Consider the following 57,671-nt stretch of genomic DNA (forward strand, 5'->3'; position numbering starts at 1 on the left):
CAACAACTACTTTATGCCCTGTTGCTGGAATCACTTCTTGTTTTTTGATGACTTCTTTACATACAGAACAATGTTTTCCTTCTGTTAATCCATCTTCTGTACATGTTGCTTTTTTACCTTGATCAACAACTACTTTATGCCCTGTTGCTGGAATCACTTCTTGTTTTTTGATGACTTCGTTACATACAGAACAATGTTTTCCTTCTGTTAATCCATCTTCTATACATGTTGCTTTTTTACCTTGATCAACAACTACTTTATGCCCTGTTGCTTTTTTGTCATCTACTATTTTTGTTTGTGGCTTAAATGCATTATTTTTGAAATTAGCTATATAAGTAATTATTCCATTTTCTGTACATGTTGGATCTTTAACAATTTTTTGAGCTGTAACGGTTTCTTCTTCAACATGTTCATAATTATTTGCACATACTCTTTGAGCTGTGACTGTCATATTATCTACAGACCACTTATATATAGGTTCACTATAATTATGACCATATTTATTACAATCAATTTCTGTATAAGATTCATCCCACATTGGATATTCTTCAATAAACTCATTTGATTGATAGTCATTATCCCTTACATGATCATCAAAATCATTTGTATTTTTTAAGAAATAAGCATATGTACTTCTTCCTGCATCCCATGTACTATCAAGATTATAATATTTACCATTTAATTTAACGATATTCCAAGCATGTGGTCCCCCTGCTTCACCTGAAATAACTCTTGTATCTACACCTGCATCTAATGCTAAGCGATAAAATAACGATGCATATCCTTGGCATACTGCTGTTTTATTGATCAAAGCTGCATAAGCTGTATATTTTAATGAATAGGATTCATCATTTAAGTTATCATGATCATATGTAACATTTGAACATATATAATCATAGATTGCTTTTACTTTTTGATAGTCTGTCTTATTTGATAAATCTAATGACTTCAATAAATTAGAGACTTCTTCATCTACTTTTTCTTCCTGTTCTAAACTAGATAAATAAGATACATCATAAAAAATATTTAAATCATATCCCTCATTAGAATTTCCAGATATGGATGCTTTTACTGTCCACCCTTGACAGTGCCATTTAAGATAGTCTCCTTCTTTTCCATTACCAGTATGTTTGATGGCCTTTTGGAACAACTGATGTACTAAATTAGAAAAAAATTCTTGTGTAATTTCTTCATCACAATGATAATAAAGAACAATATTACTTTCTCTATTAATTAATTTTTCTCTAAATATCTTTACAAGTTTTTCTTGATCACTTGTATATTCAACATCTTCTAAACTATATGTTTGAATATCATGATGAACAACACTACTTTTTACATCTTTATAAATAGGATTTACATAATGATCTTCTCTAATTGTTTCTTTTGCTTGTACATTGACTATACTTAACATAGAAAAACACATTGAAAGAACAAGTGATACAATAAATAATTTCTTTTTCATGATTTCCCTCCTTATATTCATTTAACCATGTAAGCCATTTCTTTTCAAGAATATATAAAAAAAACGAGGATACTCTAAGTATCCTCATCAAATTCACATTAAAATACTACTACTTTTGTTCCTGAAGGAATATTATCATAAATCCATTTAGCATATTGTATTTCAAGTCTTACACAACCATGTGATAATGGAATTCCTGTTCTATTATCTTGAATTGTACCATTTTTATTATAAAGAGTACTATGGAATAAATAGTTTCCTTTAAATTGTGTATACCAGAAACATCTAGATGATCCTGAGTCAAAATAATATCCTCTTATTCCAACTGTAAATTCACCTTTAACTGTAGGTGTTGAAGCTTTACCTGGGGCACAACTATAATAATGAATATTGTTCCAATTATTTACAGAACCTTGATAAATAGCTACTCGACAATTAGCTGTATCAACTAAAATCAAATAATTAGTAGCACTACTGTATCCGCTTGCTCTACTTGTCATTGAATCATAAACACTATCGCTTCTTAAAGCCCCACTAGAAGTAAAATAAAATGCTTCAAAATACGTATCATGTAACATTGCTCCATATGAATTTAAATAATACCATTGATTGTTATCTTTCAACCATCCAATAGCCATATTTCCACCTGAATGTAAATAATACCAAGTTCCAGCAATTTGCTTCCAACCTGTGCACATTGCCCCACTTGCATCCATATAATACCAAGTTCCTTTAACATTTATCCAGCCTGTTAACATACTACCATACGCATTTAGGTAATACCATTGACCATTCAAATCAAGCCAACCCGTGTACATATACCCTTGACCTGATTCATCTAAATAATACCATTTACCAGAAACTCTTTGCCATCCGGTTTGCATGACACCTGCATCGTTTAATAAATACCATTGATTTTTAACATAAACCCAACCTGTGCATTTATTTCCATTTTGATCATAGTAATACCAATCATTACCATCTAACATCCAGCCTGTTTTAATAGCACCATTTTCATCAAAAGTATATTTAACACCATTGATTTCTCTTACTTGATTAGTAATAGCAGCATATGGATATGCTTCATTATTAGCATCTAAATAATACCATTTACCATAGTATTTATACCATCCACTTACTAAACTTGCATTTCCATCATAGAAATACCAATGAGCATCATCATTTATCCAGCCTGTTTTAATAGCACCATTTTCATCAAAATGATATTTTATTCCATCAATTTCCTTTACTTGATTTGTTATTGCTGATGATGGATATGTTTCATCATTAGCATCTAGATAATACCATTTACCATAATATTTATACCATCCTTGTTTACAGGTAGCATCATTATTTACAAAATACCAGTGATTTTGATCATTTACCCATCCTGTTTTAACATTTCCATCTGCATTTACATAGTAAAAAGTTCCATTATCATTAACAATACCTGTAATTGCTACATCATTTTCATAAAAATAAACTTTCCCGTTTTCTTTATAAAGTCCATTTTTTACTTCAACAACATCATTCATCTTTACTTCATCATTTCTCTCTAATGCCGAAACAAATGATAGACTCATTGAAATTGAAAATAGAAAAATGAAACATGCTATTCCTTTCTTCAAATAACCTTTCATTGCTAAAACCTCCCTTGTATTCATTTTATCATCAAAAAAATTTCTAAACAATATAACTAATAAATAAAAAGCAAAGACTCCAAGTATAGCTATAAAATAGTCTATAGTTTTTATTCTATGATGATACCTAAAAATTAAAATACCACATTTCCTTTAGCCTTTAATAATTCCTATTTTATTTAAACCTAGCATTATAACAACATCAATATAGAGTAATTGAATCACAAAAGAATTATATTTTTTTGTAATCTTGTCTATTCTATATTTCAAAGCTCTTTTTGCCGTATATGATAAATGTATATCTTTTTGAGATAAAACATCTTTAAATAAAGTTACATAATCTTGATCTAATAAAGGATTTCTATTACTTGCTGTAGAAATACCACCTAATTCATATTGAATTGTGGGATAATCAAGATATCCAATTTTTTCATTGTTTAATGCTAATTTTGCATAAAATGGATAATCTTCTAATAATCTATATTTTGCATCAAAAAAACCATATTTATCAAAAATATCTTTTTTATAATAAGTAGAGGCTCCTGATACAAAATTACCATATTTCATAATATATTCAAAAAAATGATTTGATTGATCTAATAAAGAAACCTGATATAAACTTGGATAATATTCTATACTATTTTCTTTTTTGATCATTCTTTTTGAAGTATATATAAGTTTATCTTCTTGATCAAAAGCATTCATAATTTCTTGTAGAGAATTTTCATTATAAAATTGATCTCCACTTGATAAAGGACAAATGATTGTTCCTTTTGCCTGTTTAATCAAACTATTAAAATGTTTGACAGTTCCTCTATTAATTCCGTTATTTATAAGTTTAAAGTACGTAAATTCATTTTTATACTGTTCAGTGATTTTATCAAAGTCTTCTTGCGTATAATTAGGTGAACCATCATCACTTACAATAACTTCATAATTTGAATATGTTTGCTTTTTTATAGAATCTAATGTTTGTCTTACTTGATCTAAATTTTTATAGACCATTACAATGATTGTTGCTTCTATATTCATATATTTTTCCTTTCTTAATTATCTTTTAAAACTTTAATTATATTTTGAGTTACATATTTTACATATTTATCTTCAAATAATTCATCTTTTAATTTTAATCTTTTTTCTTTTAATGGATCTATTCCATTTTGTAAGTCTAAAAGAATTTTTTCTACATCTTCAAAACTATAAGCATTATAAGATACACTAAATATTTTTTTCATAATATCATTATCATCCACAGCATCAGTATGACAATAAATAATAGGTTTACCCGTTAAAAAATAACAAGGTATAATTGATGAAATATCTCCTACAAAAACATCTGAATGCCAAAATGTTGTAAAATATTCTGATGTTTGATCATAATATAACTGTTCATTATTTTGGAACTTACTTAAATATTCATCTACTTCATCGGATGTAATCAAACCTAAAGATATAAAATTTTTAAATGTAAGTGGATGAGGTCTAAAAACAAGACTTCTTTTCTTATCTTTTTCAACATAATCAACTATATTATATTTATAAGTTAAAAAATTACTTCCTCCCAATTGCGTATCTATTGTCCATCTAGGAGCCCATATAATCTTAAAATGTTGATCATCATTATCCCAAAATAGATTATCTTCACTTTGTGCTTTATTAAAAGCATTAAATATAGGATGTCCTGTTAATATCGTTTTTCTTAATCCTAATCGATGAGATAAAGGTGCTCTTTTTTTATTAAAAGATTCTGTAACATAACTATCCGCAAAAAAGATATGCAAATATCTAAAGAAATCCACATTAAGTGAAGTATCAAAAATATAGTTCATCATTTCATATCCATAAGGTAAATAACATGTTTTTGTATATTTTGAAACTGTAGATATTTTATATTCCATTGGTAAGTAAGAACTATAAGGTCTTTCATAAAAAACATAGTCTGGATTAATATTTTTTAAATCAAACCATTTTCCTTGATCAAAAGCTTTAATTGTATTTTGATGATTATGATTTTTATGAAAATCATAAATCTTTGTATTCATTGTTTGGATATCAAATTCTTTTTTTGAATAATCAAACTCTGGAATCATTAAAACATATGTTTCAAACTGATCATCATTAGATAATTGATTATATAAATCATCTACATTGATCCACAAATTAGACATTTGTGAAATAAATACTATCTTTTTTTTAGTGTTTGTTACTTTTTTTAAATTTTTTATTTTAAAATCAGCTACTAAAAAGCGGTATGAATCATATATTTTTCTAGCAACTTTATACGTTAACTTTGTCTTATCCATATTCATCTTATCCTTTTATTAATTTAAAATATTCTATTATTTTATTTCTATTTAATAAAGCAATAATTCCTATTATACCTACAAATATAATTCTTAACCAAATTGTATAATATGTAAATGTCAATAAAATAATTAAAATCGTGAAAGCAGTAGCAATAATAAATATTTTTTTCCAATCAAACAATGTATCATATCTATAATCTTCTATTTTATCTTTACATGATTTATTCATATAATATAGATTACTCAACCAAAAAACAATATAGGAAAATAAAGTTGTATACCCAGCTACAACGTATCCAAAAACAGGAATAAGTAAGAAATTCAAAACAATATTTAAAACAGCACTTAATATAGATCCTTTAACAAGATAACTATTTTCTTCAAAATAGAACATTACATTTATACATAATTGTGATAAAAATAAGAATAATAAACTTCCTGCTACTGGAGGAACGACCCAAATAGCATCTTTATATTTACTTCCCCCTAAGATAGCAATAGCTTCAGGACCAAATAAAATAAGTACAATCAACATTGTAGCAATAAATATTATAATAATATTTGTTACTTTTTTTATCATATTATATTTTTTATCTTTAATACTTCTGTATGTCCAAGGAACAAATGAACTATTGATAGAGTTAATAACAAAAACTAAGACAACAGCGAATTGATAAGCAACACTATATAATGCTGCATTTGTTTGGCCAGACATTCTACTAATCATTATTCGATCAGATTGATTAAATATCATTTGTGATAAATAATATGGTATAAGAGGTATATTAAATTTTAAAGCATATGTCCAATATTTTTTATCATATAAAGCCTTCCCTTTATATAATTGATAAATGTATATAATTAAACCAATACATAGATATACTGCAGTATTTCCTAAAATACGTGCTATTCCCTTTTCTTCAAATAAAAATACACCAACCAACCCTATTAAAGGAGATGCGACTGATATGATAAGAGTTACAATAATCATTGGTTTATATTTATATATAAAACGTTGTTTATTTGTCCAAAAAGTTAAGACTGTACTCATCAATATTTCAACAATCATTGCAAGAACAAGTATTGATGGTAATTCCAATAAATCATTCCAAAATACTGGAGCTATGATGTATATAATTAAAGTTATTAATGTTAAAACTGAAACAATCCCTTGGATAGAAGATATGTATCTATCTCGATCATTTTCAAATTTAATCATAGCTGTATCAAATGACCCATATTGTAAGTTCAAAGTAGCAAAAATAGCTACGATATTCATCCATGATTGATAGATACTATATTGCCCATATTGCTGAGTTGTCATTAATCTTGTAAAAATGGGTAACGTTATTAAAACAATACACTTTTGTACAATACTACAAATTGTATAATAAATAGAAGCTTTCACTTCAACAGGAACATTTTTATATTTCGATATTATTGATTTAACCATTTAAACTCTCCTTTTTTCAAAGCAATTATATATAAAGAAAGCAGTGAAAGCAAATAATCCCTTATTTTTATTTCACTGCTTGTGTATTTTTATGCTATTTTCTTTAATAAGCTAACAAAAAATCTCCTTCAATACCTGCACAAATCAATATGAGTAATATATTTTTATGATATCTATACTTATTTTTCAATTACACAATCATCATAAACATACAATATAATATTTGAACAATCTTAATTTTTTAATAATTTCAATACTTTATTATATATTTTCTTCTTTTAGATATGCATAGACATTATGAATCAACTTTTTCATACATATCATACTCTTATTTTTTACATATAGCATACCATTCTAAATCTTGATATCTATCATCAATAAATAAATGATCTTTAAATTTTCCTTCATAAATAAATCCGCATTTTTTATAAAAAGAAATTGCTCTTTTATTAGATGATAATACATTTAAATAAATTCTATGCAATTGTAACTTATCAAAACCATATTTTAATAATGATTCCGTTGCTTTTTGATTGGCACCTGTTCCTCTTGCTTTTTTTCTTGTGCTAATTGCATATTCAGCATTTTTATTTTTTAAATCAATATTTTTTAGAGAAATTGTACCTAAATATTCATCATCTTGATCATCAACAATTGCAAAATGTTGCTGATCTTCTCTAAAAGAATTTTCTACGAACTTTTTTGCTGCAATATCATCTATTTCAGCAAAATTATTTTGAAAAATATGTTTTGCTTCTTCATCATGCATCCATTCTAGCATTAATGGAACATCTTTTAATTGAAGTTTTCTTAATGTAATCATAATTATCCTCTCATTATTTAAACGCATTTAGTTTATCAATAACATAATTCACTTCTTCATCTGTCATTCCATAGTACATTGGAATACTTAAAACAGTTTTACTAATTTCTTCTGCAATTGGTAAACTTCCTTCTTTGATATTTAAATCTTTATATGCTTCTTGTAAATGCATTGGTATAGGATAGTGTTTTACAGTCCCAATCCCGTTTTCATTTAAATATTTTTCTAATTCATCTCTTTTAGCACATCTAATGACAAATACATGATAAATATGTCTATAATCTTCACTATCTTTTAATGGTAATTTAATTAATGGATTTTTTATTCCTTCAAAATATTTATTTGCTACATTTCTTCTATATTCATTCCATTTATCTAAATGTGGTAATTTACAACGTAAAAATGCTGATTGAATTTCATCTAAACGACTATTAGTTCCTTTATAAATATGATGATATTTGTAATCTGAACCATAATTACCTAAAGCTCTAACTTTATCAGCAATTTCTTTATTGTTTGTAACAACTGCTCCTCCATCACCTAAAGCGCCTAGGTTCTTACCTGGATAAAAACTAAACCCTGCTGCATCTGATAAAGTACCTACTTTTTGACCTTTATATTCTGTTCCATGTGCTTGAGCTGCATCTTCAATAACATATAAATTGTGTTTTTTAGCAATTTCATTAACTGCATCCATATCTGCAGGTCTTCCTTGTAAGTGAACAGCTATAATTGCTTTTGTTTGATCTGTTATTTTTTCTTCTATTAAAGCTGGATTAATATTATAAGTTTCTAATTCTGGTTCTACAAATATAGGTGTTGCTCCACAATATGAAACAGCTAAAGCTGTTGCAATATATGTATTTGATGGAACGATTACTTCATCTCCATTACCTATATTCATCGCTCTTAAAATTAAATATAATGCATCTAATCCAGTTGCTACACCTACACAATATTTAGCATTACAATAATCTGCAAACTCTTTTTCAAATAATTCGCATTCTTTTCCTTGGATAAAATAATTACTATCAATTACTTTATTATATGCTTGATCTAAATCTTTTCTTATTTCATCATGCATTGGTTTAAATGTTGCAAAAGGTATTTTCATTCTATTCACTCTCCTTAATAAATTCTAAAAAATCATCATAGTTTCTAATATAATCACTTTCATCATATGCTTCTGAAGCCAATACTAGCAATACTGCATCAGGAGAAAAATCAAACATTTCTCTCCACATATTATTAGCCACATACAATCCTTCATATGGTTTTTCTAATGGTACAACTTTTTTTTCCTTACCATTATCTAATAATATTTTACAAGTTCCATGTATACAAATTAAAATTTGTTCTAAGTTTTTATGTGCATGATATCCTCTACGGACTCCTTCTCCTGTATCATACATATAGTACACTCGCTTAATTTTAAAAGGTATATCTTTAAATTCTTCTAGAGCAACAAGTTGTCCTCTATCATCACCATGTGGTTGAAACATATATTTTATTACTTGCATTTTTCCACCTCTTTATCCATTTTTCTTATACTATTATATATTAACATTATTATCACATCAAAATACTCAATATTTGAAAAAATACTATTAAATTTTTTAATTCTATAATCAATGAGCCTCTATTTTTTATAATAGATTGTATGATCTATTTATTTTTGTTCTAATTATTTGAAACAGTCCCAAAAAATAATCTATTTAAATTTGATATACAATCATCACTTATAATAATTCATAAGATTTGAACAGTTGATTCAAAACTAAACAAACAATATTTTCAAGTAACTCTTCATTCTTAAAACACATTACAATAATACTAGCAAATATTTCTTCATTTTCCAATATCTGTTTCTTTCATCCTTTTAACTTATTTTTTGGGCAATTTTTACCATAAATGAAAATAACTTTTCGGGTAAAAGAGCTGTCACAATATCAAATTTTGCAATGTCAGGTGCAAGATATCTCAATTTAAATAAGGTTTTTATATTACCTGTTCTTCTAGCATTAGCAAATTTCTCAATTTCATTTAAATCTTTGTGATTAGGATATTTTTGTTTAAAATCTTCAATCATTTTTAAATCAGGCATTATTCTCTGATTGATATAATCTTCCTTTGTCTCTATTCCAACTAATACACCACTAACATTTTTCCCATGTCTTCTATATTGAACTAAAGGTAAATTTAAATACCCTACTTTTCCTTCTGTAGAAGTACACGCCAATACCCATTTATCATGACCTGTGTATTTTGAAAATGGTAAAGACTTTTTTGCAAAGCTAGCTTTCATTATAATACTCATTCCTACTGCATAAGTAACAAAGATATTATATTTAGTTATATCATCGTAAGTATTCCAATTATCATAGTTTTTATTGCTATGTTTTCTAACGCTACTGCAAGTGACGTTGTCATTTTCATCAATTATTTGTTTATCCGTAACAACTAAGTCGATATTCTTTTCATTCATATATGCGACACACTTTTCAACTTTATCATCCATCCATATATCATCTTGATCACAAAAAGCAATATATTCACCATCTGATCTTTGCACCAATTTTTCAAAAGCCCCCATGTAATTTAAATTTTCTTCACAATATGGCAAAACCTCATAGGAAAAATTTGTGATATATTTTTCAAATAAATCTAAATTACACCTTTTTTTTATACAATCATCAAATATATATAGTTTTAAATTAGGATATGTTTGATTATTTAAAGAAATTAATTGTTTTATCAAATATTCTTCATTTGGATTATATACCGACAATAATATATCAACTTGTTTATTATTCATAATATTTTTTCATCCTTTCTTTATACAACAAAATTTAATAAATTACAAATAGTGCAAATAAATTTGTAATTTACATAGATTTTATTTCATTTATAACATCTTTTTTGTTAAATAATAAATTGCTATTAATGCAAAAGAAGCAAAAGAATATTCCTTCACAATCTTTGGAAATCCAATTGGTAATAGTACGACATTATTACCTCTAATTCAATAAATATTAACACACTTTCTTTAACAATTAAATATTATAAATAAATATTAACAAAATTAAACACTATGGTATAGTGATTTTTTTATCATTCTTTAGCAATGTACCTTGTCACTTAATGAATTTATTAAGCTAGAAGTCATTGCCAATGTTAAAATAACAAAAATATATACCAAAAAGTATTTTTAATCTTCAATAAGATAACAAATTATTTGCAAGTTTCGAACCTTCAGTATAATATTCATCTTTATAACTAGTAATTCTTAAAATATTACCTCCTATTCTACATATATTTTTATCTATCACAACTACCTTTCAACATGATGCCATCTTCTACGACAACTTTATCACGACTTTATACAATTAACAATCTTGTTTCTTACTTTGATTTTGCCATTGGCAATGTCGCAAAGCATAAACTATATTACTCAAATGTCATCCCAACAACAAAAAAATCTATATTTGCCTTATCAAAAAATGACAGACATTATTTGTACTGCAGGGTTTGAATGGTGTGTTTTCAAAAGAGCAAGAAATCGGCATAAATTTAAATACCACTTGCTCAAAAAAATACATATCCGCTGAAAAATCAATGTGCAAAATCTAGCGGATGCGTTTTTTTAAGTAAAATTATCACTTATTTCTCTATATGTTTTCGAACCTACATTCTGTTTAATTATTGACTTTAATCGTATTTTTACTTATTTTTCGCATAATAGGCTTTATCTTTTACTGCTTATAGTTCATCATATAATTTATTTATAATTTTATCATCAAAATCCTCATCAAATTTTCTTGCCATTAAATAATTAACTTTTTCTAATTCATCACAATCCTCTATTGTAAAAGTTTTAGGGTGATTAATTTGTCCTTTCCAATTAACATATGTTAATTTATCATAGTATTTGTCTTTAAATCTACTATTCATATAAATCGTTTGAAATATGGATTCATCTGGAACCAAAGAGCCTTTATAATAGTCTATATATTCACCTTTTAATAATATATCATATATTTCTTTAGCACATTCATAGCTCAATGTTCACCATTGACTTCCATAATAGAAATCAACGTTAAGTGTATTTTTTCTATCAAGTAGATTTCCTAAATGTAGTGCAATGTTTATGTATCCCATCTTTAAACATCTTACAAAAAAATTTTTGCTTCTCATCCAATTTGGAAAATACATGTTCATTTTTATTTTTCCTTTTCTTTTTACAGCTATTTCTGATGCCTTTTTTGATTTTCCTTTAAACATTAACTTTCTTTTTTCTGTTAATCTGATTATAAACTCATCATTGCATTCTTCTTTTAAAAAATATTCGTAATATATATTGGCATCATATCCCCTGTCACATACAAATGTACATTTCTTTTCTATGATTGATTTTATATATTCTATACTCTTTAGTGTTTCTTCATTCATTGATTTGAATTCTTTACTTTCCGTTGAATAAATATGACTGTATAAAGATATAGGTTGCTTCACAAACATGATATCCTGGATAGATATCATCTTTTAAAGAACTTGCATCTCGTACCTTGCATAGGTCCTCAAATTTTTTCCATATTTTTTTATGATTTCACTATCATCAAGCAATACGAGTGATTCTTCATCAATCTCATTGAGTACAGCTCTATTGTAATTATTTCTAATGATTTCTAATTCTTCATCATTTATTTTTTCAAGATTTTTAGACAGACGATCAATCGTATAATTAAGTTTTATATTTTCGTCAAGTGCTCTAGATATGTCACTAAGCATTACACTTTGATTCTTCGATAGACCATATAACATATCCATAATAAATTTAGCTGTTGGCTTTTTTAATCCTTCAGTTATTTTATTAGAATAGTTTATAATTTCTCTTTTAGTTTCATATAGATTTGTGTTAAAATTGTTCATGGAAAATCCCTCCAGTATTTTGTTTATTGGTCTAAACTTATTATACTATTTATGAGGTTGATTTTCCTTATAAAACAAGCAAAAACAGGCAAGTTGTGAATATACTTTTTGCCTGTTTTTTATTTTTATCGAAACTCAAAATATTTTACACCTCTATACTACATTTTCAAACAATCAACAATTTAATTTACAATGCACTAAAAATTGCTGGTATTCCATATCCATTAAGATTAGCACAATCTCTATAAAAAACTTAAAGAAATACACTATTTCATTTTTAATTTACTCTCTAATTTATTAATGATTTCTCCATCAATCTTTTCATCAAATTTTCTAGCTATTAGGAAATCACTATTCATAAGTGTATCATAATCATTTATTGTCAAAGTCTTAGGATGTCTGTTTTCACCAGTCCAATCTAAATAAACTTTTATATTCTCTCTAGTATTCGTATAAGGTGTTTTCATAAACAAACTTTGAAACAAAGACTCATCAGGGCAAATAGAATTATCAAAAAAGTCTAAAACTTCTTCATGCCTTTCTAAATAATCTAACATCCACTCCACGCTTGAATGAGTCAATGTCCACCATGAACTTCCAAAGTTATATTCCAAGCCTGTTATATTTTTCCTTTTAAAAAATAAAGTTTTGTATGGTCCCCCTGTTATTAAAATGTATAAATGTTTCAAAATTGTCATTGTTATTGTTTGATTTGCAAAACAAGTTGGATATTTTAAATCATTTCTTTTTTTAAAACGTTTATATATTTTATAATTCCTATCCATCACATCAATATAATTAGCACCCCTATGCTTTTCTAAGTATTTTTTAATGTAATCGATTGATTTTATTGGAAAATCTTGACCACTCATAAACCAAAAGTAATCATATTGTATATTTGAATAAAATGCTTCTTTTAATAGATTAGTTGTAGCATGAATCATTTGATTCTGACCCCATTTAATATCAAGGCATTTACTTTCATCTAAAATAAACACGTTTTCTTTCTTTATAATTTTATTTGAAATACCACTTTTTTTGTTATGTGTAAATAAAAAGAAACATCCTCATCATCTAATGTATTGATCATTTTATTTATTTGATTTGGATTTTTATGACATAAAATTAAAAATGCTATCTTCATATACTTTTTAATATACTATAATATTCTTCATATAAAAGTATGATTTATAGTATAAAACTCCTTTTCTTATAATTTAATATATAATAACTATAACGATCCTTTACCATAAACAACGCCTTTAATTGTTTTATATATAATTGTAAAATCTAACCAGATAGACCAATTATGATAATAATAATCATCTAATTTACAACGATAATTAAATTCAACATCACTTCTACCATTAGCTTGCCACATTCCTGTAACACCTGGTTTACATTTAATAATAGAATTGTAATATTGTCCCATATCTTTCTTTTCTCTTGGTAAATAAGGTCTAGGACCAATTAATGACATTTCACCTAATAAAACATTAATAAATTGTGGCCATTCATCTAATGACGTTTTTCTTAAAAAATTTCCTACTGGTGTAATTCTTGGATCATTGACTAGTTTTTTATTTGTCAGATATTCTTCTTTGATCTTTGGATCTTTTTCCATCAGTTCATCTAAGATTTTTTCAGCATTTGGTACCATTGATCTAAATTTATAAATTTTAATCATCTTCCCATTTTTACCAATTCTATCTTGACTAAAAATAATACTATCATGATCTCCACTTTTTACATATTTATACTTAACAAAAACTGTCAAAGGAATTAGTATTAAACAACCAACAATTCCTGCACAAATATCAATAAATCTTTTCATCGTATTAGCAAGAGCCGACATTTCATTATTTGCTGTTGCAATCAGTAATTGTCCATCAAAATCCTGAACTTCAGAAGAAAAAGTCATTGTTCCATTAACATCTGGTAAATACTTAACACTTTCAACTTTTCCATAAATATCCGACATTACTTTATCAATCACTTCTTCACTTGCTTCTGGTAAAGCAACAATTATTTGTTCAATTTTTAAAGTTTTAATAGCCTCATCCAATTCTTCATAACTATAAATAAAACTATTTTTAATCACATTTTCCTGTTTAAAATCAAATAACTGATCTGTCCAATTCGCATCCACATAACCTTCTACTTGTGTTAAAGCAAAACGATTGTTATTTGATATTTTACCTAATCTTGCTGCTTCGTAACCTGTTCCAATAACCAATGTTCTTCTAGCAAATTGATCTCTAAAAGCAATTCTAATATATCTATCAGCTAGTAAACAAATAATAAACATTGAAGCTACCATGATTGTTAAATGCATTCTTCTTTCATAACCTGTCGATTTTGGTACTAACACAAGCAATGCGATATAAAAACAAAAACTTGATTTAACTAACGCTTTAATTTCATCCCATATTAAGCATGTATTTAATGAATAATGTCCATATATAAATAAGAATAGGAAATAAAGTATTCCTGATCCAATGATTAAATCTAAATCCATATGGAAGTATAAACATATAAAGTAATACATTATTACTTCTATTAAAAGTAACATAAAGGGCATTATTTTTCTATTCATATTTTACACCTCTTATTATGTCCATTATATCGTAATTCGATTATTAATGCTATCTTTTCTCTTTTATAGTATAATAGATATATCAAAACTTTGGAGGGTCAATATGAAGTTTTTTTATGAAGGTATCAATAAATTTATGTATAAACATCCTTTTATAAAATCTTGTGTTTATTTTGCATCAAAATTTTGTCCATGGATGGTCGCTATATTTTATTCACTCTTTTTATTAAAAATAGTGATAGAATCACAAACTGGTTTTTATCTTTTATTTATCAAACCATTTGTCGTTTTATTAATTACTGTTCTACTTAGAATATTAATTGATAGACCTCGTCCTATTCAAAAGTATGACCTTAAACCTATTGATGATAAAAAAAGAATAGGTCATTCTTTCCCAAGTATTCATACGAGTTTAGCTATTTCTATTGCTTTGACCGTTATTGCTCGAGGACCAAATATGGGATTATTACTCTCAGCACTTGCTATTACAATTACTTGTACAAGACTGCTTACAGGTGTTCACTATTTAACAGATATTCTTGCAAGTATTTTAATTGCCCTTGCTATTTATATCATTTAACGAAATAAGAAAATTATTTCGTTTTTTTAATTTTTTAAAAGAAATTTTGACTTTTAGTGTCTATATATATACTGAAAGGAGAATTTATAATGGAAAAGATAAAACCTAGAATTACTGATTTTAAAAATGATCTTGTATTTAAGTATTTATTATCAAATATGAAAGATGAACAATGTAGGCGTTTATTAAAACTTATTATCGAAGATGTTATGGATATTAAATGTAAGAAAATTAATGTCTTAAATTCAGAGCTTAATCCTCATCATATAAGTGATAAAGATATGATCTTAGATATTCAGGTAATAACAGAAGATGGTGAACTGGTCGATATTGAAATGCAAAACAGTATATTCTCTAAAGAACTCTATCATCGTCTTCAAGCTTATGAAGCTAGAATGATCGATCATCAAGTCAATCGTGGAGATGAAAGATATAGTGACCATCTTCATAAAGTAAATTTGATTACTTTTATTAACGATATTGATAAAGATAATCTTGTATTGATTGACAGTTATGTGCCTAGAAATGAATATGGAAATGTGAGAAAGTTTAACTTAGCAACAAGCTACTTTGTCCAACTTCCATTTATTAAAGTTATTGAAAAAGAAAAAAGACTAGAAAACTTTTCAAGATTAGAAATCTTAATCTACATCTTATATCATGGACTTACCCATGATATAATATCTTTAGATAATGAGGTGGTAACAATCATGAAAGATAAGATGGAACAATTCAATGAAGATGAAGAACTTGTTTTAGCGGCAGAAAAAAGACAACTTGTTAAAATTCAACATTATCATGAAGGACAAAGAATGCATGAAGAAGGAAAAGCTGAAGGAAAACTAGCAAGTAAAAAAGAAGATACATTAATGCTTTTTAAAAGTAAATTTCCTCAAGAAGATAACGAATTATTAGAAAATCTTACTTTACAACAATATGATCATATATTTAAATCACTTATAGAAAATAAAGATTTAAAGACAATCAAAAAAATCATTGGAAAATAATCCAATGATTTTTTAATAACACACATAAATATAACGTCCAAATTTCACAAATTCTGTTTTCTTCCTTAAGATACGATTTCTTATTTCAAAACCTGCTTGTTTGATTTCTTGATCCATTTGTTCATAACTTACTAAAACAAGTTTATTACATAATTTTCTAGCACTATTAATAATGTCACACTGTTCTTTATAAGTAATCGGTGTATAAAGATTATAAGGAATATCAATAATAGCAATATCATAATGTCCTTGATGCTTATTAATATCATCTTTTGTAATCAACATACCATCAAAACCAAAATGATTAAGATTACATCTTGCTTTCCATGAAATATCCCTTGAAATATCAAATCCTTTGATAGAATACCCTAAAGCTAGTCCTTCTAAAACAACTGTACCCATTCCACAACACGGATCTATCATTGTTTTTGTTTGATCATTTTCTCCAGCAATATTAATCAATGTTCTTGCAAGTCTAATATCTAAAGAATTTGAAAAAGTATTTGGTTTATCATCATATTTTTTCCATGATGGAACACCATGATGATAATACCCAATAATCCATAAGTCATTCACTTTTGTAAGAGCAATTGTATGTTTTGGTTTGGACATATTCACACTACCCGCTATAAACCATGAAATATCTTTACATTTATCAAGTGTTTCTTGATAATCTGGATGGCTAATAGGATTTTTTAAATAAATAACTTTAAAATCTTGATAATTATGATTTTGGCGTTTAACTTCCTCTTTTAAGTCATCAAAATTGGAACTTATCGCCCAAATATCTATTTTTCCCTTCATAAAAACACTTATATTGACATCAATATCTTTATTTGTAATAAAACATTGTTGATATTCTTCATGAAAAAGATATTTAAATTCTAATGCACATAAATCATATTCTTCTGGTGGATAATTAAATAAATAAAAGTATTGTTTCATATTTTTCTTACCTCTAGTGCCCTATTTTAACAACACATCTTCATTTTGGCTACTGAAATAATCATAAATATGATATATTATCTCCAGGAGGCGACTATGAACTATTTAAAAGACTTAAAAGAACAGTTTACTTTTGATCAACTGTTATTAATATTTACATGTTTTAGTTTTACTTTTCCTTTTTATATATTAGGACCTATTTTATTGATTGAATTTATTTATTTGTTAGTATCAAAAAAAGCAATCATTGCCTTAAAACAAACACCACAAATTAAATTTCTCTATTTGTTTGTTTTAATCTCTTTAAGCATCTCCATTATTCATAAAAATATTTTAGGAGCACTTGCAACACTAGGAATATTTATTGTTATTATTTTAATGGTTTATTATCGAAAACATATTAATCAATCGACCTTTGAATTTATTATTGATATGTTGATTGTGTTATCTATTCTTTGGGCAATATATGGAATTTATGAGCAATTTCAAATTTATCATCGTTTAGGTGTTGATCATTTCACCTTTAAAGTTTATGCAAGACGTGAAAATCGCTTAAATAGTGTTTTCTACAATGCCAACTATTATGCGATGATGATTGAATTTATTGCCGTATGTACTGTATATAAATTCTTTACTGTTAAAAATAATCTAAAAAGAAGTATTTTTTATGTTATTGTTGGTTTTTTAAACTTATTTATGCTTTATATGACAGGATGTCGTGCTGGTTATGTGGCAATTGCCGGAGCTATTTGTTTATTTCTTATTTTTAATAAAAACTATAAATTATGTGTTTTGATAGCTCTTGGATGTTTAGGAATTGCAGGTTTCTTTGTTTTAAATCCTGATAAATTCCCTAGAATAGAATATTTGATTTCAAATTTAGATGTTAGAATTCAAATTTGGAGTTGTGCTATTCAAGGTATCAAAGCTTCTCCACTACTAGGACAAGGACCATTTACTTATATGATGATTTTAGATAAATATAATGGACATTTAACACAACATGCCCATAGTGTTTATTTAGATCCTTTACTTTCATTTGGAATTATTGGACTCGCATGTCTTGTTCCTTATATTTATGATAACTGTAAACGTCTTTATAAAGTAAAAGAGCATTATTCTTATATTGCTCTTGTTATGGGATTTATAGGTGTATTATTAATTCATGGTATTTTAGATTATACGATTTTTTGGATACACACTGGTTTATTCTTCTTATTTGTATTATCTAGTTTTGAAATGTTTGAAACAAATCGTAATTAGCGATTTGTTTTTATTTTTGATATGTTTTATAGATTGTTGCTACTACAAATAAAAGAATAGATAACTCTAAATATTCTATATTAAATACATGTTTATAGACCCAATCAACAATCATAAAAAGCATTGGTATTCCTACCCAAACAATTGTTTCAATTAATTGATTTCTTTTAACATTCATCTTGATCACCTCTTAACAGAATACTACTCCTTTTTATGTTAAGAAAATATCAAGTAAGTGTAAAAAAAAAGAACTTCTTTCGAAGTTCTATGCTCTTGCATTCATTGTATTTTGTTTTAATGAATTGACATATTCCATTTGATGTTTTGTATTTTCTTTTAATTCTTTTTTCATTCCTTCTAATGTCATATGTTCTACTTCTTTTGCTTCAGATTTCTTTCCACATACTTTTTCAAATGCTTCTTTTGCATCTTGTTGTAATGTGTTTCTCATTTGATTTCTTTGTTCTAATTTCATTTCTGATTCTTTGATTTCTCCTACAACGGATTCAAAGATTTCTTCTTTTGTTAATTCTTTTCTTGCTTCATTTTCATGTTTTACATCTTGACTATTTTTAAAATACTTTCTTAAAGATTCTTTTACTTCTGCATTGATTTCATTGATACTCATAATATTTATTCCTCTCTTTCCTAAGACACCTGTAGCTTATACTTTTTTAGATTCTTCGAAAAGAGTATTGTATACATTTTTAATTTCATTAACAAATTATTAATTTTGTAAGAGCTTTATTTGTTAATGAGATTTACAATATATAAAAGAAATACTTGATGCAATTAAACAAATCACTGCTAAAAACAAATAAGCATATAGCATTGAAAAATGACTTACAATATTTCCACAAATCATAGGAAATAAAGTCATTCCTAAAGCATACACCGCTTGGAAGAAGCCCATTGCCCTGGCAAGTCCTGAAAAAGATTTTCAATCAAAAAACCAATGCCATTATTGAAAATAATTCTAAATAAAGAAACACATCCTGAAGATAAAGCACCTATAAGCATAATCATTTTATGTTTATTTTTATAATCTTCCAATAATCCTACCGATAAACGTAAGCCCATTTGTGATATCCCATAAGTTCCTATAATAATTCCAATAAATGACTCCCCTCATTGATGTTATGTTATGTTACATCAATATCATTCACTACTATGAGAGTGTCTGTCTACTCATGACGTACTTATCACTTCGAATTACACTTATAGATAAGTACCTTGATATGCACCAAGTAGTCATAAGGTCTCACAGGGTCATCGCTATTTCCTTAATATCATGCCAACTGACTTCACAATATAAGGCCTATGTTATCGACTAGTTCATTGATAACACAGTAAATAGACTTCCACATTTATCGCAATGTCGTCACACATTCTACTGCCACACCTTCAATTCACACTTCGTTTCGACCACTCTCGAATACTGCATCTCCTTCACACACCGCCTTACGTTGATGCATTAGATTAAATTTCTCGAATAGCACTAGTGCGCACGATGTAGGACTTTCACCTACAGGATTTCTACATCCCATGACGCATTTTAAATTAATAGAGCCCTATCTTGAATAATCATTTATAAGTAGAAAATGTCATGTCCCTGTTGACATAACATATAAGCTACTGCCTGTCGCACGAAAAGACAACCCATTTAATTAGGTTGTCTTTCAGTGCGAGATTTTCTCAATCATCCTATTAATTTTGAGATTTAATTAAAGATTCATATACAGTTCCTTTACTGTCTTCTAAGGCTTTATTCCTATATTCCTTGCTTTTTGATTCATTACCCATATTTTTGTAGATAACTGATAATAAGAATTCGAGATAGGGAGTATCTGCATTGTTTTTAGTATATTCTGTATTTTCTAGATCAGATTTTAATTCATCAAAATACTTAATTCCACCACTAATTAAAGTATCATTGACCATATCCATCTGTCTATATAGGGCATGATCATTTGTCGTGCTAACCATTTCCAACAAACGATCAATCATAGGTGCATTTTTCTTATCTACATATATATAGAATACTGATTTTGCAAGAACAGACTTCTGCTTAGAATTCATAGGAACATGATCTATTATATTGTTTACTTGAGTATCTATTTGTTTATCATCATTTAGTTTTAGATAAGCATTTAAAAGTAAGTATTCTCTATTAAATGAAGGAATACATATCTTAGCTAGTTTAGTTGCTATTAAGTCTTCTATTGCCTTAATATCATTGTTTTGGAGTAATGTAAGATAGATTTTTAGAAGTTTCTTTCTGATGATCACTGGAATAATTCCAATAACAGCAATCACTATAACAGCAACTAACATAGCATTCATACTTTTATGCCCCTTTCTCAATCAACTTTATAATATCATTTAATTCATCAATATTTATATCTGCCTGGCTTTGATCCAAGCCAAACTTATCATCTTTTAAAGCCAATACCTTAATACCAGCTCTATTTGCAGCTAATATTCCTTTAGGTGAATCCTCAATTATAATAGCTTCATCTTTATTCACATTCAATTCTTTGATTGTATGTAAATATATTTCTGGATTGGGTTTACTTTCTTTGAATTGTTCACCACTTACTATAAATGTGAAATACTTTCTTAAATCAACTTGATCTAATGCAGTATTAATAGTATTTAAACTTGAAGAGGACGCTAACGCAATTTTATAACGTTCACTTAAGCTTTCTAAAACAGAATAGATCTGTGGTCTAACGACTGCTTTATAATCACAATCAAATGAACGAAAATATTCTTGAAGCATATTTTTAAATGTAATGAAATCTGTTTTATTGTTCCACATTGTGTATGCTTGTTCATAATATAATTTACTATCAATACCAATAAGAGGAATACAATCACTTACTTGTATTTCTATATCATGCTGTTTAAAAAATCTTATCAAATCATTTATATACATGGTTTCACTATCAAAGATGACACCATCCATATCAAAAATAATCGCTTTAATCGTCTCCATCATAATTCACAAAATTCTCCGTTTTTGCAGCTGCGATAGCCTTAAATTCTTTTAATAATGGATGTTGATAAATAGAGTGTAAGTCATTTGAAACAATAAAGCTTAATAATTGTACAAATGGTAGATATACAAGTGGACTTAATTCACTTGATACCGTATCACTCAAACTTAAAACATGACCATCTCTCGATAATTGAGGGTTGTTTGAAATCAAATAAGCTCGATTTGTGACTTTTCGTGTAGCCTTATATACTTGTTCTACACGTCGACTTGCACCATCGTTCCCATCAAAGAAAATCACATTGTATTGTGGCGTTAATTGAAGGTTTGGTCCATGGATATACTCTTCAATTTCATAGCAACAACTTGGAATATGAATAGTTTCACCCATTTTTAATGCACTTTCAAGTGCTGTTCCATAATTAGCACCCGCTCCACAACTGTAAACCCAGGACATAGATGAGAAATTCTTATAATGTTGCTGAATAAAGCTTGTAGCCTGATCAATCATTTCTTCATTTAAATCAACTGCTTTCTTTAATTCATCCAAATACTCAATCTTTCCAGAATACGCAATTGCGAATAAATCTAAGAATAACGCAAGTGAAGAAACACCCTTTGTAACATAGCCAACTAATTCTTCACCAACACCATATTCAATCACAACATCCGCAACATCTTTTACATCGCTGTTTTTATTTCCTGTTAAACAAATAGCTCTACATTCTTTTTTCTTGATGATTTTTAATGCTTCTATTGCATTTGTACTTAACCCACTCTGTGTAACCACTAGAACTAAGTCGTTCTCTTTAATGTCATTTTCATAATACGTAAATGTATATGGCATAATGATTCTTACTTCTAAACCACTTACTTTTTCCACAAAACTTCTCGCACAATAACAAGCATTATGACTTGATCCAGAAGCAACAAGTAAAATACGTTTTATTTCTTTTTGTTGCACTTCTTTCATCAATGGATCAACTAGTGTAGTATATTGTTCAATATTTGTTTTTAATACGTCTGGTGTTTCTTTAACATAATCAAGCATTGTTAATTTATTCATAATATACCCCCAATTATTAATATATAAAAGGTGGAATGAATCCACCCCTTATATTTTAGTATTCTAATCTTCTGTAGTAACGACGGATTTCCATAGGGTGACGAGTTTCGATTTCCATATGAACATCGATTCTGTTGTTTACAGCATGCATTACATGGTGAGATAAGTGTTTACGATATTTTTCACTAATTCCCTTTAATTCGTAATCTTTAGAGTCGATGATTGTGTAGTTTTCACAAATTCTTGGAATAAAGTTAGCTACACGTTCAGATAATGGACGTTGAGCATCTTCACCGATATAGATAGTAACTGGAGTTTCTTTAGTTACGATTTCAAACATACCGTGGAAGAATTCATTTGATGTGATTGATTTAGTTTTTAACCATAACTGTTCTTCCCAATAGCACATTGCATATGAGTAAGTAGCACCCCATTGATTTCCAGCACCTACAAAGTAGTGCATTTCATCATTCCAGTGTTTTTTAGCGAATTCAACAGCAAATGGTTCAGCTTTCTTTTCAACTTCTACTAAAGCTTCTGCTAAGTATTTGTCAAATTCAGCATACATATCTTCGTAGTCTTCTAATTCACCATTGTTGAACATGAAACGGTCAGCAACCATGAAGAACTTTAACTGTTCGTTAACTGGGTAAGAAATCTTGTAGTCTCCTAAATCTAATAAGATAGCTTCTTTAGCATCTACAAATGAGATAACTGTAGAGCCAACTTCAGCTTTGATCTTTTTGATAGCATCAACTACTTCTTTAGTGTTTCCAGTTACAGAAGAGATAATAACAACTGTATCTTTAGTAATACGTTTGTTTCCTGTAGTTAAGTATTCAGCAGCATTTTCTGCCCAAGTTTCAATAGCACTCATTTCTTTCATATGTACTGTAGCCTGCATAGCACTTGCCCAAGTACCACCAACACCTAACCAGCAGATGTTTGAATATCCACGTTCGCAGATTTCATCAACGATTTCGTTGATCTGAGGGCGTAGAGCTAATGCGCCATTTACGCTATCGATTTTTTCCTGTTCATTAAATTTAATCATTTCCATTTTCTTTTCCTCCATTTATTTTAAATTTATTAACAACCTAAGATACCAAAGAATGCTCCGATCAATCCGATCACAACACAGATTAATAACAATGAAGTTGTCTTAACATTTTTCTTTTTCAATAAGTAGTAAACTAGTAATGTGAATAATAATGGCATTAAACCAGGCATGATATTATTGAATACATCATTTAACGTAGTTGCTTCATTACCAGAACCAAACTTCAATGGGAAACTGATTGCTACGTTTTCAGCAGTCATACCACCAACAACCATCAATCCTAAAACACTTGCTGCATAAGTAAGTTTTGACATTAATCCATTTTGTTGGATCTTAGCCAAGAATCCACTACCTAATTTATAACCAGTATTCATTAAATAATAACGTAATCCCTGAGCTGGAAGGTTGAAGATTAATAAAAATAAGATAGGTCCTAAGATATTTCCTTGATTTGCTAATGATAGACCCACACCAGTAGCGATAATACGTAATGTTCCCCAGATGAATGAATCACCAATACCAGCTAAAGGTCCCATTAATGAAACTTTTACACTGTTGATACTTTCTGTATCAAATTCAGGATCATTTGCGTTACTTTCTTCCATAGCAGCACTAATACCTAAGATTAATGTTGCCAATTGTGGCGTTGTATTGAAGAATTCCAAGTGACGCTTCATAGCTGCAACCTGGTCTTCTTTATTTGGATATAACTTTTTGATAACTGGTAACATACTATAGCAGTATGACATATTCATTTGTCTTTCATAGTTCCAAGACCATTCCAAACCGAATGAACGCCAGAATACTTGATTTAATTCTTTTTTAGTTAATTTATTAGAAGTCGTCATCTTCATCCACTCCTCCTTCTATAGCTGTTTGAGCTGAATTACTACGTAACTGAGTTAATACGATAGCAATGATGACTCCAAAGATTGCGATCGCTGTTACTGGAATCTTTAAGTATACGCTTAATGCGAATCCTAAGAAGAAGAAACATGCAACGTCTTTTTCCATAATCATCATTAATAATAAACCGAACCCAATTGCAGGTAATAAGCCCATTGTGATTTGTAAACCATTTGAAATCCATGTAGGAATGACATTTAATAAAGCCTGTACAGCAGGTCCACCAGCATAGTAACCACATGCCACGATTACACCGATAATTAAGTTAACACCGAAGAATCCACCTAATAAGTGCATTCTAGCAACTCCAGCCATATTTCCTTCAGCTGCATATTTATCTGCTTTGTGAACAAATGGAGGTAAGATGAATACCATTCCAACGTTCTTTGCGATTAATACTAGTGAAGCAACTGGTAAACCTACAGTTAATGCAGTTTCTGGTCCAGCTCCTGTTGTAATTGTGAAAGCTGTTCCTAATACAGTTCCTGAAATCATTTCAGGTGGAATACTAGCACCGATTGAGAAAGCTCCCATAAATGCTAATTCTAATGTTGCACCTAGAGTAACACCTGTTTGAATATCACCAAGTACAATACCTGTTAAAGTACCCATAACCAATGGTCTTGATAGCAAACTTGTACCGAACAAATACTCAGCATTTCCAAGCATTGCTACCAAGCCAAGTAAAATTGCTTGTAGTAACATATTTCTCCTCCTATAAAACTTTTTCTACATTTACTGGATTATCTTCTGGAACCATCTGAATTGTTACATCCACACCTGCTTCACATAATCCTTTTAAAATTGTTTCTTCTGCTGGTGTAATATTCATTGCTTTAGAAATATTACGAGTTTCAGCAGTTGCCTTAGTACCACCAAGATTTAATTTTTTGATGTTACACTCTTTACATAATCTTTCAGCATCCTTAATAGATTCAACTACAGTCAATAATTTATATTTGTCTGTAACACCACTATTGATTGCCTTTACTGCATCATCCATACTTTTAATAACTAATTTCACACCACTTGGCTTTGCCATCTTGATTGATGTTTTTCTTAAATCATCTTTCATAACTGCATCACACGCAATTAAGATACAATCTGCTTCAACTGCATTTTTCCAAGAAAAAGCAACTTGACCATGTAACAATCTGTGATCCACTCTTAATAATTTAATCATTTTCTTCTCCTCCTATTAGAAATCTTCATCATCTTCGCTTGTCATTCCATTCATAACAGTCATTCCATCTTTAGCTGCTTCGATCAAATCGTTCGCTTCTGCTAATTCAAGTTTTCCATTCAAGCCTTTCATTACTGCATCTAATACTAGTCCCATGTTCATTCCTGAGAAGACCATTACATTATCTAATACTGCAAGTTTAGATAATGCTGTGTGAACACTTCCACCTTTAATATCACATAAGATTAAGATTTGTTCTTCACACTCTTTTGCTTCTTTCAAAACTTCTTGATAAAAGTCTTCAGGATTTTGTCCAGGAAGCAAGCTATATGTTTCTATATCCTTAGCTAAATCTCCAACAATCATAGAAACTGAATCTTTCATTCCTTTAGATAATCCTCCATGTGATGCAAGTATGATTTTTGCCATATTCTCTACACTCCTTTCTTTTTCATTTAAGTTCAAGCTTCATGTCAGTTTATAAATTCTTTCGCTTAATCTGTACAACTGATTTCCACTTATACTCAAGCAAACTTTGTGCCAGTTTAGAGATTCTTTCGCTTAATCTGTAGAACTAACTTCCACTTATACTCAAGCAAGCTTTGTGCCAGTTTAGAGATCAATACGTTCAATCTATACAACTAACTTCCACTTATACTCAAGCAAAAAGTGTGCCAATTAATAGCACACTAATCATTAATAATATAGTTGTATATATATTCTACTTCTTCATCTGGAATCTCAACGTTGTAGTATGTCTTAACTTCTTTCATTGAGATATTTACTTGATCTATAAACTCTTGATGCTTTTCTTTAAAGTCTTGATCAGTAAAGTTTGAAATAGCCTGTCTTGTAACTAATCTTTCTACAAGACAGCAGATATGAACATATAATCCAAAGCATGTTCTATTTTTAAATCTCTTATGTAAGATATTCTGTAGATGGTCAATTGCTTTCGCAACATGTTCAAGTAGTTTATCCGGATTTAATATAGTTAAGTTATTCATGACATTGGATAATGTGAAATTACGTAAGATATTCTTTTCAAATATCTCCATCTGTTCTTTTTTCATATACTTTCCAAAGTATATCTCTATCGCATTCTGACCCTCATTAATAATCAATTCCTGTATACCTATATATTTCATAGATTCAATATTTGGATCAAGTGTCCCAATGACACATATAACTTCATAATCATTCATTAACTGATCATAAACCTGTTTACGTATTAAAGCAGGATAATCATAAGTAATAATCTTTAGATTAGAATCTTCAGGTAAAGAATTGAATAAAATTTCTTTGATCTTATGCGCTGCACCTAATCCTGATGCACAAGAACAGATTACAATAGGTTCTTTCTTTTTCTTAAGTTCTACATGTGTTTTATAGATGTTTTCCTTAAGAATAGAATCAATGACTTCAGTCACTGTTTTATTAAGTTTAATTCCCTGTCCTATTTCTAACGCACATTTAGTATTAATATTGTTTACTAAGGCAATATCCGCATTACTTGTATCTAATCCTTGATATATTTCTTCAAGAGAACCCATATCAACTAATAAATAAAGCTTTGAGATATTACCAACATATGCAATATAATCATTAATCTTTCTTGTAATAGCTTGTACATCCACATCTAATGGCATATCTATTGCATCAAATATATAACTATTCAACATTCTATTGGCTGCTTCCGCAATAGAACTTGCAGTTGAATAACCATGCGCAATAATAATCGCAATTGTGAGATCTTCACCAGAATGTACAAAGTACTTAATCATACAAATACAGATAATACACTCTACAAAGTCATCAATATCCTGATTCATATTATTCTTTAAGTAATGAGAAACATCCTGTCCTATTTCATATTCACGATGGAATTCAAGTTTAAGATATTTCTTTAAGTTCTTCACTTCATCATAATTCTCATTGATCCAGTTATTAGTCAGATATGTATTCTTAGAGAATTCTGAGATATATGTAGCGAGTGCTATCAACTCATTATGTGAAGCCCTAAAGCCATAATGTTCAGTGATATTATTAAATATCTTTTCTAGATAGTTAGTAAGATAATCAATTGAACCTGCACGATTATCATTAAAGATTAATTTTTCAAAATATCTATCTACAGTATTCTGTGCATTTATCGCAAATGAAGTATCTCTCTTTATATTAATTAATGATTGATAAAAATCTTTAATGATACCCTGATCTGATACAGGAAGAAGTGTATTAAGAGACACAAGCTTATGCTTCTTCATAATCATAGAAGAGACATCTATACTATTTCTAATACTGTCAGGTAAATCATAAGCATGAATTTCTAACGTATCTGAATTACTTTTATATAATGCACTCACACAACTTGCCTGAATCGTATTAGTCAGTTCACCAATATTACCTACAAATGTATGATTCAGTAACAACTCATAGACATTAGATGAAATAAGAATTGTTTTGTTGATACGTTTCTCTTCATTCTTTAAGAAGTTATACATGAGTTCCAGCTTTTCATTTTCTCCTCTTTGGGCAAGAGATGGAATTGTAAGAATAACAGGAATACGTCTAAGGAATGTTTTTAATAATGCTTTTTGTGGTACTTCTGTTGTTGCAAATATAATTCTACATTTTGATTTATACCACTTATTATTATCACCTACTAAGTGATAGATTCCCTGGTCCATATAAAGGAATAGTTTTTCCTGGCATTCCGCATTTAAACAATGCACTTCATCTAGGAATAATACACCACCATCTGCAAAATGTAATAAACCTAAGTTATCACTATCTGCACCTGTAAATGCACCCTTCTTATAGCCAAATAGGTTTGCTGTGAGTAGTTCTGGGTTATTGGCATACTCTGAACAGTTTACCTGTACAAAATTCTTAGACGCATCAATTAAACCTGTATCTACACAATATTCATACGTAAGTTTAGCCATAAATGATTTACCTGTACCAGTTGGTCCATAAAGCAACATTGGTAATCCAACTGGTGGATAGGCTACTGTTGCCTTAATCTTCTCAACAATCTGATACATACTTTCATTAGACCCAATAAGCTTTTCAAAGTTCTTTAACTCTGTCTGATTGTTTAATTCAGCTTCCAATTCATCCAATGATTTGTATTCATCTGACGAAAGTTTCTTCTTATATTTACTTTCAAGAGAAGCTCTTGAAAGATATAAGATAGGACTTGCTTTAATTTTAATAAGTTTTTTCTCATTAAAAAGTTCATTTAATAATCTTATCACTTGATTTCTACTTAGTTTTAATTCTTTTGATAATTGGGTGGATTGACATTCATCATATGAATTTTGATCCATTTTCCCATTAATCAACAACATTATTTTTTCTTCCAATGAAATCACCTCATTATTCATCATAAAACAAATAAAACTTGTACGCAACATTAGTTATTCGGTATACTATTCAAGTAAATACCTAAACATTAATTGGCACGAATTTTGCTATATATTGATAAGAGGTGATGAACATGAAGCAGAAAATGCAATATATTCAAACATTGAAACAAACTTTAAAATTGAATCAAAAACTATTAAAATCCTTAGATTTCTTGACTGACAACATTGATGATATCAACAAAGCAATACAGGATATACTAGAAACAAATCCTTTTTTAGAATTAAAATCATCAAAGAATTATGATAATCAGCAGTTTATTGAAAGTATTTCTAATAAACGTTCTTTAAAAGATGATCTCTATTATCAGTTATATGCCTATACACATCCTTATAATGAAGATGTAATGACATATCTGATTGAATCATTGGATGATAGTGGATTCTTATCTTATAATCTTGATCAATATATGAGTGACCTTCATATCGATCAAGATATGCTTGATGCACATTTAGATATATTACGTTCATTTGAACCTAATGGTGTGGGTGCCTCTGATGCGATTGATTCTATTCTTATTCAGTTAAAAAATAATAATAAAACTAAAACCTATACACTATTTAGAGATTATCAAGATGTCATCTTAACTCAGAATTATTCACTTATTAAACAAACAACAGGATTAAATAAAGAAGAAATAGATCATTTATTCTGTGAAATACGTTCTTGTAATCCATTCCCTTGTAATATGTATAATACGTTTCATGATGACTATGTATCTCCTGATATACTCATTGAAGTAGAGAATTCAGATATTACTATTACACCTATTAACCAGCCTGCTCTCATGGTGAATGACACTCTATATGAGAAAGTAAAGAATGATGAGAATATGAAAGCTTATTTTAATGAGGCACATTTCTTAATGGAGAATATGACAAAGAGAAATCAAACTGTTCTTATTGTCGCAAATGCGTTAGTAAATATACAAAGTGGATATTTCTTATATGATGATGAATTATATCCATGTACTTTATCACAGCTTGCAAGTGAGACAGGATTCCATGAATCTACTATTTCACGTACTTTAAATAATAAGTACTATAGCTTTAATGGTGAGGCTTATCCTCTTAAAAAACTTCTTGTTTCTCAAACTGCTTCAGGAGATAGCAGTGATTCTATTAAAAAGGCTATTGTTGAGTTAGTAGATGATGAAGATAAAGAACATCCACTTTCAGATAATCAGATTCTCAAAAAACTAGAGGAATTAGAATTACATTGTTCACGTCGTGTTATTGTCAAGTATAGACAACAATTGAATATTCCTTCTTCTACTAAACGTAAGGTGCTTAAGAAAGTAGGCTAACCTATCACTAGGCTAGCCCCTTATCAAACCGTACGTGCGCTATTAATGCATACGGCTTACCAATTTACTATTTATTTAATTTGTGTACGGACTATCTTGATAAAGAATCGTCCATTTTCTTTAATCTCTTTTTTGTGTAGAATGCTATACCTAGTTCTTTAAATTTTTGAATACGTTTTTCCATATCAACCTTATTTCTATGCATGTGGTATTCTACATACTTCTCAATAGTATAGGTTCCCCACATTTTGTAGTAGAACCACCATTTTGAGGGAATTAAACCGATGCGCACAAAGAATTCAATGTTCCATTTATAACACATTCCATATACTTTCTTTACTGTTGGATGTTTATGAATCATGCACATCCTCAATCGTTGGCGTACATATTTGTCCATTTTTTCCAGATATTTGCTCATTGCACGAATTAAATAGTGTGCTTGCATGTGATCTTCGAATACTTTGATGTTAAACCTAGAAGTATCTCGTTCTTTCAAAGACTCTATAAAGAATATAAATGGTCTTCTCCCGTTAAACATAGGAGTCATAAAAGAGACTCTCCTTTACATTTACTGAGAGAAAAAAGTCCTAGAGCTGGTATGCTTGTTCAAATCGATGGAACTCCTTTTGACTGGTTGGTTTGGCAACGATCAACGTTTTACTCTCCATATGGCTGTTGACGATACAACTAATGATATCCTTGCTGGCTGGTTTACCAAAAACGAATGCATGTATGGATATTGTAAGATGATGGAACTTCTTATCAAGAAAAAAAGGAATTCCCTTAGCTATTTATTCAGACAAACATACTATCTTCAAAAGTCCTGAAGGTAATATAACATCATTTGGTGTTATGATGGATAAACTTTGCATTGAAATGATTTTCGCAAATACATCTCAAACCAAAGGATTGATAGAACGATACAATGGTACAGTTCAAAGAAGATTGCCCAATGACATTATAAGGTTCAAAATAAAAGACTACGATCAATTAAATATATGGTTCAATACTTTTACATAAAATATCTGAATGAAAAATTTGCACATCTTCCAGTTGATCCTGTTTATGAATTTGTAGAGCTAACAGAAAATTACAATTTGAATCTAGTGTTCACTGTTTCAAATACCAGAAAAATAGCAGAAGGCAATATGTTTTCCTATAACGGATATTATTATGTCCCATATGATAAAAATGGATAAGTAGTAAAAATAAGAACTTCAACAGAAGTTACAATTTTATATTTTGTGCTAGAAAATAAAGTAAGAATGAAATATATTGGGATTATTTATGATTGTACATTGATAGGTACAAAACATAAAAACAAACAGGTACTAATAAATGATCATAAAGATTTAAATAATCTCATTCAAGAAATGGACAAAAAAACAAAGGGTTCACACTAATAGAACCCTTCTTCATTTTTGGTGACATTTTTGCTGAACGTTAACATCACTTATGATAAGTTTCTCTCCGCATGATTTTATATGCTCGATAGACTTGTTCAACTAAGATTAGCTTCATTAATTGATGTGGAAAAGTCATTTTAGAGAAACATAAACGATAATTTGCTCTTTGTAATAAAGATTTTCCTAAACCTAAAGAACCCCCAATCACAAAAGTAATCGTACTCTTTCCTCTAATCATACATTCTTCAATATGCTTAGAAAAAGCCACACTATCTATTTCTTTTCCATGTAAATCTAAAACAATAACATATTCATCATCTTTAATTTTAGCAACAATTTTATCTGCTTCTTTATCTTTGATGATATTTTCTACATTTTCACTTGCATTATCAGGAATTGGTTCATCTGGTACTTCAACCATTTCCACTTTACAGTAAGCATTCAATCTTTTGACATATTCATTGATTCCATTAACAAGATATTTTTCTTTAAGCTTACCAATTGTTAAGATTCTAATTTTCATAATGTCCTCCAGAAACAATTTCTTTTTGATCTGCAATCTTTATATTATCAAAATAAATATGTTCTTCATCAAAAACTCTTTGATATGTATCCAATGCCATTTCTTTTGTATTCGCTTCTTGTGATAAATGGGCCAAACAAATTTCTTTTGTATTTTCACCAATCACCTGCGCCATAACATGTGCACTATATTCATTATTAAGATGGCCCTTATCTCCAAAAATACGATTTTTTAAGAATAAAGGTCTTCTTGTATTCATCAACATTTCAATATCATGATTACTTTCAAAAATATAGTAATCTAAATTTTTTATATATTCCATATTCTTTTGTGAAACATAACCTGTATCTGTCATATAGAGAATTGTTTCATCTTTTCCTTTGATTACAAACCCTAAAGGGGATGTTGCATCATGAGATAAAGGTAATGGTGTAATTATATAATGATCTAATTGTATATTTTGATAATTTTCTAATTCATGACTTTCATCTATACCAGGGATGCATCCTTTTCCACAATAAACAATACTTTGATCAAAGATATCAATATTTTTATTATGATCAATATGATCATGGGTTAATAAAACATGGCAAATGTCATTTTCATTAAATCCTAATTGATTAAGTTTTGTATAAAGTTGTCTTTTACTAATTCCACAATCAATTAAAAGTCCATTTCCTTGATCATAAATGAAAATACTGTTTCCTTTAGAACCACTTGCTAAGACATGATATTCCATTTTTTCCTCCAAAACAAAAATGAGTACCAAGTACTCATTTTCTTATTTAAGTCCGTATTTTTTGTTGAATTTTTCAACACGTCCATCAGCACTAGCAAATCTTTGTTTTCCAGTATAGAATGGATGACAGTTAGAACAAGTATCAACACGTACTTCATCTAATACTGAACCACTTTCAAATTCTGCTCCACATGATGTACAAACTACTTTTACTTTTTTATAATTTGGATGAATTCCTTTTTTCATTTTTAATTTCTCCTTCCGCCTTGTAGATTTCTCACTACAAAGTAAGTTGCTATGATATATTAACATTAAATTATGTCGTTTTCAAGCCCTTTTTTATAATTTTAATCATCAACTTTGATTCTTCTAATAACAGCACCTAAAGTAATTAATTTTTGATCAATATTTGCATATCCTCTATCTATATGATATACATTGCTGATTTCTGTAATTCCATCAGCGATTAACCCTGCTATTAACAATGCTGCGCCACATCTTAAATCTGTTGCTTCTACTTTTGCTCCTTTTAATGGTGTTTTTCCATTTATATAACACATTGATTCATCTAATTCTATATTTGCGCCCATCTTATTAAGTTGTTCACAATGTCTAAATCTCTCTGGATAAATTGTTTCTATTACTTGTGATTGTCCGTTTGCTTGTGTAAGCAGTGCTGTTAATGGCTGTTGTAGATCTGTCGCAAAACCTGGATATACCTGTGTTCTGACATCGACTGCATTAAAGTTCTTGTTATCACCATAAACAATAATACTATCTCCAACATTTTCCATCTTCACTCCCATTTCTTTCAATTTTGAAATAAGTGATTCCAAATGTTGTGGAATGATATTTTGAATAATAACTCTTTCTCCTGCAGCTGCTGCCATAATTAAGAATGTCCCTGCTTCAATACGATCTGGAATGATTTCATGAGTACATCCTTTTAGATGTTCTACTCCTTCAATCGTAATCGTATCGGTACCAGCACCTCTAATTTTAGCTCCCATTTTTGTAAGTAAGTTTACTACATCAATGATTTCTGGTTCTTTTGCTGCATTTTCAATGACTGTTTTTCCTTCAGCTTTTACTGCCGCTAATAAGATATTGATTGTTGCTCCAACCGAAGCAAAATCTAAATATATTTTTGCACCTACTAAACGATCTGCTGTAATTACATGCGCACCATCAACAAATTCTACTTTGGCACCCAATGCTTCAAATCCTTTAATATGTAAATCTATCGGACGTGGTCCTAAAAAGCATCCTCCTGGTGCTTTCATCACAACTTTTTTACATTTTCCAAGTAATGCTCCCATTAAATAATATGATGCTCTTAATTTATCCACAGCATCAGATACTAATGGAACATTTTCCATACGAGAGGGATCAACAATTAAACTATCATGACTTCTTAATACTGTACAATTAAGTTCTTCTAATAAAACTGCTAAAGCGTCCACATCACTGATTTCTGGTACACCATAAATCGTTACAGGACTATCCGCTAAAATAATTGCCGGAATAAGTGCTACAGTGGCATTTTTTGCACCCGAGATTTCTACTGTACCATTTAATTTATGTCCGCCTTCAATCGCAATAATTTCACTCATGACTTTACCCCTTTTCTTCTATCTATATTCCCTAATACTATATTATAAATTCATTAAAAAAACAACTTAATAAAGAGATTTCACATAAACAAAAAAAAGCCCGAAGGCTTTTTAATTGATTAAGCTTTACCGATGCAACCGAATACTTCCATTCTATCTTTAACACATTGTTTAATAGCTTCTGCACCTGGTGCTAATAATTTACGAGGATCATATCCTTTTCCTTCTAAATCTTTTCCAGCTTCAATGTATTTACGTGTAGCTTCTTGGAAATATAATTGACATTCAGTGTTTACATTTACTTTAGATACTCCTAAAGTGATTGCTTTTTTGATCATTTCATCAGGAATTCCTGAACCACCATGTAATACTAATGGTAATTTCCCAGTTTCAGCTTGGATTGCATCTAATGCATCAAAGTCTAATCCTTCCCAGTTTGCTGGGTATTTACCATGGATATTTCCGATACCTGCAGCTAAGAAATCTACTCCTAAGTCTGCGATTGATTTACATTCTTTTGGATCTGCTACTTCACCTTTACCGATGACACCATCTTCTTCTCCACCGATTGATCCAACTTCTGCTTCTACTGAAACACCTTTTGAATGACATAATTCAACGATTTCTTTTGTTTTTTCGATGTTTTCTTCGATTCCATAATGAGAACCATCAAACATGATTGAAGAGAAACCTGCATCTAAAGCAGCTTTAGCTCCTTCGTATGAACCATGATCTAAGTGTAAAGCTACTGGTACAGTGATATTTAATGCTTCTACCATTGCTTTAACCATTGCTGCAACTGTTGTATATCCAGTCATATATTTAGCAGCACCTTCTGAAACACCTAAGATTACTGGTGCTTTTAATTCTTCTGCAGTTAATAATACTGATTTAGTCCATTCTAAGTTGTTGATATTGAATTGACCTACTGCATAATGTCCTTCTTTAGCTTTCTTTAACATTTCTGTTGCTGATACTAATCCCATAACAAATCTCCTTTTCTTTTTTTCGGTTATATAATACTATCTTTTATATAGAATTTCCATAGTTTTTATCATAAAAACCTTATTTTCCAAAAGCTTTTAATAATCTTTGACAAGCATCTTCTAAAACACTTCTTGGAATTGCAAGATTAAATCTTTCAAAACCTTCTCCACCTGTTCCAAAGATATATCCTTCATCTAACCATAAACCGGCTTTTTCTAACATTGTCTTTTCAAGTTCATCTTTATCTAAACCACATTCTCTAAAATCAACCCAACATAAATAAAGTCCTTCAGGTTTTACTAAATGAATATGAGGTAAGTTTTCTTTTAAGAATTCATCAAAATAAGTAAAGTTGTCATAAACATATTCCAACATTTCATCTACCCATAATTCACATTCATTATAGGCAGTCATACAAGCAATAATACCTAAAAAGTTTGGTTCATTAACCCCATAACGATTCATTGTTTCTTGATAAGCTTTTCTTAATTTTTCATCTGCAATAATAATATTTGATGTTTGTAACCCTGCTAAATTAAATGTTTTTGATGGTGCAGTTAAAATAACAGAGAATTCTTTATAACTTTCATCTACATTATAGAAAGGAATATGTACATGCTCTCCATAAACAAAATCTTCATGAATTTCATCAACAATAACTAAAACATGATGTTTCTTACAAATTTCACCAATTTGTTTTAATTCATCTTCTTTCCATACTTTTCCAATTGGGTTATATGGATTACATAAAATAAACATTTTAACATCATTTTCTACGATTGCTTTTTCAAAAGCATCATAATCCATTTCATAAGAACCATCTTTATAAACCATTTCATTTTCAATGATTTTACGATGATTTAATTCAATTGAAAAATCAAATGGATAATATACAGGCTTATTAATAATGATGGCATCATTTTCCTTTGTATAAGCATTTACACATAATTTAATAGCTGTTACCACACCTGGTGTTGGGATGATCCATTCTTTATCGACATTAAAATCATGTCTTCTTTTCATCCAAGAAATAACCGTATCAAAATACTCATCTGGCGCAAATGAATACCCATAAACGCCTTGTTTAATTCTTTTAACTAATGCATTTTCAATTTCCTTTGGTGATTTAAAATCCATATCTGCAACCCACATAGGTAACACATCTTTAGGTTTATTATTGGCTTCAATGGTATCCCATTTAGCACAATTTGTACCTTTTCTATCTACAACTTCATCAAAATCAAACATACTTTCCCTCCTATAATACTTCTTTATCTTTAAATTCATCTTTTGAAAAATGCATCAACGTCATTCCTAAAGCCATGGAAAGATTCAATGAATCTATATGATGACTATGAGGAATAAAAATAGATTTCCCATAATCTAGATATTCATCAGGTAAACCACTACTTTCATTACCAAAAACAAGTGAATGATAACCTTCTTTGGATTCAACCTTATGAATATTGGTTGCTCCTTTTAACATCAATGTATAAATATCATGACTTGGAAATCTTTTTAAATAATCTTCAAAACTATCAAAATACTCAATATTCAAATGAAACATTGCTCCCATCGAAGCTCTTAAAACACGAGGATCAAAAACATCGACACCTGGTCGAATGATTGCTAGATTATAATAATTGAACCCTAACATCGTTCTCATAATTGTCCCCATATTTCCCATATCTCCAGGATTAACTAAAACAACATGATTTCCTTCTTGTAAAGTCATTTCATATTTTTTAATGATTGCTATCGCAAAACAATTATCTTTTTTTGATAATTTTTGAATTGTATTATCACTTTCAATCAATTCAATATGTTTTTCTCTACAAATTTCATCAATAATAGGAATTCCTTTATTCTTATAAGAATTACTTTTTATATATACTCTTAAAACAAGATCAGGACGATTCTTTAATAACTCAATCGTTTCAAAAACTCCTAAAGTATAGGTATAATCAAAATCCTTCTTATATGCTTTAATCTTCATCTAATAAACCTTCTACTCTCTTTGTTTCTTCTTCTACACTTTCTTTTAAAGAAAGAAAATGTTTTTCTTCAAAATTAGCTCCTTGATGAATTAAATCAATCAATTCATCATACTTACGACAAGCCAATTTCAATTGTGAATATTTGATGGTCACATCTAATTCATTTCCGGCATCAGCTGTAATTTTATTTACTTCATGATATACTTCTTTAAACTTAGCATCTAAGTCTACTTTTTGTTTCTTTCTAAAAAACATCAAGCATTCCTCCCTTGCCCTTAATAGTATCACAAATTCATCATAAATTCAGTTAATTTTTAGATTGTCTTTTGTTATAATACATTCGAGGTGATACTATGAAATTATTAGCTTGTCCCAAATGTCATCAACAACTTCATTTAGAAAACAAAACACTTAAATGTGAAAACAATCATTGTTATGACATTTCTAAAAGAGGATATATCAATTTATTATTAAATCCTGATAAAGCTACCAATAATCCAGGAGATAGTAAAGAATCTCTTGTGGCGAGAAAAGCATATTTAAATAAAGGTTATTATGATCCTATCTTAAATCAAGTGATTACGTGTATTGATGAATTCAAACATCAAGATGATTTAAGTATTTTAGATTTAGGATGTGGAGAAGGATATTATACTCAAGGTTTAAAGAAACATTTTGAAAACAGTGATATCTATGGTTTAGATATTTCCAAGATTGCTATTGATATGGCGACACGTTATCGTAAAGATGTTACTTGGCTTGTAGGAAATTCTAAAAATATTCCTATCTTAGATCATAGTTTAGATTTTATCTGTGCTTTATTTACAGTAGTAAATCAAGATGAATTAAAAAGAGCATTAAAAGAAGATGGTTATATTGTTCATGTTACTGCTAATAATCAACATTTAATTGAAATTAAAGAATTGATTTATGATGAAATCAAAGTAAAGAGTGATAAGTATATTCGTTTAGATTTTAATCAAGTGAAAAGTTATGACTTTAAAGAAAAAGTTCATATTTCTAATCGTGAAGATGCTTTAAATCTTTTAATGATGACACCACACTATTATCATATTAAAAAAGAAAAACGTGGCGTTTTAGATACTTTACAAGGTTTAGATATCACAATTGATATCAAAGTAACAGTGTATGCATTATCATAAAGAAAAGAATCATTTAGTAATAGAAATCGATGAAAGAATTCAAGGAATGACACTTCTTGAATTCTTTCATTATCTGCATCTTTCTAAAAAAACAATTCACTTACTTCGTCAAAATAAAGACTATACTTTAAATAATACTTATGTTGATTATCAAACCATTTTAAAAGATAAAGATATTCTTTCAATTAAAGCCTATGAACAAGGCAGAGATTTTATCGAAGAAGAAAGCTCCTTAGAAATCATCTATGAAGATGACTTGCTTTGTGTCGTCAATAAACCAAGTAACCTCATTATTCATCCTGATGATAAAAGTAAAAAAAATACTCTTTGTAATTATGTGAGTTATTATTACCAACAAAGCTATCAAGATTTACCGATTCGTTATCTTCATCGTTTAGATAGAGATACAACCGGTCTTGTGATGTTTTGTAAATGTGCACTTTTACAACCTTACTTTGATGCTTTAATTGCTTCTAAAAAAATCAAGAAAACCTATCTTGCCATCATTCAAGGACATTTACCTAAAAGAGAAATAACTATTGATTTACCTATCGGTCAAGACCGTCATAGTAAAAATAAAATGTGTATTTCTAAAACAGGTAAAGATGCTTTAACACATTTTAAAGAAATTAAAACAAAAGGAAATTATACTCTTGTAAAATGTCAAATTGAAACTGGTCGAAAACATCAAATAAGAGTTCATTTGAATCATTTACATCATCCCATTATAGGAGATACTCTTTATGGAAAAACTTCTTCTATGATTAAAAGAATGGCTTTACATGCTTATTGTTTAGAGTTTATTCATCCATTAACTTATCAAACAATAAAAATTGAATGTTTACTTCCTTTTGATATGGAAAAAATCTTTAAATAAAAACCACGTCTAAACGGCGTGGTTTTCACTGCGGCTATAAGCCTTTGTTACTTGCTCGCGTCTAAAGGCGCTGCTTTCACTTCGTTCAAGCTATCGCTTTTGACTCTCGCTTTCCCTCAAAGGGAATTTTTATTTTGCTTTTTTTCTGCGGTTTCTATTTTCTTCTTGAATTCCTTTTTCTTCAAACGGATCCTTATATTCTTTCACACTTAATTTATCCATTGCAATATCATGTTGCTCTTGTTCTCTTATATATTTTGCGACGGTTTGATCATTTAATCCTACTGTACTCACATAATACCCTTCTGCCCAAAAATGTCTATTTCCATACTTATATTTCAAGTTTGCATGTCTATCAAAAATCATCAATGCTGATTTCCCTTTCAAGTATCCCATGAATGATGACACACTTAATTTTGGTGTGAAGACGATGTGATATTTGCACATCCACTTAGGTCAGTTTACAAGGAACTACACGCAGACCACGAAACGGGGGCTGCTGACAACAAATAAAGGCTGAGTATCAAGCACCGGGAAAGTGCGGGATATTCAGCCTGTTTTGTTGTCAGGGGTTTCCAAAGGGGCTTGCCCCTTGGCACACGACTTTGCTCGCAAAGTGTAGTGTGTTATACGCTCTGTCGGCGTTGCCGTGAAAATGCCGTTGCCGCCGGAGAGGGCAAGGGCATTTGAAGCGGCAGGAAAGCAGGGCTGTGATTGCGTGGCGTGGAGCCGCAAACGCAGGACTGGTTTTATCAGCAGACAGGGCGTATATGAAAGCCCCCGTTCCTCGTCCCACGCCGGACTTCGGGACAAAATGTCCCGAACTTGTGGACACACTCACGAAAAAACAGACGGATTTTTCTCTCAAAATTGAAATGGGCGGGAAGCCGTTTTAGGGCTTTGCTATTTCCCCGATAAACTTGAAGTTGTACTTATGCACAGGCAATCAAGCATCCCGTTTAATCAAAGCGGCATCGGAGTCCGGGCAATCACAATGACTGCCAAAACAGCGCCCGCAAACGCTGCTGCGCCGATAACTGCCGCCGTTTTTTTGCTGAGGTTCTTCTTTACTGCCTTACAGATTAGCATGGCGCAAACCACGCAAACAGCCGCAACCGCAAGCGCAATAACCAGCGTCTCCCATAACCATGAAAGTTCGTATAATATTCTCATTCGCTCACCATACCTTTCTCTTGCAAACTGGAAGTTACTTTTTCATATACACGCCTTTGCCAAATCCCGATTTATCCCTTTACTTTCTCCCCCGCTGCGGTTTTGGGTTTTTCAGCAAGTCCGACTTCTGCGCAATCCTTTTCAGCCACTTTCTTTCTTCCTCCGACAGCTTCCCATAGTTCAGCTTGAGCCGTTTACAGATAAACGCCATCGCCGCCTGTTCCGGGTCGCTGCCCGGAGTGGACGCTGCTTCTGCGGCTTGCAAAAAATCTTCCAGAGGATTGTCCTCCGGGACGCTGAAAAAATCGTCCTTATGGGCTTCCCGCAGGTCAAGGGCTATGCCGTTTATGTCCTGCTGTATTACATAGCGGCAAAAGCTGTCATCGTCAATATGGGCGGCGATAAGCTGCCTTAGCTGCGGGTCGGACAAGCCGGGATTGTGCTGCTTCATAATGGTTGCGCTCATAATATCCACAATGGCATTTGCGCTCTGTACCTGCTTGACTGCCGTTCCGTTCACATAGATTTCAAGGTCAGCCATGAGCCGGGGGAAATCCGGGTGTACCGCCAGTTCACACAAGAGGAAATTATCCACCAGCCCGCTTTTCAACAGTTCAATCATATCATCACTCACACGCAGGTCTGCAAGATCGGCGTTTGGGTGATTTTTTGTTTCGGACAGCCCCAGCAGGTAATCGGCGGTCACGCTGTAAAACTTCGCCAGCTTGATAAGGGCATAGTGGCTGATGTCCTTAAAATCCTCCGCTTCATAACTGCCCAGCGCAGACTTGGAGAGGTGGGTCTGCTCCGCAAGCTGTTCCAGCGTCAGCCCACGCTCTACACGCAGGTCTTTTAGGCGCTCTTGAATGGTTAAAGCCATATTTTGTTCCTCATTATATTGCCGTTATCATATTTTCTAACTTAAATCTTTCGAGCTGCGGAATGTTCTTGGCAGAAATATTTAGGCCATATTCTGGTTTCGACTTTTTACCCTCGTATGAATGGTAAACAAAAGTATTACTACTGTCGTTATCCCATGTGGTCGCAGGAATTAAATATTCTATGGGGTGTTCGCCATCATTTAGCAAAAGCAAGAACAAGTAAAGTGATTGGTCTGAAATATCAAAATATTCCTCCCGCATAAAAACATAGCCTGTTCCTTTGCGAATGGCTTTAACTTGAAACTTCAAAAATCCTCTCTTGCTTTCTGCAATAAAATCTATTCCATGGTCATCAACCTCGGAAGTATAAATGCTCACTCCATAAGAGGCTAATGACATTTTTGCGTAGTATTCACAGAACGTCCCCAGCTTTTGCCGGGTGAGGTCACTTCTTGACCAATTTAGGTTATACATTTCATTTCCACCTCCTGCTACATTTCTCTTTTTCATTCTACCACAATTCCGAGAGCGTGGAAATAGGCAGTTTTTTTGGCGGATTTCCTACCTCTTGGATATACGGGACGAACGGTCATTTAGGTGTAGACTTAGGGTAGTTCATCGATGGACAGCACCTTGAAAACCGAATGACCGTCCGAAAAGAAATACCCCGGCCGGGGAAGCACCGCAAGGAGACGGACTTCTGGACACTTTGTCCAGAGGTCACTTCGGGACAAGTGTCCAGAAGCTGCGGGGAGCGTGCCAACGCCGGAACACGCCGCAGGAATGGGGCAGGAAGCCTTTTCGGGGCGAACGGCAAAAGCGAAAAATGGAGGGAACGCATGAGAGATAACCCCTATAAAGACTTGCCACCGCTGGAACGCAGGCCGGACGGTTCCCTTTACCGCATGACCCCAGCGCAGCGGAAACAGGCAAACGCCCTGATCCGCCGGGAGTGCTGCTGTTATGAGGACGGGAACTGTATGTTCCTTGACGATGGGGACACCTGCACCTGTCCGCAGACGGTTTCTTTCTCGGTCTGCTGTAAGTGGTTCCGCTGGGCGGTTTTGCCGCTGGACAAGACGCTGGAAGCGGAGATTTTCCGGGATAAGGACTTGAAACGCTGTGCGGTCTGCGGCGGTGTGTTCGTCCCTAAATCCAACCGGGCAAAGTACTGCCCCGACTGCGCCGCCAGAGTTCACAGGCGGCAGAAAACAGAAAGTGAACGGAAAAGGAGGTCTACTGTGGACAGTTAGGGGCTGAAAAGTCCTTGATTTTCAAGGCTTTGCAAGCACAGAACAGGGGCAGGCAATAGAAACTACCGTCTGCCCCCGGAAACAGGCTTCTAACCGTCCACAAAACACGATATGGCAAACACCATTTATATCCATCAGCCGGAAAAGGCGGTCAGCTTTACCCGGCTTCCCAATTTCCTTTTTGAAGCCCCCACATTCACACCCCTGTCCAACGAAGCAAAGGTTCTGTACGCCTTTATCCTGCGCCGGACAGACCTATCCCGAAAAAACGGCTGGGCAGATGAATACGGGCGGATTTACCTCTACTATCCCATTAACGAGGTAGTGGAGCTGCTCCACTGCGGGCGGCAGAAAGCGGTCAATACCCTGCGGGAGCTACAATATGCCGGACTGGTGGAAATCCAGAAGCAGGGCTGTGGAAAACCCAACCGCATTTATCCAAAATCCTATGAAGCGGTTTCAAACACCGACTTCAAGAAATCCGGTTATGGAACGCCGGAGGACTGAAAACCGCACTCATAGAGTACGATAATCAATCCTCTTGAAGTACGAAAACCGGACGGTATATAGAAATACAGAGATTAAAACGATTTTATTTATATCTATTCCATTCCAATCCTATCAGAGATAGTTTCGGCGGGATTTTCCCTGTGGAAAACCCGCTGGAAAAGAATGGAACGAGGAAAGGAGCAGAATGGCACAACACGCAATCTTGCGGTTTGAGAAACACAAGGGCAACCCGGCAAGGCCGCTGGAAGCCCATCACGAACGGCAAAAGGAACAGTACGCCAGCAATCCCGACATTGACACCAGCCGGAGCAAATACAACTTCCACATTGTTAAGCCGGAGAGCAGGTACTACCACTTTATACAGAACCGTATTGAACAAGCTGGCTGCCGCACCCGTAAGGATAGTACCCGGTTTGTGGATACGCTGATTACCGCCAGCCCGGAGTTTTTCAAGAAGAAGCCCCCAAAGGAGATACAGGAATTTTTCCATAGGGCGGCTGATTTCTTAATCGGGCGGGTAGGCCGGGAAAATATCGTATCGGCAGTGGTACACATGGACGAGAAAACACCCCACCTGCATTTGGTCTTTGTCCCTCTGACAGAGGACAACCGCCTGTGCGCTAAGGAGATTATCGGCAACAGAGCCAATCTCTCAAAATGGCAGGACGATTTTCACGCCTATATGGTGGAGAAATATCCCGACTTGGAGCGTGGGGAAAGTGCCAGCAAGACAGGCAGGAAGCATATCCCCACCCGTCTGTTCAAGCAGGCGGTCAATCTATCCAAACAGGCAAGAGCCATTGAAGCCACGCTGGACGGCATTAACCCGCTGAATGCCGGAAAGAAAAAAGAGGAAGCCCTCTCCATGCTGAAAAAGTGGTTCCCACAGATGGGGAATTTCTCCGGGCAGTTGAAAAAATACAAGTTCACAATCAATGACCTGTTAGCGGAAAATGAAAAGCTGGAAGCAAGGGCAAAAGCCAGTGAAAAAGGCAAGATGAAAGATGCGATGGAACGGGCAAAGCTGAAAAGCGAACTGGACAATTTACAGCGGCTGGTTGACCGTATCCCGCCGGATATACTGGCGGAACTGAAACGGCAGCAGCGGCAGCATGGAAAGGAAAGGTGATTTTATAAGTACCACTATCAGATACAAAAAGGAAACGGAAGTCGTGACTTTTCAAGGCAGGGAAATCACGCTGGAAAACCTCTCCCCGGTGTTCACGCCGGAGCAGGAAGCGGCAAAACGCCGGGAACTGGAACAGCAACTTTATGAGGTGTTCCGCAAGTATGCCGACAAACGGCAGAGTGAGGAAGCCGGGGCATAAGGTTTTCCAAAGCCATCGTTGATTTGCGGGGCTGCTGACGGTATAATAAAGGTGTCAGCAGCTCCGTTTCTTTTTTAAGAAAAGGAGCGACAATATGAATAATCGAATAGACGCAATCTATGCAAGGCAATCGGTAGACAAAAAGGACAGCATTTCCATTGAAAGCCAGATTGAATTTTGCAAATACGAGTTGAAAGGCGGTAACTGCAAGGAATACACAGACAAGGGGTACAGCGGCAAGAACACAGACCGTCCGAAGTTTCAAGAACTGGTGCGGGACATCAAGCGGGGCTTGATTGCAAAAGTCGTGGTTTACAAACTCGACCGTATCAGCCGTTCCATTCTGGACTTTGCCAACATGATGGAGCTGTTCCAGCAGTACAATGTGGAGTTTGTGTCCTCTACGGAAAAGTTTGATACCTCCACCCCGATGGGGCGGGCTATGTTGAATATCTGTATTGTGTTCGCCCAGTTGGAACGGGAAACGATACAGAAGCGGGTAACGGACGCATACTATTCCCGCAGTCAGCGGGGCTTCAAAATGGGCGGCAAGGCTCCTTACGGCTTCCACACCGAGCCTATCAAAATGGATGGTATCAATACAAAAAAGCTGGTGGTAAATCCAGACGAAGCGGCAAATATCCGGCTGATGTTTGAGATGTATGCTCAGCCCACAACCTCCTACGGGGACATTACCCGGTACTTTGCCGAACAGGGGATTTTATTCAACGGCAAAGAGCTGATACGCCCCACGCTGGCGCAGATGTTACGCAATCCTGTCTATGTGCAGGCAGACCTTGATGTGTACGAATTTTTCAAAAGTCAAGGGACGGTCATTGTCAATGACGCTGCCGATTTTACTGGCATGAACGGCTGCTATCTGTATCAAGGGCGAGATGTGAAGCCCAGCAAAAAGAACGACTTGAAAGACCAAATGCTGGTACTGGCTCCCCATGAGGGCATTGTTCCCTCCGACATCTGGCTGACCTGCCGCAAGAAGCTGATGAACAACATGAAAATCCAGTCTGCCCGAAAAGCTACCCATACATGGCTGGCGGGAAAAATCAAGTGCGGGAACTGCGGGTATGCCCTTATGAGTATCTTCAATCCCTCCGGCAAGCAATACCTTCGCTGTACGAAACGGCTGGATAACAAGAGTTGTCCGGGGTGCGGGAAAATCATTACTTCGGAACTGGAAGCGGTTGTTTATCAGCAGATGATAAAGAAACTGGCAAGCTACAAGACGCTGACAGGCAGAAAGAAAGCGGCAAAGGCAAACCCTAAAATTGCCGCCCTGCAAGTGGAACTTCTCCATGTGGACAGCGAGATTGAAAAGCTGGTGGACAGTCTGACGGGTGCAAACAATGTTCTGCTCTCCTATGTGAATGTGAAGATAGCGGAACTGGACGGGCGCAAACAGGAACTTGTGAAGCAGATAGCCGAGTTGACGGTGGAAGCCATCAGCCCGGAACAGGTCAATCAGATTTCCGGCTACCTCGACACATGGGACAATGTATCCTTTGACGACAAGCGGCGGGTGGTGGATTTGATGATTACCACCGTTGCCGCTACAAGCGACAGCTTGAACATCACATGGAAAATCTGATGGGTGGAACCCCTCCCGTCAGATACCTACCCTGTGTAGTCCCTTGTAAACTGTACTTTCGTATGTGCTAAAGAATTTGCTTTTTTAGCCACTATTTATTATTGCACCACCCGCATAGCAGGTGGTTTTCTATTTCGCACATTTCATGTGCTCAACTGACTGAAGTCATCAATTCTCTTTTCATTCAAATTGTATAAAAAAAGAACAATGTAATGATAAGACATTGTTCTTTATATTTTACTATTATGCATTATTTTTTCTTTTTATTTTTTTTATTCTTTTTTTCTTTTATTTTTGCTGGTTTTTCATCTTCACCCACAACTCTTGTCTTAGCAAGATAATCATGGATACTTCTTTGAGAAGCTGATCCTAGAACAAAAACTCCTGAAATCATTGTAATAACCATACCAATCATTTTTAAATAATAGTCAAAATAGAAACCTGTTGCTAGTGTAAGCATTTGTCTTAAATAATTAGTAACAACAATAGCCGAACCTTCTAATAAGAATAATCCAACCCCTTGTCTAATAATCAAAGTTTTTAAACTCACATCACTATAATCATCATTATTTACAATCTTTATTTTTAACCAATGTTTTGCGAGTGTTTGTCCTGGATATTTCTTATAAGGAATATAAATATAATAAACAAAAGCCACAACAATACATAATATACCTGCAAGATAGGACCAATACGTTGGAAAACCTAAGCTAGGAAAAACATAAAGATCACTAAACATATCTGATCTACCAGTAACTCCCCCATAGAATAAAACAGCAGGAAAACCACTAATAATACCGCCAACTGCCCAATCAATAGCATAAGCTATAACACGTTTACTTACTGGAACTTTTACAGGATTTCTATCTAGCCATTTTGTATGTTTAGCCCACAGTAATTGAATTTTAATTAATAAATAATGCATAATAAATACCTCCTATTTTGAATATAATGCATCCATTGCTATTTTAAATCTTCGCAATCCTTCTTTTAATTTAGATTGTGGACACCCTATATTCATTCTTAAATATTTTGGGCCACCATAAATTTCACCTTTCATAATCCCAATTCCACCAACATTCACTAAAGCATCTTGTATTTCTTCAGCAGTATATGGAACATCTCTTGCATCAATCCAAGCTAAATAAGTTCCATCTGGTGTTTTAAATTTAAAATCAGGCAACTCTTCTTTTATAAATTCTTCTACAATTTTCATATTTTCTTTAATATAATTATTAAGTTGATCAATATAATCATCGCATTGTGTATAACCTATCATTGTCGCATACATACCAAAAATACTTACAGAATTTAAAAAATCTTTTCTTCTTGTATGCATCAAGAATTTTTCTCTAACTTCTTCATTTGGTATCATTAAATATGAACCAATTAATCCTGGTGTATTAAATGTTTTACTAGATGAAGCTGCTGTATAAAGTTCATCATATTCATGAATATAAGATAATAAAGGGATATGTTTTCTATCTCTTAATTGAATATCCATATGAATTTCATCAGAAATAATTTTTACTTGATATTTTTTACATATCTTTATTATTTGATCCATTTCTTCTTTTGTCCAAATTCTTCCTGTTGGATTATGTGGAGAACAAAGTAATAATAATTGACATTCTTGTACTTGTTTTTCAAAAAGATCGAAATCTATTTCAAATGTCCCATCTTTTGATATTAAACGATGAGCAACTAATTGTCTATCATTATCTTGGATAACTGTATAAAATGAATCATACATAGGTTCAAATGTTAATACTTTATCATGAGGTTGACTTAATAAACGAATCAATAAGGAAACTGAATACATCACAGTAGGACTATATAAGATCCAATCTTCTTCAATATGTGTATGATGTCTTCTTTCAAAATATCCTGTAATAGATGATTTAAAATCATGATGATTCCATCTTGTATATCCATAAATTTGATGATGTGCCACTTCAAATATTTTTTCAGTAATAGGTTTAGGAATAATAAAATCTGTATCAGATATTGAAAATGGTATTAAATCCTTTTTATTAAAACGATCTTGTATATAATCCCATTGTGTACAATAAGTACCTAAACGATTATGAACCTCATTAAAATCATACTTCATTTATTTATCCTCCAAAATAATATAATCCTTTGTTGTTTTATTTAATGGTACACCTATACCATCAATAATAACAACATCATCTTCAATACGAACACCACCAACACCAGGAACATAAACACCTGGTTCACAAGACATCATCATATGTTCTTGTAAAACTGTTTCACTCTTTGAATTTAAAGTTGGTCCTTCACCATCTTCACCAATTCCTAATCCATGTCCTAAACCATGATTAAAATATTCACCATAACCTGCAGTCTCAATCACATCTCTAGCTGCTTTATCTACATCTTTTCCCTTAGCTCCTGCTTTAATAGCACCAAGACCAGCGAGTTGTGCCTTTAAAACAACATCATAGATTTCTTTGATTTTTGGATCAGGTTCTCCAATAAAACACATACGTGTCATATCTGATTGATAATTTTGATATTGAATACCAAAATCAATCATAATAGGTTCATGAGCTTTTACTTTTCTTGAAGTTGGACGACCATGTGGTAAGGCTGTTCTTTCACCTGTTGCTACTATTGTATCAAAAGACATTTGTTGTGCACCAGATGCAATTGAATAATATTGTACTAAAGCGCTAATTTCATATTCACTCATTCCTACATGAATGTGTTCAATTACTTTTTGATAGATTTCATCAGTAATTGCAATTGATTTTTTCATAGCTTCAATTTCTTCATCTTCTTTAACAATACGAAGATGAGCAATTTCTTGATCCAATAAAAGAACTTCTATCCCTAATTTTTCTATTTCATGATATTCCTTAACTAATACTTGATACGCTTCTACCCCTAGCGTTTTACAATTTTCTTTTTTTAATATTTCTTCTACTGTCCCTAAATAATTACGTCCCGTTAAATGTGGATTATGTAATATAATTTCTAAATCATGTTCTTTTTCTTTGGCTTCTGTAATATAACGCCCATCTACAATTAAATAACCATGTTCTTTTGTAATCAATACTTGACAACCACTACCAGTCATAGTATTCATCCATTTTTTTACTGTTTTACTTTTAATTAATAAAGCATCTATATCTTTTTCATCTAAAAATTCTTGTATTTTATTTATTCTTTTTGCCATTTTTAATCCTCCTACAAATAAAGGCAAGTCGAAACTTGCCTATTAATTAGAAGTCTAAGTCTAAATCGTCTAAGATAGCTGCATCTTCTGCACTGATAGCATTAGTTTCTTCTTCTTTATTACCATAAGTCTTTTCATATGATTTAACAAATGGATACCATATTAAAATAGATAGTATTAATTGTACTGCATTAACAACTATAGACATAGGATCCATATTCGTTAAGAATCCTTCTAGGAATACACCTACATATGGTGGTGTAAAGGTTGAACATTTCATAATACCTAAATACATCGCCCATCCACCTAATGAACCAATAATACCACCACAAATAACAAATGGAATAAAGAACATTGGATTTAATACGATTGGCGCACCAAATAGAATTGGTTCATTAATTTCAAATAATGCTGGAATAAATGATAATCTACCAACTTGTTTTAAAGCTTTATTCTTACTCATTAAGCACCAGAATACACAACCAATAGTAACACCACTACCTGTAAAGTTACCAAATGCTGATTCAGGTCCAGGAGCATAGAAGTGAGTTGCTACATGACCAGCTTGAACAGCAGCAATATTTTCTGCTAAGAATTGAGTCGAAATTGGACTTGTAATTGGGCTTAATACTGATGGATGAATACCAAAGAAGAATATTAAAGCTTGTAACATTTTTAAGAAAGTATAAGCAATTGGATTATCCATAGATCCTACTAATGGTGCAAAGATTGCTGTAAAGATTAATGGTGGCATTGTATTTAATACATTGACACAAACAATACGTACAATTAAGAAGAACCCAATAATGATTACTGAAATAGGAATCATTTCAAAAGAACGAGATACGAAATCAGGTACTGTATCTGGCATCTTGATTGTAAAGTTTTTCTTTTTACACCAACGGAATAATTCAACTGCGATAAATCCTGCAAACATTGCACAGAATAAACCTTTAGGTCCTAAATAAGTTTTAGAAATTCCACCATCTTCTGTGAATTCTACAACTAACATTAAGAATGAGACTAATCCCATTGTTACACATCCTGGAATATCTAACTTATAAGAGGTAGCTAATTGATATGCAATAATTACAGTAACATAAACTGACATTAAAGCCATACCTACATTATAAGGAATATAGATAATATCCAAATTTGCTAAGATCCATTGAGAAATTACATGTTTTTCTCCAATCATATTTGGAATTGCTTCTGGAATCAAACAAAAACTACCGATAATTAACAACGGTGTCATTGCAACCATTGCTTTTTTAACAGCGCTCAAATGAACTTCTTTATCCATTTTATCAGCAAGCGGTGCTAAATACTTTTTCATAAAGTTCTCAAATTTTGAGTACATCGTTTTTTTCCTCCCCATAAAATTATTTTTTTAAATCTGCTTTTCTACGCGCAATTAACGCTTGTTTCATGACAGTTGCCCCATCCATTTTCCCATATGTTTCTTGATCAACAATAACATAAGGAATCTTACGAGGTTCGATGATAGGTTTTACTGCATCTAATTTATGTGCAACTTGTGGTCCTAAAACTAAAACATCACAATTGTCTGCTTCAGATTGTAGAATATCAATTGGAATAGCAATAAAATCAAAATCAGCATCATTTAATTTTGCACTGTTATGTACTGTATCTTTCATACTATTCATAAGCATTGTTGTAGAAAGTCCACCTGCACAGCATAATACAATTCTCATTATTTACCCTCCTTTGCTTCAAATACATTTATTAGTTCTTCAATTAGATCTCTTGCTAATTGAGAAGTCATATAATGGTCTTGTGCATGAACCATTAATAACCCAACTTCTGGCTTATTTCCAGAGCCTGACATTTCGGCTTGAATAAGCTTTGTTTGAACAGTGTGAGCTTGTAAATCAGCTTCTTTAGCTTGTTCTAATATCTTTCTTGCTTCATCATATTCACCTGTTTTTACTTTCTTCAACGCTTCAAAAGCTAAAGATTTGCTTTGTCCAGCTGAAGAAATTAATCCTACAATAATTTGTTCCGTTTCTGTCATTTGTTTATCCTCCAATAAAATTAATAAAATTTTGATAATCTTGATATGTCAAATGATCTATTAAGCAGTTAACTAACTGTGTCAAACTTTCTAAATCATCACTATGAACAAATGAATAAGATCCATGACAATATCTAAGTGGTATTCCTAAAACAAGTGCCAAACGTCCACCTTTTTCTAAGTGTGCATTTCCAGCATCTGTTCCTCCTCCACCGAACATATCGCTTTGATAAGGTATTCCATGTTTACTGGCTAATTCTTTAACATATTTAATCAATTTTTTATTTGGTGAAAGAGTTTTGTCATAATGAACAATCATTGGCCCTTTACCAATTAAACGATGATTCGTATAGTTTTTAACAAGTTCTGGATTATTCGCAACATCAAGTGCAAAAACAATATCAGGATCAATAAGATGAGTCGCTGTTTTACCACCTCTTACACCAACTTCTTCACTACTTGTTCCTACAAAATAAATATCATTTTCAACATTTCCATGAATTCTTTTCATCGCTTCTATCATGACATAGCATCCTGTTCGATCGTCCATTGCCTTGCCAGCAATCACTTTATCTTGAATCTGTCTTGCTTCACTAGCAAAACAAACCATGTCACCAACATCAATTCCTAAAGCTTTTACTTCATCTGCACTATCAACTCCAATATCAACGTACATTTCTTTAACGTTACCGTTGCTATCTTTAATCACATTTAATAAGCCTTCCACTTTTTTACCATCTTGCGTCGTAATTCTAACCATTTGCATTTCTTTGCTTTTATTTAAAACTGAACCTAAAGCTACTAAATATACAAAACCAATATCAGAAATATGTCTTACCATAAAACCTACTTCATCTATATGAGCACAAAACATGATTTTTAAAGGATTTGGTGAAGTCCCTTTTTTATGAAAAATAATACTTCCTAAACGATCACTAAAAACTTCATCACTATATTTTGCTAATTCTCGATAGAGAATCGATCTTACTTCATCTTCTACTGATGCTACACTATCAGCATTACTCAATTCTTTTAGTAATTCACTATTCATTATTTCCACCTCCTATTTCTTTCATTAAATTCATCATTTCTTCAAAAGAATCAACCTTCGTTAACATTTCAACATAATTACTCTTTTGCATTAAACGATATAACTTTTTAGTTATTACTTTATACATTTCAACTTGATCTTTCTTTAAACAAATCATAAAAACTATTTTTATTTCTTTGCCATTTTGTACAAATGGTTTCTTTAAAATAGCTACAGAAATCATATTTTTAAGTGCATCTGTTTCAAGTGGATGGGGTATACAAACTCCATTTGTATAAATAGTACTTACATACGATTCACGTTCAAAAATCAAATCAGTATAGCCTTTTTTACCATACCCTTTTTCCTCTAATTCCTGTCCCATCATCCGAATAATATTTTCATAACTATCTGCTTCTATAAATTTAAAAAAATCTTTAGAAAAGAATGAATAATACATAGGATTATCTTGAATCAAAGTATAAGGATCATATTCTTCACATTGTAAAATTTGTTTAATCTTAACTAAATCTCTATCATCAAGTAGTTCTTTAATATAAATAATTGGTGCCTTGATTTCTTGAGATAATGGCATGATTGTAAAAATTAAATCAGGTTGAAATGTTTTTAATTCATCTTGTTGTAAAAATGAAAATGTTTGTACCTCTGCTTGAGGAAATAATGATTCAATTTGTATCTTGATCATATAAGCACTTCCACCACCTGATGAACAAACAATTCCAATACGATTATAAGATAACAATTTACCTTGTTTTTCCTTTTCCATATGTGATGCAAAATGCATCGCTACAAAACCAATTTCATCAAATGTCACTTCAACGTTGTATTTTTCATGTAACATGCTACAAAATTGAAGAGCGATATTAAACATCATTGGGTATGTAATATTTAGCTCATTGGCTAATGGATTTTGATATGAAATTTTATTATGTAATCTATCTATTAATAATGAAACATGTGTTAACAACATTTTCTTAAAGTCTTCATCTTCAAGAAATTTCGTATCATATTTTTCATCTATTTGTTTTATAAATTCTTCAATGTCTTCTTTTAAATAATTTGTAAAAGAAGATATTGAACCTATTTCTCTTTTTATATTTTTTTGTAAAACTTTTAAAATCTCTTCTATGCTTTTTTTACTTAATCCTATAGCATATTTCTTTTCTAATATTCCAACTAAGAATTCAACAATTCGATGAATTTCATTATTTTTATCAAAAATAAATTCCTCTTTTTGTTCATCTTGTCTGTGTGCAATATAAATAACAATTTTTAAATACTCAATCACATTTAAAAGTTCATTATAGTTGATTTTCAATCCTTCTTTATTCAACTGTCTAATTAACTTTTGTTCAATGTCATTAAATTCTTCAATAACATCATTTACTGCCGTTTGAATAAAAACATTTTGATTTAAATATTCTTCAACTAAGTACTTTTTAAAAGATGTCAATTCATAACGTAACAAAATACCATAATGTGTTTTTCTTTCTAATTCAAAATGATAATTCTTTGCTAGATTTTCAACATCATTCATATCATGCTTTATAACAGTCTTAGATACTTGAAAAGTATCTGCAATGTTATTCATAGAAATATATCCAGTTTGAATAGCAAGATAAGCTAAAATTTGTGCTGGTCTTTCTTTAACCTGAAAATAAATACCTTCATTTAAGCTTTCCATAAAATCTTTAAATAATTCTTCATTTGTTATTTCTAAGAGATATCCAGAACCTCTTTTGTTATGAAATGTAAAACCTTTTCGAGGAGAAATACGCATTAAGTATGATAAATCATTTTGAATCGTTCTTTTTGAAACATCATACTTTTGAACAAAGTAATCTAGTGAGAGATATATATTTGAATTTATAAAATCTTTCATAATTAGATACATTCTCATTGGTATTTCCACCTTCCTCTATCTTTATTATATCAAATTAAAATTTTGTCAAAAGGAAACCTTCTACATTTAAAAATGCAATAATTTTCCTAATCTCATCAAAAAAGAAGTCTAACGCTATTAGACCTCTAGAAATTATCTTTTAATCAAAATAAGTAATTTTTAAATCTTTAAAGAAAGCTTCTGTTCCAATATCTACAAAGAAACCAATATTTCCTCTCATTGATTTATCATGAATCATTTGATCGACCACTAATAATGGTTGAAGATCATCATTTAAATAGAAAATTGCTTTTTCATCTTCAATCACCGCTTTTAAACTAATCCATTCATTTAAGTCAATGTCTACTTGATTTTCATATTTTGTAATGTCATGTTCTCTAAAATAGGCAAATGTATAGGTTGGATAAGAAAAATATTGACAACCATGTTGTTTCCTTACCGGGTCATCACATTGTCTACCATTTGTAGGTCTTACATAAAATGATTCAAATTTTGTATCATCTTCATGAATACGATATGCAATACCAATAAATCCTCTCGCAAAATCTGGTGCCTCTTTTAATAAACGACTAAGCATCTTTACTTCAATAATTCCATTATGAAATGATGAATCAACTAATTTAGCGTACGTATTTTCATCATATTCATTAATCTTTCCACTTTTAACAACTCTTAAAACCTTTTCATTATCAATAACTTCATTTGAAATATGTGTATAATTTTCTTTCCAATTTTCTTTATTAATCATTTCTTATCCTTCCTTTCATCAACATCTTAAAATATCTTTTTTATTTGGTAAAGTAGGCACTTTTTTGTAACTATGTTTAGCACTTGATTTGCTAGAATGCTAAAAAATTCATATTCAGTTAACATAAGAGTCTATAATACAAATTAGCACAAGGATATGGTGAGTGCTAAAGGAGTGAATAGTATGATTAAACCATTGCATAAATTTGTATTAATAAAAAAAGAAGAAAAAGAAAATAAGACAGCAAGTGGAATTGTTTTATCGACTGAAAAGAAAGAAGTTCCTTCGATTGCAAATGTCATTGCCGTTGGTGATGAATGTACTTCATCATTAAAAGAAAATGATCGTGTTATTTACAAAGAATATTCAGGTACGAAAGTGACTGTTGAGGATCAAGATTATATTGTTATTGATGAAAAAGATATTATTGCTAAGTTTGAATAAGGGGGCAGATATTTATGAGTAAAGAAGTAAGATTTTCAAATGATGCACGTCAATCAATGTTAAAAGGTGTTAATGTTTTAGCGGATGCGGTAAGTGTCACATTAGGTCCTAAAGGACGTAATGTGGTCTTAGATAAAGGTTATGGTTCTCCATTAATTACAAATGATGGTGTAAGTATCGCTAAGGAAATAGAACTTGAAGATAAATTTGAAAATATGGGTGCTAAACTTGTATATGAAGTAGCCAATAAAACTAATGATGTAGCAGGTGATGGTACAACCACAGCAACTATTCTTGCTCGAAATATGATCGTGAATGGATTGAAAGCTGTAGATAAAGGAGCTAATCCTGTTTTAATGCGTGAAGGTATTGAAAAAGCAGGTAAAGAAGTTGCTGATGTTGTTTTGAAAAATTCACATAAAGTAGAAACAAGTCAAGATATTGCTTCAGTAGCGACTATTTCAGCTGGTAATGAAGAAATTGGGCAATTGATTGCTTCAGCAATGGATAAAGTTGGTAAAAATGGAATTATCAACGTTGATGAATCTAATAGTTTTGACAACGTCTTAGAAATCAATGAAGGTATGCAATATGATAAAGGATATGTTTCTCCTTATATGGTCACAGATCATGATAAAATGACTGTTGAAATGGAAAATCCTTATATCTTTATTACAAATCATAAAATCAATAATTTACAAGAAATTCTTCCAATTCTTGAACAAATCGTTCAAAGTAATAAACCATTATTATTAATTGCTGATGACTTTGAAAACGAAGTTATTTCAACCCTTGTTTTAAATAAACTAAGAGGAACATTCAATGTTGTCGCAACAAAAGCTCCTGGATTTGGAGATAACCAAAAAGAATTATTACAAGATATTGCTGCTTTAACTGGTAGTACCTTTATTAATAAAGATATTTCTATGGAATTAAAAGATGTTACTCTTGATCAATTAGGAACAATTAAAAAAGTAATCGTTACAAAAGATCATACAACAATGATTGCTGGTAATAATCCATCAGATAATTTAAAACAACGTATTGAAAGTATTGAAAATCAATTAGCGAAAACAACTTCTTCTTATGATCAAAAACAATTAAAAGAACGTTTGGGTAAATTATCAAATGGTGTGGCAACAATTAAAGTTGGCGCAACAACTGAAAGTGAATTAAAAGAAAAGAAATTACGTATTGAAGATGCTTTAAATGCCACTAAAGCCGCTGTTGAAGAAGGTATTGTTATTGGTGGTGGTGCTGCTTTAGTAGAAGCATAT

63 protein-coding genes (1 of these 63 running past the window's edge) are annotated in these 57,671 nt (G+C 31.3%); 14 read left to right on the plus strand and 49 right to left on the minus strand.

Annotated features, from left to right (window positions below; all coding sequences use genetic code 11):
- From HUU89_RS05935 to HUU89_RS06000, 14 genes are all read right to left on the minus strand, one after another.
- Window positions 1-1,465, minus strand: a 1,465-nt coding sequence (locus tag HUU89_RS05935; RefSeq protein ID WP_175301246.1) for a transglutaminase domain-containing protein, incomplete at its 3' end; no start/stop codon positions are given.
- 98 nt (window positions 1,466-1,563) lie between these two features.
- Window positions 1,564-3,105, minus strand: a complete 1,542-nt coding sequence (locus tag HUU89_RS05940; RefSeq protein WP_175301247.1) for a L,D-transpeptidase family protein — start codon at window positions 3,103-3,105, stop codon at window positions 1,564-1,566.
- A gap of 153 nt (window positions 3,106-3,258) precedes the next feature.
- Complete coding sequence (locus tag HUU89_RS05945; protein ID WP_175301248.1) at window positions 3,259-4,137, minus strand: glycosyltransferase; 879 nt, start codon at window positions 4,135-4,137, stop codon at window positions 3,259-3,261.
- A gap of 14 nt (window positions 4,138-4,151) precedes the next feature.
- Window positions 4,152-5,408: a hypothetical protein gene (locus tag HUU89_RS05950; RefSeq protein ID WP_175301249.1), complete on the minus strand. Its 1,257-nt coding sequence runs from the start codon at window positions 5,406-5,408 to the stop codon at window positions 4,152-4,154.
- 7 nt (window positions 5,409-5,415) lie between these two features.
- Entirely contained in the window at window positions 5,416-6,864 is a 1,449-nt protein-coding gene (locus tag HUU89_RS05955) for an oligosaccharide flippase family protein (protein ID WP_175301250.1), read from the minus strand.
- A 328-nt stretch (window positions 6,865-7,192) separates the two neighbouring features.
- A complete protein-coding gene (locus HUU89_RS05960; RefSeq protein ID WP_217498441.1) occupies window positions 7,193-7,687 on the minus strand; it encodes a GNAT family N-acetyltransferase in 495 nt (164 codons plus the stop codon).
- Window positions 7,688-7,700: 13 nt separating this feature from the next.
- Entirely contained in the window at window positions 7,701-8,801 is a 1,101-nt protein-coding gene (locus HUU89_RS05965; protein WP_118661908.1) for a DegT/DnrJ/EryC1/StrS family aminotransferase, read from the minus strand.
- A 1-nt stretch (window position 8,802) separates the two neighbouring features.
- On the minus strand, window positions 8,803-9,207 hold the full coding sequence (locus HUU89_RS05970; protein ID WP_147580688.1) for a sugar 3,4-ketoisomerase: 405 nt from the start codon (window positions 9,205-9,207) through the stop codon (window positions 8,803-8,805).
- Window positions 9,208-9,566: 359 nt separating this feature from the next.
- The gene (locus HUU89_RS05975; RefSeq protein WP_175301252.1) at window positions 9,567-10,502 is read right to left on the minus strand and encodes a glycosyltransferase; all 936 of its coding nucleotides are present in this window, start codon (window positions 10,500-10,502) and stop codon (window positions 9,567-9,569) included.
- Window positions 10,503-11,446: 944 nt separating this feature from the next.
- A complete protein-coding gene (locus HUU89_RS05980; protein ID WP_175301253.1) occupies window positions 11,447-11,638 on the minus strand; it encodes a hypothetical protein in 192 nt (63 codons plus the stop codon).
- Between the two features lie 114 nt (window positions 11,639-11,752).
- Entirely contained in the window at window positions 11,753-12,136 is a 384-nt protein-coding gene (locus tag HUU89_RS05985) for a hypothetical protein (RefSeq protein WP_175301254.1), read from the minus strand.
- Between the two features lie 93 nt (window positions 12,137-12,229).
- Entirely contained in the window at window positions 12,230-12,616 is a 387-nt protein-coding gene (locus HUU89_RS05990; RefSeq protein WP_175301255.1) for a hypothetical protein, read from the minus strand.
- Between the two features lie 266 nt (window positions 12,617-12,882).
- Window positions 12,883-13,614, minus strand: coding sequence for a beta-1,6-N-acetylglucosaminyltransferase (locus HUU89_RS05995; RefSeq protein WP_175301256.1), 732 nt, complete (start codon window positions 13,612-13,614; stop codon window positions 12,883-12,885).
- A 233-nt stretch (window positions 13,615-13,847) separates the two neighbouring features.
- Window positions 13,848-15,212 (minus strand): exopolysaccharide biosynthesis polyprenyl glycosylphosphotransferase, encoded by a 1,365-nt coding sequence (locus HUU89_RS06000; RefSeq protein WP_175301257.1) that lies wholly within the window; start codon window positions 15,210-15,212, stop codon window positions 13,848-13,850.
- A gap of 103 nt (window positions 15,213-15,315) precedes the next feature.
- On the opposite strand from HUU89_RS06000, the gene HUU89_RS06005 reads away from it, so the two are divergent.
- On the plus strand, window positions 15,316-15,792 hold the full coding sequence (locus HUU89_RS06005; protein ID WP_175301258.1) for a phosphatase PAP2 family protein: 477 nt from the start codon (window positions 15,316-15,318) through the stop codon (window positions 15,790-15,792).
- Between the two features lie 89 nt (window positions 15,793-15,881).
- Complete coding sequence (locus HUU89_RS06010; protein ID WP_175301259.1) at window positions 15,882-16,799, plus strand: PD-(D/E)XK nuclease family transposase; 918 nt, start codon at window positions 15,882-15,884, stop codon at window positions 16,797-16,799.
- 12 nt (window positions 16,800-16,811) lie between these two features.
- Here the strand turns inward: HUU89_RS06010 and HUU89_RS06015 are convergent, their stop codons facing one another.
- A complete protein-coding gene (locus HUU89_RS06015) occupies window positions 16,812-17,744 on the minus strand; it encodes a TRM11 family SAM-dependent methyltransferase (protein WP_117783386.1) in 933 nt (310 codons plus the stop codon).
- Window positions 17,745-17,840: 96 nt separating this feature from the next.
- Between HUU89_RS06015 and HUU89_RS06020 the strand changes: the two genes are divergently transcribed.
- Window positions 17,841-19,007, plus strand: a complete 1,167-nt coding sequence (locus tag HUU89_RS06020; protein WP_032090923.1) for an O-antigen ligase family protein — start codon at window positions 17,841-17,843, stop codon at window positions 19,005-19,007.
- A gap of 10 nt (window positions 19,008-19,017) precedes the next feature.
- Here the strand turns inward: HUU89_RS06020 and HUU89_RS06025 are convergent, their stop codons facing one another.
- From HUU89_RS06025 to HUU89_RS06080, 12 genes are all read right to left on the minus strand, one after another.
- Entirely contained in the window at window positions 19,018-19,185 is a 168-nt protein-coding gene (locus HUU89_RS06025; protein WP_158569901.1) for a hypothetical protein, read from the minus strand.
- Between the two features lie 87 nt (window positions 19,186-19,272).
- Window positions 19,273-19,635 carry a hypothetical protein gene (locus HUU89_RS06030; protein WP_175301260.1) on the minus strand — a complete coding sequence of 121 codons (363 nt, stop codon included), beginning with the start codon at window positions 19,633-19,635 and terminating at the stop codon, window positions 19,273-19,275.
- A 254-nt stretch (window positions 19,636-19,889) separates the two neighbouring features.
- Window positions 19,890-20,087: a hypothetical protein gene (locus HUU89_RS06035; protein ID WP_175301261.1), complete on the minus strand. Its 198-nt coding sequence runs from the start codon at window positions 20,085-20,087 to the stop codon at window positions 19,890-19,892.
- Between the two features lie 627 nt (window positions 20,088-20,714).
- On the minus strand, window positions 20,715-21,350 hold the full coding sequence (locus HUU89_RS06040; RefSeq protein WP_175301262.1) for a hypothetical protein: 636 nt from the start codon (window positions 21,348-21,350) through the stop codon (window positions 20,715-20,717).
- A gap of 4 nt (window positions 21,351-21,354) precedes the next feature.
- Window positions 21,355-22,008, minus strand: a complete 654-nt coding sequence (locus HUU89_RS06045) for an HAD family hydrolase (protein ID WP_175301263.1) — start codon at window positions 22,006-22,008, stop codon at window positions 21,355-21,357.
- On the minus strand, window positions 21,992-23,071 hold the full coding sequence (locus HUU89_RS06050) for an SIS domain-containing protein (RefSeq protein WP_175301264.1): 1,080 nt from the start codon (window positions 23,069-23,071) through the stop codon (window positions 21,992-21,994). The genes HUU89_RS06045 and HUU89_RS06050 overlap by 17 nt, the downstream gene beginning before the upstream one ends.
- 55 nt (window positions 23,072-23,126) lie before the next feature.
- Window positions 23,127-24,131, minus strand: coding sequence for an SIS domain-containing protein (locus HUU89_RS06055; protein ID WP_022000662.1), 1,005 nt, complete (start codon window positions 24,129-24,131; stop codon window positions 23,127-23,129).
- A 29-nt stretch (window positions 24,132-24,160) separates the two neighbouring features.
- On the minus strand, window positions 24,161-24,985 hold the full coding sequence (locus HUU89_RS06060) for a PTS system mannose/fructose/sorbose family transporter subunit IID (RefSeq protein WP_254697709.1): 825 nt from the start codon (window positions 24,983-24,985) through the stop codon (window positions 24,161-24,163).
- A complete protein-coding gene (locus tag HUU89_RS06065) occupies window positions 24,966-25,742 on the minus strand; it encodes a PTS mannose/fructose/sorbose/N-acetylgalactosamine transporter subunit IIC (protein ID WP_175301265.1) in 777 nt (258 codons plus the stop codon). Before HUU89_RS06065 ends, HUU89_RS06060 begins: the two co-directional genes overlap by 20 nt.
- Window positions 25,743-25,752: 10 nt before the next feature.
- On the minus strand, window positions 25,753-26,220 hold the full coding sequence (locus tag HUU89_RS06070) for a PTS sugar transporter subunit IIB (RefSeq protein WP_175301266.1): 468 nt from the start codon (window positions 26,218-26,220) through the stop codon (window positions 25,753-25,755).
- 15 nt (window positions 26,221-26,235) lie between these two features.
- Window positions 26,236-26,649: a PTS sugar transporter subunit IIA gene (locus HUU89_RS06075; protein ID WP_175301267.1), complete on the minus strand. Its 414-nt coding sequence runs from the start codon at window positions 26,647-26,649 to the stop codon at window positions 26,236-26,238.
- 260 nt (window positions 26,650-26,909) lie between these two features.
- The gene (locus HUU89_RS06080) at window positions 26,910-29,597 is read right to left on the minus strand and encodes a sigma 54-interacting transcriptional regulator (protein ID WP_317992325.1); all 2,688 of its coding nucleotides are present in this window, start codon (window positions 29,595-29,597) and stop codon (window positions 26,910-26,912) included.
- A 125-nt stretch (window positions 29,598-29,722) separates the two neighbouring features.
- On the opposite strand from HUU89_RS06080, the gene HUU89_RS06085 reads away from it, so the two are divergent.
- Window positions 29,723-30,955: an RNA polymerase subunit sigma-54 gene (locus HUU89_RS06085; RefSeq protein ID WP_175301268.1), complete on the plus strand. Its 1,233-nt coding sequence runs from the start codon at window positions 29,723-29,725 to the stop codon at window positions 30,953-30,955.
- A gap of 91 nt (window positions 30,956-31,046) precedes the next feature.
- Here the strand turns inward: HUU89_RS06085 and HUU89_RS06090 are convergent, their stop codons facing one another.
- Window positions 31,047-31,502, minus strand: a complete 456-nt coding sequence (locus HUU89_RS06090) for a hypothetical protein (protein ID WP_175301269.1) — start codon at window positions 31,500-31,502, stop codon at window positions 31,047-31,049.
- A gap of 718 nt (window positions 31,503-32,220) precedes the next feature.
- Here HUU89_RS06090 and HUU89_RS06095 point away from each other — a divergent pair.
- Window positions 32,221-32,358 carry a hypothetical protein gene (locus tag HUU89_RS06095; protein ID WP_175301270.1) on the plus strand — a complete coding sequence of 46 codons (138 nt, stop codon included), beginning with the start codon at window positions 32,221-32,223 and terminating at the stop codon, window positions 32,356-32,358.
- Between the two features lie 46 nt (window positions 32,359-32,404).
- On the opposite strand, the gene rlmH is transcribed toward HUU89_RS06095, so the two are convergent.
- The 8 genes from rlmH to HUU89_RS06135 form a co-directional block, all read right to left on the minus strand.
- A complete protein-coding gene (gene rlmH, locus HUU89_RS06100; protein WP_175301271.1) occupies window positions 32,405-32,884 on the minus strand; it encodes a 23S rRNA (pseudouridine(1915)-N(3))-methyltransferase RlmH in 480 nt (159 codons plus the stop codon).
- Window positions 32,874-33,623 (minus strand): MBL fold metallo-hydrolase, encoded by a 750-nt coding sequence (locus HUU89_RS06105; RefSeq protein WP_175301272.1) that lies wholly within the window; start codon window positions 33,621-33,623, stop codon window positions 32,874-32,876. Before HUU89_RS06105 ends, rlmH begins: the two co-directional genes overlap by 11 nt.
- 42 nt (window positions 33,624-33,665) lie before the next feature.
- Complete coding sequence (gene rpmE / locus HUU89_RS06110; RefSeq protein WP_022000826.1) at window positions 33,666-33,869, minus strand: 50S ribosomal protein L31; 204 nt, start codon at window positions 33,867-33,869, stop codon at window positions 33,666-33,668.
- Between the two features lie 101 nt (window positions 33,870-33,970).
- Window positions 33,971-35,236, minus strand: a complete 1,266-nt coding sequence (locus HUU89_RS06115; protein ID WP_022000827.1) for a UDP-N-acetylglucosamine 1-carboxyvinyltransferase — start codon at window positions 35,234-35,236, stop codon at window positions 33,971-33,973.
- A gap of 119 nt (window positions 35,237-35,355) precedes the next feature.
- On the minus strand, window positions 35,356-36,222 hold the full coding sequence (gene fba, locus HUU89_RS06120; RefSeq protein WP_032090929.1) for a class II fructose-1,6-bisphosphate aldolase: 867 nt from the start codon (window positions 36,220-36,222) through the stop codon (window positions 35,356-35,358).
- A gap of 79 nt (window positions 36,223-36,301) precedes the next feature.
- Entirely contained in the window at window positions 36,302-37,471 is a 1,170-nt protein-coding gene (locus HUU89_RS06125; protein ID WP_175301273.1) for a MalY/PatB family protein, read from the minus strand.
- Between the two features lie 10 nt (window positions 37,472-37,481).
- The gene (locus HUU89_RS06130; RefSeq protein ID WP_022000830.1) at window positions 37,482-38,219 is read right to left on the minus strand and encodes a TrmH family RNA methyltransferase; all 738 of its coding nucleotides are present in this window, start codon (window positions 38,217-38,219) and stop codon (window positions 37,482-37,484) included.
- Complete coding sequence (locus HUU89_RS06135) at window positions 38,209-38,475, minus strand: hypothetical protein (protein WP_022000831.1); 267 nt, start codon at window positions 38,473-38,475, stop codon at window positions 38,209-38,211. The genes HUU89_RS06130 and HUU89_RS06135 overlap by 11 nt, the downstream gene beginning before the upstream one ends.
- Before the next feature lie 98 nt (window positions 38,476-38,573).
- On the opposite strand from HUU89_RS06135, the gene HUU89_RS06140 reads away from it, so the two are divergent.
- The gene (locus tag HUU89_RS06140; RefSeq protein WP_022000832.1) at window positions 38,574-39,383 is read left to right on the plus strand and encodes a methyltransferase domain-containing protein; all 810 of its coding nucleotides are present in this window, start codon (window positions 38,574-38,576) and stop codon (window positions 39,381-39,383) included.
- On the plus strand, window positions 39,370-40,260 hold the full coding sequence (locus HUU89_RS06145) for an RluA family pseudouridine synthase (RefSeq protein ID WP_175301274.1): 891 nt from the start codon (window positions 39,370-39,372) through the stop codon (window positions 40,258-40,260). Before HUU89_RS06140 ends, HUU89_RS06145 begins: the two co-directional genes overlap by 14 nt.
- Window positions 40,261-40,389: 129 nt before the next feature.
- Here HUU89_RS06145 and tnpA read toward each other — a convergent pair whose 3' ends face one another.
- The 4 genes from tnpA to HUU89_RS06165 form a co-directional block, all read right to left on the minus strand.
- A complete protein-coding gene (tnpA, locus tag HUU89_RS06150; RefSeq protein ID WP_175301275.1) occupies window positions 40,390-40,707 on the minus strand; it encodes an IS200/IS605 family transposase in 318 nt (105 codons plus the stop codon).
- 516 nt (window positions 40,708-41,223) lie between these two features.
- Window positions 41,224-41,433 carry a hypothetical protein gene (locus HUU89_RS06155; protein WP_003503778.1) on the minus strand — a complete coding sequence of 70 codons (210 nt, stop codon included), beginning with the start codon at window positions 41,431-41,433 and terminating at the stop codon, window positions 41,224-41,226.
- Between the two features lie 79 nt (window positions 41,434-41,512).
- Window positions 41,513-42,313: a helix-turn-helix domain-containing protein gene (locus tag HUU89_RS06160; protein ID WP_006772920.1), complete on the minus strand. Its 801-nt coding sequence runs from the start codon at window positions 42,311-42,313 to the stop codon at window positions 41,513-41,515.
- A gap of 13 nt (window positions 42,314-42,326) precedes the next feature.
- Entirely contained in the window at window positions 42,327-42,824 is a 498-nt protein-coding gene (locus HUU89_RS06165) for a hypothetical protein (protein WP_006772919.1), read from the minus strand.
- Between the two features lie 329 nt (window positions 42,825-43,153).
- Between HUU89_RS06165 and HUU89_RS06170 the strand changes: the two genes are divergently transcribed.
- The 5 genes from HUU89_RS06170 to HUU89_RS06190 all read left to right on the plus strand — a co-directional run bounded on the left by HUU89_RS06170 (window position 43,154) and on the right by HUU89_RS06190 (window position 47,011).
- Complete coding sequence (locus HUU89_RS06170) at window positions 43,154-43,567, plus strand: cysteine-rich VLP domain-containing protein (protein ID WP_009256047.1); 414 nt, start codon at window positions 43,154-43,156, stop codon at window positions 43,565-43,567.
- Window positions 43,568-43,678: 111 nt separating this feature from the next.
- Window positions 43,679-44,074 carry a replication initiator protein A gene (locus tag HUU89_RS06175; RefSeq protein ID WP_006772917.1) on the plus strand — a complete coding sequence of 132 codons (396 nt, stop codon included), beginning with the start codon at window positions 43,679-43,681 and terminating at the stop codon, window positions 44,072-44,074.
- A gap of 187 nt (window positions 44,075-44,261) precedes the next feature.
- Complete coding sequence (gene mobV, locus HUU89_RS06180; RefSeq protein WP_175301276.1) at window positions 44,262-45,206, plus strand: MobV family relaxase; 945 nt, start codon at window positions 44,262-44,264, stop codon at window positions 45,204-45,206.
- Window positions 45,190-45,405, plus strand: coding sequence for a hypothetical protein (locus HUU89_RS06185; protein WP_006772915.1), 216 nt, complete (start codon window positions 45,190-45,192; stop codon window positions 45,403-45,405). The genes mobV and HUU89_RS06185 overlap by 17 nt, the downstream gene beginning before the upstream one ends.
- A 94-nt stretch (window positions 45,406-45,499) precedes the next feature.
- The gene (locus HUU89_RS06190) at window positions 45,500-47,011 is read left to right on the plus strand and encodes a recombinase family protein (RefSeq protein ID WP_006772914.1); all 1,512 of its coding nucleotides are present in this window, start codon (window positions 45,500-45,502) and stop codon (window positions 47,009-47,011) included.
- Between the two features lie 250 nt (window positions 47,012-47,261).
- On the opposite strand, the gene HUU89_RS06195 is transcribed toward HUU89_RS06190, so the two are convergent.
- The 9 genes from HUU89_RS06195 to HUU89_RS06235 form a co-directional block, all read right to left on the minus strand.
- Window positions 47,262-47,936, minus strand: a complete 675-nt coding sequence (locus tag HUU89_RS06195) for an RDD family protein (RefSeq protein ID WP_032090936.1) — start codon at window positions 47,934-47,936, stop codon at window positions 47,262-47,264.
- Between the two features lie 12 nt (window positions 47,937-47,948).
- Window positions 47,949-49,124 carry a MalY/PatB family protein gene (locus tag HUU89_RS06200; protein WP_175301277.1) on the minus strand — a complete coding sequence of 392 codons (1,176 nt, stop codon included), beginning with the start codon at window positions 49,122-49,124 and terminating at the stop codon, window positions 47,949-47,951.
- Window positions 49,125-50,213, minus strand: coding sequence for a M24 family metallopeptidase (locus tag HUU89_RS06205; RefSeq protein WP_175301278.1), 1,089 nt, complete (start codon window positions 50,211-50,213; stop codon window positions 49,125-49,127).
- A gap of 46 nt (window positions 50,214-50,259) precedes the next feature.
- Entirely contained in the window at window positions 50,260-51,573 is a 1,314-nt protein-coding gene (locus HUU89_RS06210; RefSeq protein ID WP_175301279.1) for a PTS sugar transporter subunit IIC, read from the minus strand.
- A gap of 22 nt (window positions 51,574-51,595) precedes the next feature.
- Window positions 51,596-51,928, minus strand: coding sequence for a PTS sugar transporter subunit IIB (locus tag HUU89_RS06215; protein WP_022002600.1), 333 nt, complete (start codon window positions 51,926-51,928; stop codon window positions 51,596-51,598).
- Window positions 51,928-52,248: a PTS lactose/cellobiose transporter subunit IIA gene (locus tag HUU89_RS06220; protein ID WP_022002599.1), complete on the minus strand. Its 321-nt coding sequence runs from the start codon at window positions 52,246-52,248 to the stop codon at window positions 51,928-51,930. Before HUU89_RS06220 ends, HUU89_RS06215 begins: the two co-directional genes overlap by 1 nt.
- A gap of 4 nt (window positions 52,249-52,252) precedes the next feature.
- On the minus strand, window positions 52,253-53,299 hold the full coding sequence (gene ypdE / locus HUU89_RS06225; RefSeq protein WP_175301280.1) for an aminopeptidase: 1,047 nt from the start codon (window positions 53,297-53,299) through the stop codon (window positions 52,253-52,255).
- Window positions 53,292-55,199, minus strand: a complete 1,908-nt coding sequence (locus tag HUU89_RS06230; protein ID WP_175301281.1) for a BglG family transcription antiterminator — start codon at window positions 55,197-55,199, stop codon at window positions 53,292-53,294. The genes ypdE and HUU89_RS06230 overlap by 8 nt, the downstream gene beginning before the upstream one ends.
- Window positions 55,200-55,341: 142 nt before the next feature.
- The gene (locus tag HUU89_RS06235; protein ID WP_175301282.1) at window positions 55,342-55,950 is read right to left on the minus strand and encodes a hypothetical protein; all 609 of its coding nucleotides are present in this window, start codon (window positions 55,948-55,950) and stop codon (window positions 55,342-55,344) included.
- 183 nt (window positions 55,951-56,133) lie between these two features.
- Between HUU89_RS06235 and HUU89_RS06240 the strand changes: the two genes are divergently transcribed.
- Both HUU89_RS06240 and groL read left to right on the plus strand, forming a co-directional pair.
- Window positions 56,134-56,394, plus strand: a complete 261-nt coding sequence (locus HUU89_RS06240) for a GroES family chaperonin (protein WP_032090942.1) — start codon at window positions 56,134-56,136, stop codon at window positions 56,392-56,394.
- Window positions 56,395-56,408: 14 nt separating this feature from the next.
- Window positions 56,409-57,671, plus strand: the 5' portion of a protein-coding gene (gene groL / locus HUU89_RS06245) for a chaperonin GroEL (RefSeq protein ID WP_117346220.1). The gene runs 351 nt beyond the window's last position; the window shows 1,263 of its 1,614 coding nt (coding positions 1-1,263); the start codon lies at window positions 56,409-56,411; its stop codon lies beyond the right edge, outside the window.

Origin of the sequence: Faecalibacillus sp. H12 (assembly GCF_013361255.1) — a bacterium.
Taxonomy (GTDB): Bacteria; Bacillota_I; Bacilli_A; order Erysipelotrichales; family Coprobacillaceae; genus Faecalibacillus; species Faecalibacillus intestinalis.

Excerpts from the sequence above, each read along its gene's own strand:
- HUU89_RS05940 (WP_175301247.1), bottom strand. The coding sequence starts at position 3,105 with ATGAAAGGTTATTTGAAGAAAGGAATAGCATGTTTCATTTTTCTATTT.
- HUU89_RS05945 (WP_175301248.1), bottom strand. The coding sequence starts at position 4,137 with ATGAATATAGAAGCAACAATCATTGTAATGGTCTATAAAAATTTAGAT.
- HUU89_RS05950 (WP_175301249.1), bottom strand. The coding sequence starts at position 5,408 with ATGGATAAGACAAAGTTAACGTATAAAGTTGCTAGAAAAATATATGAT.
- HUU89_RS05955 (WP_175301250.1), bottom strand. The coding sequence starts at position 6,864 with ATGGTTAAATCAATAATATCGAAATATAAAAATGTTCCTGTTGAAGTG.
- HUU89_RS05960 (WP_217498441.1), bottom strand. The coding sequence starts at position 7,687 with ATGATTACATTAAGAAAACTTCAATTAAAAGATGTTCCATTAATGCTA.
- HUU89_RS05965 (WP_118661908.1), bottom strand. The coding sequence starts at position 8,801 with ATGAAAATACCTTTTGCAACATTTAAACCAATGCATGATGAAATAAGA.
- HUU89_RS05970 (WP_147580688.1), bottom strand. The coding sequence starts at position 9,207 with ATGCAAGTAATAAAATATATGTTTCAACCACATGGTGATGATAGAGGA.
- HUU89_RS05975 (WP_175301252.1), bottom strand. The coding sequence starts at position 10,502 with ATGAATAATAAACAAGTTGATATATTATTGTCGGTATATAATCCAAAT.
- HUU89_RS05980 (WP_175301253.1), bottom strand. The coding sequence starts at position 11,638 with ATGAATAGTAGATTTAAAGACAAATACTATGATAAATTAACATATGTT.
- HUU89_RS05985 (WP_175301254.1), bottom strand. The coding sequence starts at position 12,136 with ATGAATGAAGAAACACTAAAGAGTATAGAATATATAAAATCAATCATA.
- HUU89_RS05990 (WP_175301255.1), bottom strand. The coding sequence starts at position 12,616 with ATGAACAATTTTAACACAAATCTATATGAAACTAAAAGAGAAATTATA.
- HUU89_RS06000 (WP_175301257.1), bottom strand. The coding sequence starts at position 15,212 with ATGAATAGAAAAATAATGCCCTTTATGTTACTTTTAATAGAAGTAATA.
- HUU89_RS06005 (WP_175301258.1), top strand. The coding sequence starts at position 15,316 with ATGAAGTTTTTTTATGAAGGTATCAATAAATTTATGTATAAACATCCT.
- HUU89_RS06010 (WP_175301259.1), top strand. The coding sequence starts at position 15,882 with ATGGAAAAGATAAAACCTAGAATTACTGATTTTAAAAATGATCTTGTA.
- HUU89_RS06015 (WP_117783386.1), bottom strand. The coding sequence starts at position 17,744 with ATGAAACAATACTTTTATTTATTTAATTATCCACCAGAAGAATATGAT.
- HUU89_RS06020 (WP_032090923.1), top strand. The coding sequence starts at position 17,841 with ATGAACTATTTAAAAGACTTAAAAGAACAGTTTACTTTTGATCAACTG.
- HUU89_RS06025 (WP_158569901.1), bottom strand. The coding sequence starts at position 19,185 with ATGAATGTTAAAAGAAATCAATTAATTGAAACAATTGTTTGGGTAGGA.
- HUU89_RS06030 (WP_175301260.1), bottom strand. The coding sequence starts at position 19,635 with ATGAGTATCAATGAAATCAATGCAGAAGTAAAAGAATCTTTAAGAAAG.
- HUU89_RS06035 (WP_175301261.1), bottom strand. The coding sequence starts at position 20,087 with ATGGGCTTACGTTTATCGGTAGGATTATTGGAAGATTATAAAAATAAA.
- HUU89_RS06040 (WP_175301262.1), bottom strand. The coding sequence starts at position 21,350 with ATGAATGCTATGTTAGTTGCTGTTATAGTGATTGCTGTTATTGGAATT.
- HUU89_RS06045 (WP_175301263.1), bottom strand. The coding sequence starts at position 22,008 with ATGATGGAGACGATTAAAGCGATTATTTTTGATATGGATGGTGTCATC.
- HUU89_RS06050 (WP_175301264.1), bottom strand. The coding sequence starts at position 23,071 with ATGAATAAATTAACAATGCTTGATTATGTTAAAGAAACACCAGACGTA.
- HUU89_RS06055 (WP_022000662.1), bottom strand. The coding sequence starts at position 24,131 with ATGGAAATGATTAAATTTAATGAACAGGAAAAAATCGATAGCGTAAAT.
- HUU89_RS06060 (WP_254697709.1), bottom strand. The coding sequence starts at position 24,985 with ATGAAGATGACGACTTCTAATAAATTAACTAAAAAAGAATTAAATCAA.
- HUU89_RS06065 (WP_175301265.1), bottom strand. The coding sequence starts at position 25,742 with ATGTTACTACAAGCAATTTTACTTGGCTTGGTAGCAATGCTTGGAAAT.
- HUU89_RS06070 (WP_175301266.1), bottom strand. The coding sequence starts at position 26,220 with ATGATTAAATTATTAAGAGTGGATCACAGATTGTTACATGGTCAAGTT.
- HUU89_RS06075 (WP_175301267.1), bottom strand. The coding sequence starts at position 26,649 with ATGGCAAAAATCATACTTGCATCACATGGAGGATTATCTAAAGGAATG.
- HUU89_RS06085 (WP_175301268.1), top strand. The coding sequence starts at position 29,723 with ATGAAGCAGAAAATGCAATATATTCAAACATTGAAACAAACTTTAAAA.
- HUU89_RS06090 (WP_175301269.1), bottom strand. The coding sequence starts at position 31,502 with ATGACTCCTATGTTTAACGGGAGAAGACCATTTATATTCTTTATAGAG.
- HUU89_RS06095 (WP_175301270.1), top strand. The coding sequence starts at position 32,221 with ATGAAATATATTGGGATTATTTATGATTGTACATTGATAGGTACAAAA.
- rlmH (WP_175301271.1), bottom strand. The coding sequence starts at position 32,884 with ATGAAAATTAGAATCTTAACAATTGGTAAGCTTAAAGAAAAATATCTT.
- HUU89_RS06105 (WP_175301272.1), bottom strand. The coding sequence starts at position 33,623 with ATGGAATATCATGTCTTAGCAAGTGGTTCTAAAGGAAACAGTATTTTC.
- rpmE (WP_022000826.1), bottom strand. The coding sequence starts at position 33,869 with ATGAAAAAAGGAATTCATCCAAATTATAAAAAAGTAAAAGTAGTTTGT.
- HUU89_RS06115 (WP_022000827.1), bottom strand. The coding sequence starts at position 35,236 with ATGAGTGAAATTATTGCGATTGAAGGCGGACATAAATTAAATGGTACA.
- fba (WP_032090929.1), bottom strand. The coding sequence starts at position 36,222 with ATGGGATTAGTATCAGCAACAGAAATGTTAAAGAAAGCTAAAGAAGGA.
- HUU89_RS06125 (WP_175301273.1), bottom strand. The coding sequence starts at position 37,471 with ATGTTTGATTTTGATGAAGTTGTAGATAGAAAAGGTACAAATTGTGCT.
- HUU89_RS06130 (WP_022000830.1), bottom strand. The coding sequence starts at position 38,219 with ATGAAGATTAAAGCATATAAGAAGGATTTTGATTATACCTATACTTTA.
- HUU89_RS06135 (WP_022000831.1), bottom strand. The coding sequence starts at position 38,475 with ATGTTTTTTAGAAAGAAACAAAAAGTAGACTTAGATGCTAAGTTTAAA.
- HUU89_RS06140 (WP_022000832.1), top strand. The coding sequence starts at position 38,574 with ATGAAATTATTAGCTTGTCCCAAATGTCATCAACAACTTCATTTAGAA.
- HUU89_RS06145 (WP_175301274.1), top strand. The coding sequence starts at position 39,370 with ATGCATTATCATAAAGAAAAGAATCATTTAGTAATAGAAATCGATGAA.
- tnpA (WP_175301275.1), bottom strand. The coding sequence starts at position 40,707 with ATGTGCAAATATCACATCGTCTTCACACCAAAATTAAGTGTGTCATCA.
- HUU89_RS06155 (WP_003503778.1), bottom strand. The coding sequence starts at position 41,433 with ATGAGAATATTATACGAACTTTCATGGTTATGGGAGACGCTGGTTATT.
- HUU89_RS06160 (WP_006772920.1), bottom strand. The coding sequence starts at position 42,313 with ATGGCTTTAACCATTCAAGAGCGCCTAAAAGACCTGCGTGTAGAGCGT.
- HUU89_RS06165 (WP_006772919.1), bottom strand. The coding sequence starts at position 42,824 with ATGAAAAAGAGAAATGTAGCAGGAGGTGGAAATGAAATGTATAACCTA.
- HUU89_RS06170 (WP_009256047.1), top strand. The coding sequence starts at position 43,154 with ATGAGAGATAACCCCTATAAAGACTTGCCACCGCTGGAACGCAGGCCG.
- HUU89_RS06175 (WP_006772917.1), top strand. The coding sequence starts at position 43,679 with ATGGCAAACACCATTTATATCCATCAGCCGGAAAAGGCGGTCAGCTTT.
- mobV (WP_175301276.1), top strand. The coding sequence starts at position 44,262 with ATGGCACAACACGCAATCTTGCGGTTTGAGAAACACAAGGGCAACCCG.
- HUU89_RS06185 (WP_006772915.1), top strand. The coding sequence starts at position 45,190 with ATGGAAAGGAAAGGTGATTTTATAAGTACCACTATCAGATACAAAAAG.
- HUU89_RS06190 (WP_006772914.1), top strand. The coding sequence starts at position 45,500 with ATGAATAATCGAATAGACGCAATCTATGCAAGGCAATCGGTAGACAAA.
- HUU89_RS06195 (WP_032090936.1), bottom strand. The coding sequence starts at position 47,936 with ATGCATTATTTATTAATTAAAATTCAATTACTGTGGGCTAAACATACA.
- HUU89_RS06200 (WP_175301277.1), bottom strand. The coding sequence starts at position 49,124 with ATGAAGTATGATTTTAATGAGGTTCATAATCGTTTAGGTACTTATTGT.
- HUU89_RS06205 (WP_175301278.1), bottom strand. The coding sequence starts at position 50,213 with ATGGCAAAAAGAATAAATAAAATACAAGAATTTTTAGATGAAAAAGAT.
- HUU89_RS06210 (WP_175301279.1), bottom strand. The coding sequence starts at position 51,573 with ATGTACTCAAAATTTGAGAACTTTATGAAAAAGTATTTAGCACCGCTT.
- HUU89_RS06215 (WP_022002600.1), bottom strand. The coding sequence starts at position 51,928 with ATGAGAATTGTATTATGCTGTGCAGGTGGACTTTCTACAACAATGCTT.
- HUU89_RS06220 (WP_022002599.1), bottom strand. The coding sequence starts at position 52,248 with ATGACAGAAACGGAACAAATTATTGTAGGATTAATTTCTTCAGCTGGA.
- ypdE (WP_175301280.1), bottom strand. The coding sequence starts at position 53,299 with ATGAATAGTGAATTACTAAAAGAATTGAGTAATGCTGATAGTGTAGCA.
- HUU89_RS06230 (WP_175301281.1), bottom strand. The coding sequence starts at position 55,199 with ATGAGAATGTATCTAATTATGAAAGATTTTATAAATTCAAATATATAT.
- HUU89_RS06235 (WP_175301282.1), bottom strand. The coding sequence starts at position 55,950 with ATGATTAATAAAGAAAATTGGAAAGAAAATTATACACATATTTCAAAT.
- HUU89_RS06240 (WP_032090942.1), top strand. The coding sequence starts at position 56,134 with ATGATTAAACCATTGCATAAATTTGTATTAATAAAAAAAGAAGAAAAA.